The organism is uncultured Maribacter sp. (assembly GCF_963975365.1).
Lineage (GTDB): Bacteria > Bacteroidota > Bacteroidia > Flavobacteriales > Flavobacteriaceae > Maribacter.
Genome location: NZ_CAXBGF010000010.1, coordinates 57,672 through 115,342, shown reverse-complemented (window position 1 = coordinate 115,342; position 57,671 = coordinate 57,672). Strand labels below are relative to the sequence as shown.

Genomic DNA, 57,671 nt, shown 5'->3' with positions numbered 1-57,671 from the left:
TCTTCCTAATTCCATGCTATTAATTTTTCGTTTAAATCTTTGTAGCCTTTATACTCATCTCTACAATCCATTGCAATACTGTATTCTTGCAAGAAGATTTCGGTTGCAGCATTGCCAGCTTCATCATTATCAAGAAATAATAGAATATCATTGTAGTCTGAAAGTAAGTCTTTGATCTCCGGTATAAATGCTATTGAGTTTAATACCACTATATCTGATTCATAAACAAGAATGGGATGCATGGTAGCTAATGAAAGTAAATCGAACATTCCTTCAGTAAGTATTAGTTTCGTTTTACTCCTTTTAAGCCATGTATAGGATTTTGGTGAGCTAGATGTTTTTTGAATTTTGTTTCGAAGTTCCCAGCCACCTAGATGGTTTTCTAGACCTAGTGCAAACAGTGTTTTTCCTCTTTGATTAAAGGTTACCTCTTTCAAATATTGTTGCCCTATATTCAAAGGAATTTTCCTAGCTTTTAGATAACCAATCATGGCAGGGTGAATTATCGGTTTGGTTTCGATAATTTTCGTCCCTTCAATCTTTTCAAATTGTTGAGGAGGCTGATGAAATGAAAAAGACAATTCATCACTTAAATAACCTAAAACCTCTTTTACAGATAGATTTAGAAGTATTACTAATAGATCAATACTATTTCCTCCTTTTCCTAATCCATGGTCGTACCATCGATTGAGCGCCAGAGATATCTTAAAAGAGGCTTGGGTTTCTGACCTGAAAGGACTTAGAAACCAAGCTTCTTTTTCCGTTTTTCTTGTGGGGAAGTGACCTAAATTTTCTAGTATTTTCACTAGACAAAAATTTCGGGCGCTTCTGCACGTTATTCTTTTTTCTTTCATCTGCGTTTTATTTTTTATGATATTCTCCTACCTTCTTACCTAAGTGACTATTTGTAAGGGCTTGTACTTTAGGTAAATCTTAAAAGCATCTTACCCATCTTATACTAAAAGGTAGGTTAGGTAATACCTAGGTAGCATAAGGGTTATACATCTTACCTAAAGTGTTAGTCCTGTTCTAAGGGTATTTTAATAAATAGGTAATTAGGTAGGTATTATTTCTTGTTTTTAGATAATTCTATTTCCCATGGAGTGTCCTCAAAATGTGGTTTCGCCAAATAACCATATACTTGTCGTTTGGGGTGTTTCACTTTTTGAAAGTTGAATCCAGATAAAGCTCGACCAAGATTAATTTGATTTAATCGTAAGTTTAAACAGGATAAACTGACCAGTACATCAGAAGCAGTAACAAAGTCTTTTATATCATTAGATTTTTCATAATACTTTGCAATTAGCTCCTGTTCCGTCGTAAGCTTTGTGTACTTCTTGTTTCGCTCTTCATTCTCCATGATATCCTTTAATGTTAACTCCGGATTGAAATTAGGGTCATGATAAGCAAGATGATATGCTTGAGCCCAAACATTTTTGATTTCTATTTCTTTCGAATATGCAAAATCAATTTTGTCCATTAATTCAAAACATAACCATCGTACTGACCCAGTTTCATCATTTAAAAATGAAGACATATTTGTTGAGCCGATAAAGGAACAAATTCTTGGTAGGGTAGTATTCTTTCTGTCATAGGGTAGCCGCTCATTAATAAAGGTTTTAGAAAAGAAAGACTTTAAAGCATTTACATCTTTTTTAGAAAGTACAGCAAGCTCATCCAGATTGTAAAGAAAGTTTCTGCACAATTGAATACGTGCGTCTTTATCATTACTGATGTCCTCCGCCATATATTCCCCTAATTCTGGAGGGCAAATAAATCGACACCAAGTAGACTTTCCAGAACTTTGTCCCTTATGACTAATTATGAATGCTTGTTTATTAAAGTAACCAGGTTCCAAGGCGCATTTAATAGCTCTTACTAGCCACTTCCTAAAATGGTAAAGAAATGCGGCATTATCATACGTTGGGACGTAAGAAACTAACTTTGTTATATAATCTTTACCATCCCATTTTTCTAGTGATTCAAAGTACTCCTTTATTGGATTGTACTTTAAAATCAATTCGGAACGAATTAGTATCTCAAGTTTACTGGTGCTAATCTCAATTCCTGCCTTAGCTAATTCTATGATAAGTGAATTCAAATTCAGATAATGCCAATTCTTTTGACTGAGTACAGAAATTTGAAAATCATGCGATATCTCATTATACATAATATTGTACTTTTCATTTAAGTACTCAATGGTATAATCATAGATTGTTTTCTTTTTAGGGTCCTTTACGTGGTAAAGCCCTTTATTATGTTCAGCTGCCATATTGAAAAATTTATCTTCTATTTTTCAATAGTTTCTCATTGAACAGCTCTTCAAAGTATTCATCGGAAATATCAGGTTTACCCAAAAGCCAGGCATCAATCCTTTCTTTTTCAAAAAACAGTTTTCGAATTCCCTTATTATCTCCCTTGGGAATCATATCTAATCTTGATAGTTTGTAGATTGTACTTTCAGACAATCCAGTATACAATACAAGGTCTTCTAGATTAAATACTTTTTTATTGAAAGCCATCAAAGACTTTATGTCTTTCAATAACTCTATTACTGGTGTGTCCACATTGGTAGTGGACATCTCGTTCGTTTGCTCATTCATAGTTTCGTGTTTTAGAAATTAATGATGAGTAAAAGCTTTTACTATTATTGCGCATTGCTAAGCTATGACAGTAAAAAGGAATAAATGCAACAACAAATCGAGTTGTTATATAATTATGGAAAGTTTATTGTATACCCAGAACTTTGATTACCTTTTGATGCTCTTGAACTACTATGTCCGAACGTTTCATATCTGAATTCCAGCGACTGAAACTAGACGGTAAGGTATCTGAATTAACATTTTCGCTATTCATTAGAAAGGAGTTTTCTATAATTTCAAATAATATTTTTCGCCTTTTGGTGTCAATATCAACTATGCCTCCAACTACTAGGCGGTGCATTATTGAAAAAATGAAAAAATAATTGGCCGCCTTACCATTCTTGATCATATTACGATTATTGATTTTACTTTCAACATTTAACCCTGCAGATAATAGTGTCAGATTGTCAATATCCTCCTTGGTAAATAATAGTTTTTGATATTGTTTGCTATATAAGTTTATACTGACCATTTCAAGTCCGTGTTTATACCTATCGTAGTACTGCTTACCTCTAAAGTAGAATGCTGCTATTAGAATAGCTAGAAATGAAATAAACATGTAGCCTGAAAAAATCCATATCCGACTTTTAAATGAAGAAGCACCAGAATATGCCAGAATTAATGCAAAAGGAAAAAGAAATAATAAGAGAGTAAAGATGAGTTTTGAGTTGTTCTTCTGGAGTGAAATGAAAAACTTCTCTCTTTTTTTAATAAAGCGAAAGAACAATTTACCAAAGAAGTCTATTAACTTTTCTATCACAATAATTAGTGGATTTATAACAAACTAAATATAAGGAAAAGAAAACAGTACTTTTAAATTGTTGTACCTATGTTGTACCCGTTAAAAAAGAAAAAGCCTCTCAATTGCTTGAAAGGCTTATCTTTACTTTGCGGTCTGGACGGGACTCGAACCCGCGACCCCCTGCGTGACAGGCAGGTATTCTAACCAACTGAACTACCAGACCGTGGCGTTTAGCGAGTGCAAATATATGTTGTTTATTGTATTGCACAAACATTTTCTTTAAATTTTTTTAGTCTAAAGAAATTTATTTCGCTCTACTAAGAACGTGTTGAGAACCGTAGAGAAATCACTTTGAATATCTATGTCCACATATTTTATTTTGTATTGAGCGCATTTCATCTTAATATCAGCGATATACGAGCTTATCCGTTCATGGTAGGCTTCCTTTATATTGTCTGCATATAGGTCTAAATGTTCACCCGTTTCAACATCAATAAAACGCTTCGGGGTATTTTCAAAATTGAAAAATAATTCATGTTGCTTATCCATAGGGTGAAAAAGGACCACATCATGCTTGTTATATTTCAAATGACGTAGTGCTTCAAAAAGTTCTGAATCATCTTTTTCGGTCTGAAACATGTCAGTAAATAAAAATATGAGGCTTCTTCTTTTTATATTTTCTGCAATTTGATGCAGATAGGTATAAGTCTTCGTTTCTTTTGGAGGATTTTTTGTTTTACCAATCTCGCTTAATTGCGCCAATAACATTTGAAAATGTCGCTCGCTTCCCTTTTCGGGGGCATAGTAATTATAATTATCTGAATAGATGCTTAAGCCAATGGCATCGCGCTGTCTTTTAAGCACGTTCATTAAAGCTGCTATAGCGAGCACACTAAATCCAATTTTATTTAATGAATCAATACTTAAATTATCAACTTCAGGATAATACATAGATGCAGAATTATCTAAAATCATGTGACATCTGAGGTTGGTTTCTTCCTCGTAGCGTTTCGTATATAGCTTATCAGTCTTGGCAAATTGTTTCCAATCGATATGCTTCGTACTTTCTCCGTTATTGTAGATTTTATGTTCTGCGAATTCTGCAGAAAAGCCATGAAAAGGGCTTCTGTGTATACCACTAATAAATCCTTCTACTACTTGATTGGCAAGAAGTTCTAGATTAGAAAATAATGAAGATTTATTTAATTCTGATTGTAAGTTCACGAGATTAAAGATAGTAATTGGCCTCTATCTTCCAAAGGTTCAACTATTAACATTTAGGTAAAAAAAAGAGGATGTCTAACAAGACATCCTCTTTTTAGGAAAATTATATTTTATATGAACAGCTTATAAAGCGGCGTCAATAGCGTCTGTGTAAACTTTCTTAGGTGAAACACCTACTTGTCTGCTTACAATTTCACCATTCTTAAATACCAATACTGTTGGTATGTTACGTACCCCGTACTTTGCAGCGAATTCTTGATTTGCATCAACATCTACTTTACCTACAACAGCTTTGCCGTCGTATTCAGTGCTAACTTCGTCAATAATAGGACCGACCATTCTACAAGGGCCGCACCATGCTGCCCAAAAATCTACTACTACTGGTTTATCGCTTTTTAAAACTACCTCGTCAAAAGTAGCATCTGTTATTTCTAATGCCATCTTATTTACTTTTATTGATTATGCAAATTTAGTCAATTATTCTTCCGATTCCTTACGAGGTCATGATTCGTTTTACCTATTAAGGTATCAAGCTAATTTATCAATTTATCTAACTAGTTTTTACGTATTCTTAGCTAAACTTATATTATAATATAGCTATTTGCCTATGGTCAAAAGAACTATGCTATTAACGAGTTAAAGACTTAATTTAGTATTGTTGATGTAATTCAGTTTGTTTAATTCAATTTATAATGTATATTTTGTTCTTCAAGTCTATGTAGTAATTCTGTTGAGATTTGAACTTTCTGTCTTCTGCTCGATAAATTGACTTTTATTTTTTCTTCCATTTCATACACTATAAAATTAATCGGATGCTCACCTTTATGATTTACAAGAGTGTCTTTTAACTGCAGTACTTTGTTTTCTTGTAATTCGGAGATGTTTAATTTTATGGTTAATTTTCGTGCATAGGTTTCCATAACTTCTTGCAGCATCATAAAACTGTTGAATTGTATTCTTGGATCACCTTTCTTGCCGGTATCTTTATTTGTCCAGCCTTCACGAACGAATAATTTTACATAAGCGAAAGAATTGATCATTAGAAAATGACGGAATTTTAAATATTCTTCCCCAAAAATCCGGAATTCGAAAGAGTCTGTATAATCTTCCATGGTAAATGCTGCCCAGCCTTTTCCGTTTTTAGAGACCCTATGCTGAACATCTGTTATAACGCCGGCAAAGGTGAGTTCTCTGTTCACATAACTCGGTAAATCGGTGGCGCAGGCAACATTGGCATTGCAGAAGGACTTTATTTCTGTTTTAAAATCATCTAGGGGATGGCCAGAAATGTAAATACCTACTACTTCCTTTTCTCTGCGCAATTTTTCCATGGTTCCCCATTCTTCGCAAGGTGGTACCATGGGTTCTGGAATTTGAACTTCACTTGCATCTCCGAATAAGCTTACTTGAGCAGAGTTTTCATTTTCTTGATATTTTGCTCCGTACTTGATTACCTTTTCCAAAAAGGTTATTCCGTCGCCCTCATCATGAAAATATTGTGCTCTATGTGAAGTGCCAAATGAATCGAAACCACCGGCAACAGCTAAATTTTCAAAAGCTTTTTTATTCGCTGCTCTAAGGTCTATACGTTTCGTAAGGTCAAATACAGATTTAAATGAACCATCTTCTTGACGATTTTTAACGATAGTCTCAACAGCTGAACGGCCTACACCTTTTACGGCGCCCATACCAAAACGAACCGCCCCTTGTTTGTTTACAGCAAATTTGTAATACGATTCATTCACATCAGGTCCAAGAACATCTAAGCCCATACGCTTGCATTCCTCCATAAAGAAGGTTACTTGCTTAATATCGTTCATGTTATTACTTAAAACAGCTGCCATATATTCGGCAGGGTAGTGGGCCTTTAAATAGGCGGTTTGATACGCGATATATGCGTAGCAGGTTGAATGACTTTTATTGAAAGCGTAGGCAGCAAAAGCTTCCCAATCTTTCCAAATTTTCTCTAAAACTTCTCTCGGATGTCCTTTTTTCTCCCCACCATCTAAGAATTGAGGTTTCAATTTTTGTAGTAAGGCGAATATCTTTTTACCCATTGCTTTACGCAAAACATCGGCATCACCTTTAGAGAAGCCTGCCAATTTTTGCGACAATAGCATTACTTGCTCTTGGTATACCGTAATACCGTAAGTTTCTTTAAGATACTCTTCCATGTCCGGAAGGTCATAAGCGATTTCTTCACTTCCGTTTTTACGGGCGATGAAACTTGGAATATATTCCATCGGGCCAGGACGATACAGGGCATTCATGGCAATAAGGTCATCAAAAACGGATGGCTTCAAATCCTTCATGTGTTTTTGCATCCCGGGCGATTCATATTGAAAAACCCCTACCGTTTCTCCACGTTGAAAAAGTGCATAGGTCTTTTCATCATCCAACGGAAAATCATCAGGCACCAAATCAATATTATGTTTGGCCTTCACAATTTTTACGGTATCCTTAATTAAGGTCAATGTTTTTAATCCCAAGAAATCCATCTTCAGTAAGCCGGCACTTTCAACAACGGAGTTATCGAATTGGGTTACATATAAATCGGAATCTTTGGCGGTGGCAACAGGTACGAAATTGGTGATATCACTTGGGGTGATAATAACACCACAAGCATGAATACCGGTATTACGTACAGAACCTTCTAATGTTCGCGCCATTTTTAGGGTCTGACCTTCAAGGTCATCACCGTCATGTATGTTTAAAAGCTGATGTATTTTTTCTAAATCATCGGCCCTGAATTTCTTTTTTAAGTCGGCCTCACTTTGTCCAAAAATTTTACTCAATTTGGACATGGTCGGAATCAACTTGGCAATTCTATCGGAATCGCTCAACGGTAAATCAAGTACACGAGCCGTATCTCTAATAGAAGATTTTGCGGCCATGGTACCATACGTGATAATTTGGGCTACTTGGTTGGCACCATATTTATTAATCACATAGTCCATTACCCTGCTACGGCCTTCGTCATCAAAATCAATATCGATATCGGGCATGGACACACGATCCGGATTCAAGAAACGCTCAAAAAGCAGGTCGTATTTTAAAGGGTCAATGTTGGTAATGGTCAAGCAATAAGCGACCACCGATCCTGCAGCAGAACCACGACCGGGACCAACGGAAACATCCATATTTCGTGCTTCACGAATAAAATCTTCCGTAATCAAAAAGTAACCAGGATAGCCTGAATTTCGAATCGTATCCAATTCAAAATCGATACGTTCCCTTATTTCCGGTGTAATTTCAGGATATCGTTTTTTAGCACCTTCGTAAGTGATGTGCCTTAAATAGGCATTTTCACCCCGATTACCGCCATCTTTCGCATCCTCAAGGTCTTTGTATTCTTCTGGGATGTCGAAAACAGGTAACAGTACATCACGTGCCAATTCATACGGTTCAATCTTATCTAGAATTTCCGAGATGTTTAAAATAGCATCGGGCAGATCTTTAAAGAGTTCTTTCATCTCATTTTGAGACTTGAAATAGTACTCTTGATTCGGTAAACCGTATCGGTAGCCTCTTCCACGCCCAATTGGGGTGGCTTGTTTTTCGCCGTCTTTTACACAAAGCAAAACATCATGGGCGTCGGCATCTTCTTTGGCGCAGTAATAAGTATTGTTTGTTGCGACTAACTTAACCTCATGTTTTTTGGCAAATTCAAGTAGTACTTTATTGACTCTTTCCTCATCTTCTTGACCATGGCGCATGAGTTCCATATATAGGTCGTCACCAAATTCTTGTTTCCACCATAGTAAGGCTTCTTCGGCTTGGTGTTCACCGACGTTCAATACTTTTCCGGGTACTTCGCCGTATAAGTTACCGGTCAATACAATGATATCTTCTTTATACTGTTGAATTACTTTCTTATCGATTCGCGGCACGTAGTAAAATCCGTCCGTGTAAGCGATGGAAGACATTTTAGCTAAATTGTGATATCCTTTTTTGTTTTTTGCTAATAAAACAATCTGATATCCGTAATCTTTGACATTTTTATTCGTGTGGTCTTCACAGACAAAAAATTCACAACCTATAATTGGCTTTAGTTCTTTTGCTGTTGGTTCTTCGCCTTTTTCAATAGCCTCTGCATTTTTGGCTTGGACCGATTTATTATAGGCACCGATCTCTTTTACAAAATGGAACGCACCCATCATATTTGCATGATCGGTAATAGCTACGGCCGGCATTTCTGCATCGCCAGCAGCTTGTACCAAATCTTTTACGGCAATGGTAGATTGTAATACCGAAAATTGCGAGTGGTTATGAAGATGGGCAAAGGTTGCATCTTCTAAGGTTTTTATATTTTCTTTTATCTCTTCTTGAGAAACACTGCCTGTATCTTTTGCCCAAAGTGCATCGGCAATTTTTTTGGAGGCTTTTTTAAGGTTGATGTGCTTAAGGCCGATGAGTTCGATTTCTTTCGGATTCGCTTCCGAGAAATTTTTGAAATAATCAAGCTTAACATCTAATTGTTCGGTAGTGTATTGTTGTTTTCTTATCAATTCCAAAAAACAACGTGTCGTAGCCTCTACATCGGCAGTTGCATTGTGCGCTTCCCCAAAAGGAACCCCGAATAAATACTGATGTAATTCTGTAAGGGTCGGTAGTTTGAATTTGCCACCACGACCACCAGGTATTTGGCATAATTTCGCAGTATGTTCTGTACAGGTATCTAAAACAGGAAGTTCTTGCAGTGGGTTTTCCACACTCAACCGGTGAAATTCTGCACCCATAATGTTAAGGTCGAACTTTACATTCTGCCCAACAATAAATTTGGTTTTGGACATTGCGATATTGAACTTCTCCAAAACTTCTGCTAACGGAATACCTTTTTGTTCTGCCAACTCGGTCGAAATACCGTGAATTTGCTCCGCATCGAACGGAATGGTAAATCCGTCGGGCTTTACCAAATAGTCTTGATGCTCAATCACCTTACCCATGTCATCATGCAATTGCCAGGCAATCTGAATACAACGAGGCCAGTTATCGGTATCGGTTATAGGAGCATTCCAATTTTTAGGAAGACCGGTGGTTTCGGTATCAAAGATGAGGTACATAGCGAATTTTATGAGTGTTCAAAGCGGCCTGTTCATTGGCCTAAAAAGTGCCTATAAAATTACTAAAAAGTAAGGTGTTGAAAAAGTGGAGTTGCTAGGAGTTATTAACGACCTTGATCTAATTGTTTATAGCAAGAAACCTTTTCAGACTTTAATTGTTTAAAACCAGTTCAAGAGCTAAGTGATTGTATTTGTTTCTATATTTTTCTAATTCTGTTAATTTCCAAATTCTATTCCATCTTCCATACCGGTAATACCAGCTGTCTTTTTGAGTTTCTAGTTGCATAAAACCAATTTCTGGTTGAATGGCACCCCACATTCTTCTATACTTTTGAAAAGGTATCCACTCAACTGCAATAAAAAAACCTTCCTTAGGGAAAGCTATTTTTAATGCTTGTAAATTTATTTTAGTAACTTTTTTGCCTTTGGGTGCGGTTACGATAATGTTGTCTTTGAAAAGATAACCTTCTGGTTCTCCTTTACTATTAACAGTGTACAATTTTAAAATAAATTTTGAATCTTCCATATCACTATGGGTTGCAATGCGTACTTCATTTAAATAGGGTGTCTTTTTATAATCTGGATGATATCTATAATATTTTGCAAATATCCACTGTTCTTTAAATCCCGGCAAGTAGAATCCTAGTTTAGAGTGTTGAATTTTTCCAACTTTTTGGGTTAGTTTTTTTCTTTTTGATGTCGCTAAGACTATAGCTTCCTCCAAGTATGTTATTTGCGGTTTGAGTTGAATGGTATTGGTTATTTGATTACTAGCTATTTTTTTGGTTATGTAACCAACTGCAGAAAACACTATTGTTTTAGTACCGTTAAAGCTTCCAAGTTTAAAGCTTCCGTCTGTATTGCTCATTGTACCCAGATTCCAGTCTTGTACCCAAATATTTACATAAGGGATGGGGTCTTTAGTTATCGAGTCTAATACAATAGCCTTTATTTGAGAAAATAGCGTGTTGGTATAAAGGAAAATAATTAAGATACCGATATGGTGTTTTTTCATAATATTTTGAAATACCTGACAAATCAAAAATAGTTAATGTTTTTAGTTTACGATTAATAATAAAACGTAAGTTATTTCCTATCAAATAAAAGTTAATAACATAATAACCTCCAATTTAACAAGGTTTTTCTATGTGAATACATTTTTTTTTTTTTGATATTTTTGAGAAATACCTTACGGATTTGCGCAAAACATTGTACAAGGTTAAAACTTATTAATTAATTTAAAATTTTTAGAAAATGAAAAAAATACTTTTCACCCTGTTTTTAACCATTACATTTGGTGTAGGTTTAAATGCTAATGCGAAAACTAAAAGAACGATAAATATTCAAGAATTTGAATATTTGGATTGTATGGCTGAAGCAACAGGATATTATAATTTTCTCCTAGAGGAAGGTGTTTCTGAAAGAAAAGCTCAAAAGAGAGCAAATGTCTTTTTAAATGCTTGCTTAGAAGTTGGAGGTATTCAATAATATTATTTTTAACTTTAATGGGCTAATCTTAGCCCATTTTTTAATTTTTTATGAAAACAAATATTTTATTTTTCTATCTATTTTTTGCTATTACTTTTTGTTCTTTTTCTCAAAGTAATAGCGGTTTTATTATTTATGGACAAAAAATCACAGCTTCAGATAACAATAAGGATAAAGCCAAGATTAATTCTAAATATCAAAAAATGTATACAGCGCAATTGAATGCTATACGTGAAAGTTCAAAAAGCATAACATATACGTTACGATTTAATGAGGATGAATGTTCTTTTAAAGTTGATAAAAATTTAGATTTAGATGGAGATGAAGGAAATTTTGAAGATGCAGCCCTTCATGTAGATGGAGATGGCGAGAGATATTTTTCATCAAAGACGAATATTGGTTTTTGGGCGCATAATGCATTTGATAAAGATGTAGTTTTAATAGATTCAATTAATTCAGCGAGTTGGGTAATTACTAAAGAGGTGAAAAAGTTTGGAGAATATGAAGTGATTAAGGCTACTCAAGAGCAATTATTAAGTAACGGCAAAAAAAATCAAATTATCGCTTGGTTTGCGCCATCTATTTCAAATAGTTTTGGACCTATAGGATATTACGGGTTGCCTGGTGCAATATTGGAATTGCATGGTATAGATTTTGTCATTTTCGCTAAGGAAATTAAATTAAGCTCTAAAGATTTTAAAATTAACAAGAACTTAAAGGGTGAATATTTAAATAAGGCAGAATATGAAAAGTTTAGCAAGGAAGCAGTTGCAAATAGTATTTTTAAACCGAATTAATTAAAGTAATTTTATAAAATAGGTCTTACTTACTATGTACGAAATATGCTGAAATCTTTATTTTAAATAAATACTTCCTAAGTAACTTGAAAAGACCTACTTATTATTAAATGATAGAATCCTTTTTAAGACTACAATTCCACTTACCCAAGCTGGTTATTTTCTTTATTTTACATATTGTCAACTCTCAAGAGGTGATGTTGTCTGGCATTGTTTATGACAGCTTACAGCCTTTAGCGTATGCTAATATCATTGCTTTCCCAGATTCAAATGAAGATGTGGTAAAATTTGCCATTAGTAATGAAAAAGGGGGGTACAAATTAAAGGTTTTGAAGGATATAACTTATACTGTTAAAGTAAGTTATTTGGGATATGGTAGTGTAAATTTCAGTCTCATTCTTCAACAAAATACTATAAAGAATATAGTATTAATAGCGAAAGACAATGTATTAGAAGAGGTTGTGGTTTCTTACAAAGTGCCTATTGAGGTTAAAGAAGACACTATTATTTACAATACAGACGCTTTTGTAAATGGCCAAGAACGAAAATTACGAGAGGTATTGAAAAAACTACCAGGAGTAGAAGTAGATCGTGAAGGAAATGTAAAAGTGAAGGGTAAAAAAGTTACCAAGGTAATGGTAGATGGTAAAACTTTTTTTACAGGTAATAGTAAATTGGCCGTTAACAATATACCTGCGAATGTAATAGGTCAAATTGAAATCTTGGATAATTATAGTGAAGTTGGTTTTTTAAAAGGACTTCAAGATAGTGATCAAATGGCCATGAATATACACCTTAAGGAGGATAGTAAAGAATTCATTTTCGGTGATGTAGAAGTGGGTGGAGGTATTAAGAACAGATACCTGGTTCACCCAACACTTTTTTATTATAGCCCAAAAACCAATATTAACATAATTGGTGATTTGAACAATACGGGTCAAAAATCATTTACCCTAAACGATTACCTTGAGTTTGAGGGCGGTTTCAGTAAGCTAATGGGCGATATGAAAAGCTATTTTAATCTTTATAATGATGACTTTGCTAAATACCTAGGCAATGATGACTTTAAAGAAAATAAGAATCAATTCGTGGCATTCAATATTAGACAGGCCCTTACGCCTAAAACCGACTTGAATGCCTATGTTATAACTAATGGGAGTACAGTCGAAACCGAGACCAATACAGTCAATCAATATAGTAGTGATACTCCTTTAATTGAAAATAGAATAGTTGCTAATAGTCTGAATAATTTTTTTGTCATTAGCAAGCTTACGTTCGAGTATGAGCCCAATACTAAAGAGGACCTTGCCTTAAATTCGTTTGTAAAATTGACCGAAAATGACTTTAATGGTGCCATTGGTACGATAAGTTCTTTGCAAGACAATGATTTTAAGACTCTAGGGGCTTTAAAAGGTGTTGATTTAAAGCAGAACTTGGAGTATAGTAGAAAATTTTCAAGGGCTCAAGTTTTAAGCACAGAAGCCACTTTGACTTACCAAAAAAATAGACCCAACTTTAATTGGGTTACTAGTCAACGTTTTCTTGGCAATTTAATACCCTTGCAAGAAGATTCGGTGTTTAATGTTTTTCAACAAAAAGAAAGTGAGAACATCAGTTTTGATCTTGTTATAAAAGACTACTGGGTATTAAACAATTTTAACCATATCTATACCACAATCGGCACTAATTTGCTCTATGAAAACTTTTACACCGAGGAATATCAGCGATTGACTAATGGTAGTATAAATAATTTTAGTGCCAATGGTTTTGGTAATGACATTGCCTATCGTTTCAACGATACCTTCATTGGGCTTGAATACAAATTTTTGGCAGGTGCCTTTACCATTAAGCCTGCATTATTCTATCATGAATATTTTTTAATAAATGAACAGCTAGATACTTCTTTGGCTAATAATACATCGTTGGTTTTACCAGAATTGAAAATAGAGGTAAAATTAAACAGTAGCGAAGAATTGAATTTTCAATATGGGGCAAAGGTTAGATTTCCAACTCCGCCCAAATTGATCAGCAATTTTCTATTAACAGATTTTAATCAAGTGTTTCGCGGTAATGTGAATATAACTAATGAACGATACCATTCCATTTCATTGAACTATACTAAATATAGTCTTTTTAGTGGGCTGAATATCAATGCTGGAATTTATTACAATAGAAAGACGCAGAGTACTAAATTTACTACTGAGCTACAGGGAATAGATCAGTTTAGAACCCTTACGATGTTCTATATGCCGGAAAACAGTTTGTCAGGGCGATTTATTTTCAATAAAAAAATCAAAAACATAAAATTTGGTATTGAAAGTAATGTAAGCTACAATGAGTTTTTTCAGATTGTTAATTCTAATACTTCGAAAAACATTTCAAAATCTTTTTCTAATACTGGAAAAATAGAGACTTTTTTCAAAAAAATTCCTAATTTAGAAATAGGTTATACATATTCACCATCAAAATTTCTAACAACTTTTGGAACTTCTAATTTCTCTAATAGTAAATTCTTCACCAATCTTGAATATAACTTTTTAAGTGATTTTCAATTAAAAGTAGATTATTCTAAGTCAACTTTTGAAAATAGTAATCGAAACGTACAAAACATCTTTGATATGGCAAATACCTCCTTGTTTTACCAAAAAGAGGATAGTGAGTGGGGTTTTGAAGTAGAGGTGAGCAATATTTTTGACACTAAATTTAAACAACAAAGCTCCTTTACTGATTTTTTAATTACCGATCAACGCACATTTATTTTGCCAAGAATGGTAATGTTGAAGGTTTCGTATAAACTGTAAAAATTATGTTGTGTATTTGTCAAAATCAGCTATATTTGCACCCGCTTAAGAGTAAGCGAAATAAAAAGAATTAATAACCAAGGGTCGGGCACCCTACAAATTAATGTGATATGCCAGTAAAAATTAGATTACAAAGACACGGTAAAAAAGGAAAACCATTCTATTGGGTAGTTGCTGCAGATGCAAGAGCTAAAAGAGATGGTAAATTCTTAGAGAAATTAGGGATCTACAATCCTAATACAAACCCTGCAACTATTGAGCTTGATATTGATAGTTCTGTAAAATGGTTGCAAAATGGTGCACAACCTACAGATACTGCAAAAGCTATTCTTTCGTATAGAGGTGTACTTTTAAAGCATCATCTATTAGGCGGTGTTCGTAAAGGAGCATTAACTGAAGAGCAAGCTGATGAAAAATTCAATGCTTGGGTTGCTGAAAAAGAGCAAGCTATCGCTGATAAAGTTGGTGGATTGGATAAGGACAAAGCTGATGCAAGAGCTGCAGCATTAAAAGCAGAGAAAGAAGTAAATGAAAAGCGTGCTGCTGAAGCTGCTGCTGCATTACTTCCTGAAACTCCAGAAGGTGAAAGTGGTGAAGCTGAGGTAGAAGCTGTTGAGGCTGCTGGTGAGTCAGAACAAGCTGTTGAATCTCCAGAAGCTCCTGCTGCTGAAGAAGATAAAGTATAATTTTTAAGAAACGATGCGAAAGGAAGATTGTTTCTACCTAGGTAATATCGTTTCAAAATATAGTTTCAAAGGTGAGGTGCTAGTAAAACTAGATACCGATGATCCCGAGATATACGAAAACATGGAATCAGTATTCGTTTCTTTAGGAAACAATCTGGTTCCATTTTTCATTAAAAGATGTCGCCTTCATAAATCTAATTTACTTCGTATAGATTTTGAAGAAGTAAAATCCGAATCTGATGCAGATCGTATTATGAAATGTGGTCTTTATTTACCCCTAACCCAATTGCCAAAACTTACTGGGAATAAATTTTATTATCACGAGGTGATAGGGTTCACTGTAATAGACGCTTTGCGTGGTAATATTGGTATTATACAAAGTGTAAACGACACTACAGCACAAGCTTTGTTCGAAATACAAAAAGAAGACAAACAATTGTTGATCCCTATTAATGATGATATTGTTACTCAGGTAGATCGTGAAAACCAAACCGTTTTCGTGAAAACACCTGAAGGTTTGGTAGACCTATACCTGTCTTAATAATCAAGACTTAATTCCTTTTATTTATAGTTTTATCGATATATCTGTTGTTATTTATGATATTGATAAAATACTTACATTTAATTTACACTATTAATAGTATTATTTAGAGGTCTTGCATCGTTATTGGTCGAATTTTAACTATTACTATATAGTAAAGTTCGTAAGTTCAATATTGTATTGTAAAATGCATGCTATGAGAAGTAATTTTAAGAAGTCTTCCATTAGATTTATTGTAGTAACTTTCTGTTGTGTTGCTTTATTAAGTTGTACCTCGAAATCTGAAAAAACAATTGCTTTAGCAGAAGGGAATACTAGTAATCAAATTCCTGAAAAAATAGATTTTACGTTTCATGTCAAACCAATTTTATCGGATCGTTGCTTTAAGTGTCATGGTCCTGATAAGAATGCTGTAGCGGCAGGGTTTTCTCTTCATTCTCCTGAAGAAGCATATAAAGTGATAGGAAAACTCAAAGATCACTTTGCCATTGTGCCAGGGGATGTTTCTAAAAGTGAATTGGTAAATAGGATTTATGCAAAGGATTTAAACCAGTTAATGCCTCCGCCAGAATCAAATTTGGTTCTTGAAGATTACGAAAAGGCTATATTAAAAAAATGGATAGAACAAGGTGCCGAGTATAAAACGCATTGGGCATTTATTCCACCAGTACAGCCAGAAATTCCAGTGCATGAAGGGGATAGTATTTGGGGGAATAACGAGATTGATGCCTTTGTTTTTGATAAGTTTAAAGAGAAAAATCTGAGTCCTAGTAATCCTGTACTTACTGAAAAGCTGCTGAGAAGAATTACGTTTGATCTTACAGGCTTGCCTCCAACTTTAGAACAGATAGAAAAATTTGTCGCAAATCCATCAAAAGAGAAGTATGAAGAAATTATAGATTCATTGCTCGTGTCGGTCGACTATGCAGAAAACATGACTGCAGAGTGGATGGACATTGCTAGATATGCAGATACGCATGGTTATCAAGATGATTTTGAACGTACAATGTGGCCATGGAGAGACTGGGTAATTCATGCTTTTAAGGAGAATATGGCTTATGATCAATTTGTGACCTATCAGTTGGCAGGTGATTTATTGCCAAATGCCAATTTAGAACAGATTTTAGCTACTGGGTTTAATAGAAACCATAAAATAACTGCGGAAGGCGGTGTAATTCCAGAGGAATATAGGGTGGAGTATGTGGAAGATAGAACCACAACTTTAGGTACTGCATTTTTAGGGCTTACTTTAGAATGCGCCCGTTGTCATGATCATAAATATGATCCTATAAGTCAGAAAGAACATTTTCAATTTTATAGTTTTTTTAATACGATACCTGAACAGGGCTTGTTGGCCAATGCAGCAGAATTACCCACCCCATACATAACAGTTACTTTTAAAGAGGTAAATGATGTTTTGGGGTTTATCAATCTACAAAAAAGTGAGTTGAAAGAAGTACCGGTAATGGTTATGAAAGAAATGGAAAAACCTAGGTCTTCCTATATTTTGGATAGAGGAATTTATGACCAATATGGTGCAGAGGTATTTCCTGATACGCCAGAATCTATTCTTCCTTTTAATGAGTTTCCTAAAAATAGATTAGGATTGGCAAAATGGCTTTTTGAAGATGAGCATCCACTCACTGCAAGAGTAGCCGTAAATAGATTATGGCAGCGGATGTTCGGTAATGGAATTGTAGCAACATCATTTGATTTTGGTAATCAAGGGTCATTGCCCACACATCCTGAATTATTAGACTTCTTAGCTATTAAATACCGTACAGAAGGTTGGGATACCAGAAAAATGTTGAAATATATTGCGATGTCTGCAACCTATCAACAAGATACCAAGACGACCAAAGAGAAATTGGAGCAGGATCCAGAGAACAAATATTTGGCCCGTGTTTCTCGTTTGCGCTTATCGTCTGAAGCGATACGTGATCAAGCTTTGGCCTTTAGCGGATTGTTGAATAGAGATGTAGGCGGACCAAGTGTTAAACCATATCAACCTGATGGAATTTGGGAAGAAACCACTGGTGGTGGAGGTGGTAGTACAGCTTCGTACACACTAAGTGCAGGAAATGATGTGTATAGAAAGAGCCTGTATACGTTTTGGAAACGTACCGTACCACCACCAAGCATGATGACCTTTGATAGTAGTTCTAGAGACTATTGCTCAGTAAAGCGACAAGAGACAAATACCCCATTACAAGCCCTAGTTCTTCTTAATGACCCACAAATGGTTGAAGCAGCACGGGTAGCTGCAGTAGGTGAGATGGTTGCGAATCCGAATGCGGAGAATGAACAGATAAAGAAACTATTCTATAAGGCTACTTCTAGATTGCCTAATGAGGTTGAGATTCAATCATTGGTTGCCTATTATACCGAAATGTTAGAAAAAGTTGAAAAAGGTGATATCTCAATCGATGAGTACTTAAGTATTGGAAGAAGTAGTGTGCCTTCAGACATAAATACAGAGAAGTTGGTTGCAATGACGTTAACGGCGCATACGATTTTGAATTTAGATGAAACTATAAATAGAGGCTGATTATGAGCGAAAAGAAAATAGTTGAAGAGCGATCGCTAATATTGAACAGAAGGTCTTTTTTGGGAAAAGCGGCAATGGGCGTTGGCGGTATAGGCTTGGCTTCCTTAATTGGGAATAATTTATTTAGAAAAGGGTCTAATGGTTTATATACAGCCGATAGCGGGGTTGTTGGAGTAAAGGGTGTTTTAGATTCTTTGCACCATCCGTCTAAAATAAAAAGGGTTATCTATCTTTTTCAAAGTGGTGGTCCTTCTCAACTTGAATTATTCGATTATAAACCTTTATTGAATCAACGTAGGGGAGAAGATTTACCAGAGTCTATACGTAACGGACAACGATTAACGGGTATGACATCGGGTCAAGATAGGTTCCCGCTTGTAGGTTCTAATTTTGGTTTTCAACGGCATGGTAAAAACGGCACTTATATAAGTGATTTGCTACCTTATACCGCTAAGATGGTCGATGATATTTGTATCATAAAATCAATGTATACCGAAGCAATAAATCATGATCCGGCAGTTACCTTTTTTCAAACTGGTTCACAACAGCCAGGTAGGCCGAGCATTGGTTCATGGTTAAGTTATGGTTTGGGTAGTGAGAATGAGAACTTGCCAGCTTTTACGGTTTTACTTTCGAGAGGGTCGGGTAGGCCAAACGGTCAACCACTATATACGCGATTATGGGGTAATGGTTTCTTACATTCCCTTCACCAAGGAGTTCAGTTTAGAGCTGCCAAAGATCCAGTGTTGTACTTGAATGATCCAAAAGGTACTACTGCGGAGATAAAAAGGTCTATGTTAGATAAATTGGCCGAGCTTAATGATCAACATTATCAGGAATCGGGTAATCCGGAAATACAGAGTAGAATTGCACAGTATGAAATGGCATACAGAATGCAAACCTCGGTTCCTGATGTCATGAATACTGATGGTGAGCCAGATTACATTTATCAAATGTATGGTTCAGATGCTAAAATACCAGGTACTTTTGCAGCAAACTGTTTGTTGGCTAGAAGGTTAGCCGAAAAAGATGTTCGTTTTATTCAACTATATCATATGGGTTGGGATCAGCATGATAACCTACCTGGTGCTATTCAAAAACAAGCGAAAGACGTAGATCAAGCTTCAGCAGCTTTGGTAGCAGATCTAAAACAGCGTGGGTTGTTAGAAGATACCTTGGTGATTTGGGGTGGAGAATTTGGTAGAACTAACTATTCGCAAGGTTTGCTTACCAATACTACCTATGGTAGAGATCATCACCCAAGATGTTTTACCATGTGGATGGCCGGCGGTGGGATAAAACCGGGTATGGTTTATGGCGAAACAGATGAATTTGGCTATAATGTTGTTGAAAACCCTGTGCATGTACATGATTTTCAGGCAACAATGTTACATCAACTTGGTATCAACCATGAAAAATTCACCTATAAATATCAGGGTAGACGATTTAGGCTAACCGATGTAGAGGGTAAAGTAATCAATGATATTTTAGCATAATGGAGAGAAGAAAATTTATTATAAATACTGCTGCTGCCTCGGCTGGGATATTAACATATTCTTCGGTAAGTGCAAATCTGTTGCGGTATAAAGATACTATTATAGGGCGTGGCAGTCACCAGTATAAAATTGATTTAAATTGGGGTGCATTGAATCCTAATTACTACCCAGTGAATGATTGTCATGAGATGGTGCAAGATTCTAAAGGGCGAATCTTACTCTTAACGAATCATACCAAAAACAATGTCATTGTTTATGACCGATCAGGTAAATTGTTAGAAACTTGGGGTACAGAATATCCTGGGGCTCACGGTTTAACCTTGAATGTTGAAAATGGGGAGGACTTTCTCTATATATCAGATAACAACCGCCATGAGGTAATTAAAACCACTATTGATGGTAAAGAAGTTCAAATTTTTCCTTATCCGAAAGAATCGGGCAAGTATAGCTCAAAAGAACAATATATACCGACAGAGACAGCTATCGCCGAAAATGGGGATGTATATGTTGCTGATGGTTATGGTGAACAATTTATAATGCGGTATAATGCTCAAGGAGAATTATTACAAACGTTTGGGGGTAAAGGCGATGAAAATCATCTATTTCAGAATGCTCATGGTATATGTATTGATACAAGAAATGGTAAAAAACCTGAGCTATTAATCACCGCTAGAAAACAGAATAAACTCAAGCGTTTTACTATGGATGGTGAATTTATAGAAAGTATAGATTTACCGGGCGCATTCATTTGTAGGCCTGTAATTAAAGGGAATAACGTGTATTTGGCAACGATATGGTCTGGTGATGGGTCAGATGGTACTGGCTTTATTTCAATTTTAGATAAACATAATAAATTGATTTCTGCACCAGGTGGATGTGCTCCCTTTTACGAATCTGATGGTCTTAGACCTATGTATCAAGCTATTAAGATTTTTACCCACCCTCATGATGTTTGTGTTGATGATGATGAGAATTTATACGTTGCACAATGGAATTCAGGAAAGACCTATCCAATAAAGCTAAATAGAATATAGCCATGCGAACAATCTATACACTTTTGGCACTAGCCATGTTATGTCAAGCATGTAGTTCTCAGAATTCTATTAATGCGTTTATGGAAATTTTTCCATTATCACCTCCTCAAATAAATGCAACGTCTATATTTTTTGACTCCATAACGACCGTACAACTTAGTTTTGACTTTCCAAATGCTGTTATCAAATATTCATTGAAGGGCGATGAAGTCAATCATAATTCTAAAGTATATAGTGCTCCATTGGAATTAACTGAGAGTACAGTAATAAAAGCTAGAGTTTATCATCCTGATTATTTAGAAAGTGAAGAGGTTCAAATTGAGGTAGTAAAAACTTCTACCAAGAAAACGATACAAGAGATAACACTTACGCCAAATGCGAGTGAGAATTATCCTGGTTTAGGTGGTGCAGGTTTAGGTGATTTAATTAAAGGTGCTGAGCAATTTGGAGGAGATAAACAGTGGATGGGTTTTCAAGCTGATACCATTTCAGCTGCGATAAAATTGAACTCAAATATAGAAGTTTCAACCCTCGTACTTAGCGTGCTTACGAATCAATCGAACTGGATTTTTGCTCCTACCAGAATTGAAGTGTTTAATGAGGGTAAAAAAGTTGGCGTACTATCGAACCCAAATAGTGCGATTGAAACTTCAAGCAGGGCTACATTTTTAAGTGTTCCTATTACAAAAGGCACCTATAGTGAATTTACTGTTGTAGTCTATCCTCTTTCCGAAATACCAGAATGGCATCAAGGAAAAGGTACTACACCATGGGTATTTATAGACGAAATTATAATTCAATAGAATGATTCAATTAGGCATACAAATAGGTCATCTACATCCACTTTTCGTGCATTTACCTATTGGTATTATTATGTTGGCGTTTTTGCTAGAAGTGTACGGAAGATTTATAGCTAAGAAATCATTTGATGAAGTTATTGAGTTTATACTTTTGGTTGCTGGTTCTACAGCTTTACTGTCTTTAGGAACCGGTTGGTTGTTGGGCGAGGAAAGTGGCTACGATGATGATGCTCTTTTTCTACATCGATGGATGGCGGTTGCTTTTACGGTTACGGCCATAATTTTGTATTTGGTGAAAAGAAGTAAGCGAAATTGGGTGAGCAAAACATATATTCCTTTGTTTCTTATCGTACTTGGTTTAATTAGCCTTACAGGTCATTTCGGCGGAAATATGACCCACGGCGAAGATTATCTGTTCGTAGAAGAAAAGGAAGAGATTGTCATTACAAACGTGCAAGAGGCTCAAGTATATGCTCAAATCATTGAACCAATTTTAGATGATAAATGTATGAGTTGTCATAATGCAAGCAAGGCGAAAGGTGGCTTGGTTATGAGTTCGCCATATGAATTGATTAAAGGCGGTGATACTGGCAGATTTTTAGACACCTTAAGTGGTGGTACTTGTTCACTATTTCTTGAGCGGGTACATTTACCCATTGAAAATGAGGACCACATGCCACCGAAAGGAAAAGTTCAGTTGACAGATAACGAAAAAGCCCTATTAGAATGGTGGATGGAAAATAACCATTGTTTCGATTGTAAGGTGATGGAATTGTCAACTGAAGAAAAAATGGCTGCAGTACTTACTTCTTTAGAACAAGATACTTCTGCAATAGCAGTATTGTCAAAAGAAGCAATAGAGGTTCCTAAAGATTGGCTACAGGGTTTGAGAAATGCAGGAATTCCTATACAGACACTTTCCAGACAAAACCAATTATTAGCAGTGAATTTGGCGAGTATAGACTCCATCACAAAAGACCAATTACAAGTATTGGAAGAATATGCTCCTAACATCGTCGAAATAGACCTTGGTTTCAGCAATTTTAATGATGAGCTAATGTCATACATTAAGCCATTTAAAAATCTTTTGAAACTAAAATTACAGGGCACTAATGTAACAGATGCTATTGGTAAAGATCTTGTTGATTTCGAACTGTTAGAGTCATTAAATCTTTACGGAACTTCGGTTACCGATAAATTAGCACAAAAATTAAAAAGTAATAAAAGGTTGCAAAATATTTACCTCTGGAAAACAGAGGTTACTGATGACGGATTGGCTCAATTGCAACAGAACCTGCCTAATCTTTCAATTCAACAATTAGGGGCAGATTTATTTGAAGCGACAGTACTAGATCCACCAACAATTTTAAGTGATGCCAGTTTTTTTAGTGACAGCCTAGAGCTTACAATTGAAAGTCTTTTTGAAGGGACTGATATTTATTACACGCTTGATGGCTCTGTGCCAACTACATCTTCTACAAAATATGAGACTCCTATAATATTAGATAATACCGCTAGTGTAAAAGTCATAGCAGTTAAGAAAGATTGGGAGCCTAGTTTTGTAACTGAACGAACCTTTATTAAAAATAATATAGCATATACTGATGTACAATTACTTACTACGCCAAACGAAAAATATAAAGGTAAAAAAGGTAAAACCTTAATAGATCAAAAACGGGGTTCGCTTAATTTTGTTGATGGTAATTGGTTGGGTTTCGAGGGTAAGCCCTTAAATGCTATTATAGAACTCAAAGAAAAGAATATCATTTCGAAAGTTTCGGTAGGAGCATTATCGGCACCTTCTAGTTGGATTTTTTACCCAACTGCAATTGTAATTTCATCTTCTAAGGATGGAGTTAATTTCAAAGAAATTGGAAGAAAGAACATGGGTATTGAAAGCCCTAATGCAGAAGTTAAGCTAACTTTTTTCGATATGGAATTTACACCTACCGATGCTAAGTATGTTAAATTACAAGTACTAAGTCCACTAAAAAACCCAGATTGGCATCCCAATCCGGGTGGTAAAAGTTGGATTTTTATTGATGAGGTCGTGCTTAATTAACTTTCCAAAGCTTTTTTAGCATAGGCCAGACATTTTTTAACTTCTTGCACCGCATCTGATCCTTCTGGAATATCATATTCTAGTTCAATAGTTGCCGGAAAAGTATATTTATTGTCACGCATTAATTGTAGCACTTCAACAATAGGCGTGTCACCGGTTCCCCAAAGTACATTGCCTTTATCATGCTCAGGGGTTTGCCTATCTTTTAAATGCATACTCTTGATATGGCTGTGTTTTTGGGTTACAATTTCTAAAGGCGCTTCGTTTCCTGCCGCAACAAAATGGCCTAAATCTAGATTCAACGCATTATGGTTAGATTGTTCTAAGGCGGTATCCCAAAAGGTAGGAGTTTGTTGTTCATGACCATGATAAGCTACAAAAACATCATGTTTTTCTGCCATTTGACCCAATTTCAAGGTGTGGGCGTCATCACTAGGGTGTTCTAAAGTTACGTGACTAGCACCTAGTGCTTTAGCTGCTTTCATGCCCCAATTAATTTCCTCATCGGTATTGTTTTTGCCAAACGCATTTGGTTTAAAGGCGTAAATAGTTACTCCAGCATCATTATACATTTTACGTAATTCCTTAAACTTGTCCATAGATACGGTAGCACGCCAAGCAGCTACTTCCTTATTATAAGCATCCAAGGTATTTTGCATTTCCACAAAACTTTTTTCTTCTTCATCATTCAGCTCATTATTCCTTTTACGCCTCATTAGGCCATAAAAAGTCATTCTGTTTACCGGACTTTCTGGTTTACCTGCATATTGTTCGGCAGGGTCTCCCATAAGTTCCACCGCATTTATTCCAGAATCTAAAATATATTGTAAAGTTGCTTCGGCACTTTGGTCTGGCATACTTCTAAAAGAGTAGGTGATAAGGCCCAATTGAACGCCGTTAATTTTGGAATTAGGTTGTGTCGTATAATTTAGAAAACCAGGAGCGCCAAAAACTGAAGGGCCTAATAGCGTAGTTCCAGCAATAAATGCTGTTGATTTTTTAAGAAAAGACCTTCGTTGTTGAATTGATTTTTTTGTTTTCATGATGTTAGGTTTTGGTGTCGTAAAAATTAAATTTCGTTTATTTAGATAGTTGGTTTTTGGTGTTTAGAGCATATAATTTTAACTGTCTTATACGCCACGGTATTTCATTCTCATCTTTTAGGGTAGAAGTCAATTTAAATTTTAGAAATTTTGTCAAAACCGGATTGAAGTCTAATTTAAAATCTTGATCTGTTCCTTCACCTTTATCCAGTACAACCCAATTTTCTCCATCCTTTGAAGTTGATATTTCATAAGATCTCGCAAATGTTTGTAATGGAGGAGGTGACCCTTCTCTCCAGCCCCTTGAAATTGGTTGTGAGTTGTATTGTAAACTGGTAAGCGCTAAAGCGTTTGGAAATTCAATTTGAAACCACATTCCTTCTTTTTGATTTTCGCCGGTAGTCCATCCCTCAAAATTGAATGCACTCTTTGGTGAAGCGGTTCCCCCGATTCGATTCGGTGCCGTGTGACTTGCCGTAACCTTCCAATCAGATTGTAATGGTAACGATGTTGGTACAGATTGTATTAATTCATTAAATCTATAGGTTCCCGGTTGGTCAAGGGTTTTCGCTCTTACTTCGGCTACATATTCACTCGTTATCGTTGAAGCTTCGTTAGACAGATTGTTTCTAATATAGGAGGCGATAGCAGCAACCCAATCATCAGATTGTTCTTTGTTTCCTACCATAATGCCAGCCGCATATGTTTTGCCATTTATAGGGCCTTCCAGACCATGAAGTATAGTTTTAATGATATATTCTGGATGTTCTTGTACGCGTATAGATCCGGATAACGGAGGGGCCATAACGGTTCCGTTTCCTAGCGGAGTTCCTGTACCATCGTTGCCGTGGCATTGTACACAAAGTTCATTAAATATCACTTTGCCTTTTTCTAAACTCTCTTGTTGTACCTCACTTAAGAGAACTTCATTTCGATTCCAACGATTTTCTTGTTTTACCGGTGTTAATATTTGAGAACCTACTGTTTGAATTCCTTTAGCTTGATTGGTTTTTACAATCTTGGATAGTGCTTTTTGATATTCTGGTATCTCAAGAAATGTAACCGTTAACATAGTTTGTAGGGCTACATCAACATTATCATCCTCCAATAATTTTAGATAGGATGTTGCTAGACTTTTATTTCCAGATTTATACAACGTTTCGCTGGCGCGTATGGCTTGCATTCTTATTTTAGGATTAGGGTCTTTAAAAAGTGTTTCCAATAGGTCTGGTTGTAGTGCCCCAAGTCCCTCTAGGCACCAAATTGCGTGGGTTCTAGCTAAATGATTTTTACTGGATATTGCTACCTTTCGTAACTCTGGCACCGTACTTTGGTCACGTGAAAGAACAATTAATTGTTGGGCTTTATCTCGCCACCAACCATTCGGGTGTTCCAGGTACTTGATTAATTCACCTGGTGTTTTATCGAACATTTTTGGTTGGGCCTTGTCACGTTCTTTACTATCATGGGTAATACGCCATATTCTACCTAGCCCTATAACTTTATCCAATTGGTATTGTTCTATTTTGGTTCTCAGATAGGTGCCTTTTTGTGCCCACTGCCCTTCTTGAATTATACCATGATACATATCCGTAATATATAAAGTGCCATCGGGAGCAGTGGTCATGTCTACTGGTCTAAATAAAGGATCTGTAGAACGAAGAAATTCAGATTTTTCTTCTTGATATGCATTGTGCAATGTGGTCAGACCTTCAGAAACTATAGGTTTAATTTGTCTTACAATTCTCGCAACAGGTTCGCCATAGAAATATTGACCATATAATTCCGATGGTAAACGATCACCACGGTAAACATCGTTACCTGCTGAGCCGGTGACACTGTTCAATGATCCATCTGCCGCTCTAATTTGATCCATGCCTCCTTGCATGTCGGCAATTTTAACAGCAGCACCATAGGGTATTTTAAAACCTTCTGCCAATTCGTTATCAATAGTATAATTTCCATAATGAATTGGAAATTGAAAATGAGATGGTACACCGCTAGCACCACCCTGAAACCATAATTTACCATCATCATCATGCGTAACACCCCACTGTGCTCTATTGTAACCTGTTTTTTCTCTAATTACGCCATTAGGGGTCTCTTTAACTCTAAATGCATTTACCGTGCTGTAAAGCCAATTATCCATCCCATAATACATAAATGCTTGTTGATGTTCCACATTGCCAGATCTGCCATATTTATTGGTAAAAAACTCCTTTTTATCGGCTTTGCCATCGCCATTCGTGTCTGTATATTTATATACATTGTCAGCATCAGATTCCATGGTTAAAATACAATCCTTGCCGTAGGGCAATACAAAACGCGGAAATATTAGGCTATCAACAAATACAGTTCCTGTTTCATAGATGCCATCATTGTCTTTATCCTCCCATCTAGAAATTCTGCTCTTTGGGTCTAAGGTGCCATCAGAATCTGCTGAGAGCATATATGTTCTTAGTTCTAATACATACATTCTGCCGTTTCCATCAAAAGAAATAGCCCCCGGTTGTTCAATTTGAGGTTCTGTTAGTATAGGTTCTATGTGATATCCATCAGGCAATAAAAACGTTGCTGCTTCTTGTTCTGGATAAAGAGGAAGAACTGGTGATTTTGGTTCTAGGTCTATGCCAGCCCAATCTTCATTTTCTGGGTCAGCATCTTCTGGAAGGGTTAAGACAGGAAGTGAATCTGACATAGAGTCAATAACAACATCTACCGGTTTCGGTTTTGCTTTTTCCCCCTTACAACTAAACAATAGGCCAGAAACAATAATTGTGCTAAAAAGAAGTGAAATTTTCATTTAAGATAGTATTGGTTTAAATACAGCAAATACGTTTTTCTATTCTTTGAAATTATTAAAATTTACTTTGTTAGCTTCATTTAATTTTTAGTATTTACTTTTATTATTGTTAAATAAAAATGGAATGGTTATAAAAATCAACTTTTTACTGATAGTGTCGTTATTTATTTGGCAAAAAACATCGGGGCAGAATTTTGAAAGCAAACAAGATATTTTACCCAATATCATTTTGATTTTCACGGATGACCAAGGGTATAATGATGTAGGAGTATTTGGTGCTAAGGATATTTCGACGCCCAATCTTGATCAAATGGCTAAAGAAGGAGCGAAACTCACTAATTTTTATGCTGCTCAGGCAGTTTGTTCAGCTTCACGTGCTGCTATTTTAACGGGCAGTTATCCCAATCGCATAGGAATTCACAATGCGTTAATGCCAAATAGCAAGGTCGGACTTAACCCAGAAGAGATTACCCTTGCGGAAATGCTAAAAAATAAGGGCTATGCAACAGCCATATTTGGTAAGTGGCACTTAGGAGACGCGGCGAAGTTTATGCCGACTAAACAAGGATTTGATGAATATTTTGGGATACCCTATTCAAACGATATGTGGCCATTACATCCTCAGCAAGGAACTATTTTTGATTTTGATCCATTACCTTTATATGAAAATGAAAAGATAATCGATACCCTTACTGATCAAACAAACTTAACTACATTGATTACCCATCACAGTGTTGACTTCATAGAACGGAATAAAGACAAACCGTTTTTTTTATATGTACCTCATCCGCAGCCGCATGTGCCACTTTTTGTTTCTGATAAGTTTAAGGGAAAGTCGAATAGAGGGCTTTATGGTGATGTTATTATGGAATTAGATTGGTCTGTTGGCGAAATTATAGAGGCCGTGGAGAAAAATGGCTTAACTGAGAATACAATCATAATTTTCACATCAGATAATGGACCTTGGTTAGCATATGGTAATCATTCGGGTAGTGCATTTCCATTTAGGGAAGGTAAGGGTACGGCTTGGGAAGGTGGACAACGAGAACCTTTTATTGTAAAATATCCGAAGAAAATAAAAGCAGGGTCAACTATTGACGCTCCGGTTATGGCAATTGATATTTTACCAACCTTAGCAGAAATCACTAGGGCAGAATTACCTGAAAACATAATTGATGGTAAAAGCGCATGGCGCTTATTGACGGGCAAAACAAATGAAGGTCCGCAAGAGGCCTATTTCTTTTATTATAGAGTTAATGAGTTATTTGGAGTGCGTTATGGAAAGTGGAAATTGTATTTTCCACACACCTATAGAACCATGAATGGTCAAGAACCTGGAAAGGATGGATTACCTGGAGAATACAAAATGGTTGATTTAGAGCAAATTGAATTGTATGATTTAGAAAAGGATAGTGGTGAAACTAATAATGTAGTTGATGCATACCCCACAATAGTAGCTAAAATCGAAAAACTTGCAAATGATATGCGTACAAGATTGGGAGATTCATTATTTAATATAGAGGGCCTAGAGAATAGAGCTGCAGGTTCTGAGGGTCAATAATGCCATAGATAATCTTTTAATTCCATGAATAAATTTAGAATCTAATAAACTATATAATATTTGCTATGCTTTTATTATTTTTTATCCAGTAACCCTTTCGCATCAATGTATTAAAATATTTGTTTTTGTTAAGATAAATAGTATCACCTAAAGATTTACGCTAATTCGATACTATAAGTATAAGGGTAGTATTATGCAGAATATATGAAGATTAAAATATTAAATTTTTTACGTAAGCCTAAATTTTTGGGTGACAACGATATTAAACCATTGCATCATGTTTTATTTTGGTCGGTTTATTTTATATTCAACACCTTACGGTGGAGTTTTATACACGATGATTTTTTACTTTCTTTAAGAACCAACTTGATAGGTTTTCCTATTCATATGTTTTTGGCTTATTTTAATGCCTATTATTTAATGCCAAAATTTATTTACACAAAAAAGTACGTTCAGTTTACGGCCTATATTCTTTTGGCTTTGTTCATTATGCTTTTGTTTAAATTCAATTTAACGTATTACCTGGTAAGCACAGATGTAATGCCAGAGGCTTCCGAGGTTGTGAACTCTCTTACGATGAGTTATGCGGTGCAGACCATGATAGGCGAAGTATATGTTATTTCCTTTTTTACAGCTATAAAGCTAACAATAGATTCGTTACGTGAAAGTAGTAAGCTTCATGATTTGGAAAAGCGGCAATTGAAAACTGAGTTGCGTTTTTTAAGGTCTCAAGTATCTCCTCATTTTTTCTTTAATACACTTAATAATATTTACTCTTTAACTTTACAAAAGTCGGATCAAGCACCTGAGGTTATTCTTAAATTATCGGAACTAATGCGGTATTTGTTGTATGCAACAAAGAAGCAACGACAAGATTTAACCAGTGAGATAAATTGTATTAGGAATTACATAGATTTGGAGCGTATTAGATTTGATGATAGTCTAAAGATTGAAATGAATATTTCAGGAGATCTCGATAATTGTAAAATAGCCCCAATGTTATTGATTCCTTTAGTTGAAAATTGTTTTAAACATGGTGCAAGTAAGAATATCGGTGAAATGAAAATTGATATTGATTTGCAAGTCGTTGATGGTTTTATGAATTTTAAAGTGTCAAATACAGTAGCTAATCCTCATAAAGAATTTCAGTATCCGGTAGATTCGGGTGGAATTGGACTTTCTAATGTGAAAAAACGTTTAGAACTTGGGTATGCTAAAAGCGATTACCAGCTATCTATTTTTGAACAGGATAAAATGTTTAATGTTATTTTAAAGCTTAAGGTGATATGATTTTGAAAGTGATTGTTGTAGACGATGAACCATTAGCGGTCAATGTAATTAAAAACTATATTCTTAGAGTAAAAGAATTGCAATTAGAAGGAACATTTTCTAATGCCATGGATGCTTCTACTTTTTTAAGGGATAATCCTGTTGATATCATGTTTTTGGATATTAATATGCCTTACCTCGATGGGTTAGAGTTTTTGAGTACGCTTCATCAAAAGCCTTTTGTGATTATGACGACAGCACATGAAGAACATGCACTTAAAAGTTTTGAGCTCGAGGCAATAGATTATTTGGTAAAGCCAATATCGTTACCAAGGTTTTTTAAATCTGTAGATAGGGTTATAGGGCTTAAACAAGGGGTGAATAAGATTGCTAATGATAAAGACGAAAAGCCTTCAATTTTTGTTAAAGTCGATAAGAAGAAATTACAGAAAATATTTCTGGATGAAATAATGGTAGTCGAAAGTCTTAAAGATTATATCAGAATTATAACTCCCATGGCGAAATATATTATACATAGAACCTTAAGTAGTTTTACTGATGAATTGCCTGGTGATAATTTCATACGTATTCACAGATCTTACACCATTGCAGTCGATAAGGTAAGCGTAGTTGAAGGTAATAGCGTTGAAATTGGCGGAATACGTTATACTATTGGTAGAAGCTATTTAAACGATGCGAAGAGTATAATTTTGAATGATGTGAATGAATAGTGAGTGTAAATTATCGACGGGTTTTAAAGGAATTTTATATTGAGCGAGCCATTTCGATTTAAACAATTTGAAATCAACCAAGGTCGTTGTGCTATGAAAATTGGTACGGACGGAGTATTACTTGGTGCTTGGACCGATATCAGCAATGCAGAATCTATTTTGGATATTGGTGCAGGTACCGGCGTAGTTGCATTAATGTTGGCACAACGAAGTTCAGCTGAGGTTATCGATGCAATCGAGATTGATTCAGAAGCGTATGAGCAATGTGTAGATAATTTCGAAATATCACCTTGGGGCGATCGACTTTATTGTTATCATGCCGGTTTAGATGAGTTTGTTGAAGAAATTGAAGATTTATATGATGTAATTGTTTGTAATCCTCCTTTTTATACCGAAAGTGTTACTTCAGGTGATTTAAAAAGAGATCAGGCTAGACAAAATGAATTTCTTCCCTTTAATGAGTTATTAGAAGGGGTTTCACTACTAATTTCTGAAAATGGAATCTTTAGCACGATAATACCTTTTAAGGAAAAAGATGATTTTATTCGGATGGCGGCATCCAATGAATTATTTCCAAGTCGTTGTTTGCATGTAAGAGGTAACCCTGCTGCCGAAGTAAAAAGGGTGTTGTTAGAGTTTACTAAGCTAGAAAGAACATGTGAAGTACTTGATTTAACCATTGAAATAGAGAGACATGTTTATACAATGGACTACATCAATCTAACAAAAAATTTTTATTTAAAAATGTAACTATACGGTTGTATAATGTTATATTTCTTTAATTATCTTTGATAAAAGTAATGTTATGAGACCCGATTTATTTGAAGCACCAGACTATTATAATTTAGATGATCTATTTTCTGAAGAACACTTATTGGTACGTGATGCAGCGCGCCAATGGGTTAAAAGAGATGTGTCACCTATAATTGAGGAATATGCCCAAAAAGCAGAATTTCCAAAGCAGATTATTGGCGGTCTTGCAGAAATTGGGGCCTTTGGGCCGTATATTCCTGAGGAATATGGTGGTGCTGGTTTAGATCAAATCAGCTACGGACTCATTATGCAAGAAATTGAAAGAGGAGATAGTGGAGTAAGGTCAACAGCATCCGTACAATCTTCTTTGGTCATGTACCCAATATTTACATATGGTACTGAAGAGCAACGAAAAAAATATTTACCAAAATTGGCCACAGGTGAGTGGATGGGGTCATTCGGATTAACAGAGCCTAACCATGGTTCTAACCCAAGCGGTATGGAAACCAAATACAAAGATATGGGGGACCATTATCTTTTGAACGGAGCCAAATTATGGATATCAAATTCACCATTCTGTGATATCGCAGTGGTATGGGCAAAGAATGAAGAAGGGCGTATTCACGGTCTAATAGTAGAGCGTGGTATGGAAGGCTTTACAACTCCTGAAACACATAATAAATGGTCATTAAGGGCCTCGGCTACTGGTGAATTGATTTTTGATAATGTAAAAGTTCCTAAAGAGAATTTGTTGCCAAATAAATCAGGTTTAGGAGCACCTTTAGGATGCTTGGATTCGGCTAGATTTGGAATCGCATGGGGTGCTATTGGTGCGGCAATGGATTGTTATGATACAGCATTGAGATATGCAAAAGAGCGAATTCAATTTGGGAAGCCAATTGCTGCAACCCAATTACAACAAAAGAAATTAGCCGAAATGATTACCGAAATTACTAAAGCTCAATTATTAGCTTTTCGTTTAGGGCAACTGAAAAATCAAGGGAAGGCAACAACCGCACAGATTTCAATGGCAAAAAGAAACAATGTTGAAATGGCCATAAAGATAGCACGTGAAGCTAGGCAGGTTTTAGGGGGTATGGGTATAACGGGTGAGTATAGTATTATGAGACACATGATGAATCTAGAAAGTGTAATCACCTATGAAGGTACTCATGATATACATTTATTGATTACTGGTGCCGATATTACAGGTATGCCAGCTTTCCAATAAAATAACATTTTGCTTCTATAGCCAGAACTTAGATAGATAAAACTCAATCTGTCTTTGTATTGCACATTTAAGATGTGTACATGTTTTTAATATAGCTTAGCCGATGGTAACATCGGCTTTTTTGCTTTTTATTTAGCTGGTCAAAAATTTTGAAAACCATTTTCCAGAAGCCTTGATGGTTCTTTTTAGAGACTTAAAATCAATATATACCAATCCGAATCTTGGATAATAGCCTTCTGCCCATTCAAAATTATCGGTGAATGTCCAAACGAAGTAGCCATGAATGTTCAGTCCTTCATTCTTGGCATTGAGCACCTGGCCTAGATATTTTTGTAAAAACCTAAGTCGGTCAGTATCTTCAATATTTTCATTCTTTAAATAATCTTCAAATGCGGCGCCATTCTCAGTAATAATAATTTTCTTTATTAGAGGATAGGCACTATACTTTTTAATCATATGATATATGCTGGGAGGGTAGACCTCCCAATCCATCAACGTGGTTTTTACATTTCGTTTGCCTGCCTTAACAATTTTGGCTCGTATATATGGTACGAAAATGCTATATTTCACCTTTTCTCGGGTGTAGTTTTGAATGCCGATAAAGTCGAAATCAAATTTGCAATTCTCCATATCGTTTGGCCGAATGTAACGACTTAATTTTTTAAGTATAGGTGCCTCTTCTGTTGGATAACCCAAGCCTAACGTGGGCTCTATAAAAAGGCGATTCAATAATGCGTCGACTTTTATGGCAGTGGCTTTATCTCTTTTGTTTTTTCGGAACGGGGTTATTTGTGAACATGAAATGGTTGTCCCAATATGTGCTTGGGGTATTAGTTTACGTAATAATCTTCCACCTTCGGCTTGGCATAGTACAGAATGGTGAACTGCAGGTAAAAAATTCTTCAGGCCTTTTTTGCCTGGCGCATGAACTCCTAAAAAATATCCGGCTCCAATGAACACCATAGGTTCGTTTAATACCATCCAATTTTTCACTCGATCCCCAAAAGCATTGGCGCATATGGTAACGAATTCTGAAAACCATTCAATAATAGCTCTAGTAGTCCAACCACCTTTATCTTCTAAAGCTTGGGGTAAATCCCAATGATAGATTGTCACCCACGGGGTTATCTTTTGTTCTAAACAAAAATTAATCACATCATTATAGAAATCTATTCCTTCATTGTTTACTGTGCCCACGCCATTAGGCAAAATCCTTGTCCATGAAATAGAAAACCTGAAGTTGTCAATATTCATCGACTTCATCAATAAAATATCTTCTTTATATTTATTGAAAAAATCACATGAAACATGGGCATTATCTCCATTTTGAATGTTCTTTGAGTTTGCAGTAAAATTGTCCCAAATAGATCGTCCTTTACCTTGGGCATCATGGCCGCCCTCAATTTGATATGCCGCTGTTGAAACTCCCCATGTAAAATTTTCACCGAAATCTGAAGCATTCAAAAAGGTTTCTCCTTGCTTTTTCAAAAGAATGGTAGGTTTTTTAATGTTTCTTTTGAGATTCTTTCAAAAGTTGAGATACGATATTATCTGTGTTATCGGGGTAGTCTACAGTTATAATAGTATCGGTGTCTAACCATTTTTGCAATGTATTTAGATGCTTGTTTTTTAATGATTTTATAATCGGAACACCCATTTCTGCTAAAGCAGCGGCATTGCATTGTTGTTCATACTGCCCTTTCATCGGTATGACCAATAGCTTTTTTTTCATAAACAGACTTTCTGCCGGAGTTTCAAAACCCGCTCCGCATAAAATTCCTTTACTTGTTGCCATACTTTTTACAAAGGCTTCATTTGTAATCGGTTGTATATGAATATTGTTATTGATGTATTCTTTCTTATTGTGCTTAGAAAATACCTCCCATCGTACCCCGTTAATATTAGATAAAAACTTTAATAGTTTTTCATCGCTGTAAGAAGGAAGATAAACGGTGTAATGTTCCAATGTAGAGAGTGCTGCAAGCCGAATGTCATTTCTAATTATTGGTGTGAAAATGCCAGATTCATATGATTTAAAGTGAAGTCCGAATTGATGACTAGTAGGAGCGTAATTATTTAAAATCCATTTGCCTAATGGGTCTTTCTTTTTTGGCTTTGGAGCTTTTGGCGATAGAACAGCAGCTTGGTGACTAAAACTAAAACAATCTTTGCTTTTTAATTTACACGCCCATGCGGTAATGGGTTCAAAATCATTGATGATTAAATCGTATTCTTCTACCGGTATGCTTTTAACTTCTCTTTGTAAACGAAGTGAATTTGCCCTATAGTAGGTTTTCCAAATATCTACACCACCTTTTTTTCCGAAAATAAAACTTAGTCCTTTCAATTGATATTTTACAGGATATGGCAATTGAATATCGGCCTGAATACCACTTACCAAAATATCGAGGGTTACATTTTGTTTTAATAGAGCAGGGATAACATCTCGTGCCCTACTTAGATGACCGTTACCCGTACCTTGAATAGCATAAAGTACTTTCATTTACTCTGCTGTGTCATTCCACTTATTCTAAACTCCTCTAAAAGGCTTTGAAAAAGTTCTGCTTTTTCTAACACATACGTTTCTTCTTTAATATCCTCTGTATGGTCAATTACCTTTAGGTCTTCTAAGTAAGAATAGAGCTTCCATTTACCTTTATGGTATTCTAAGGCGGTTAAATTTTCTATCCAGTCTCCAGAATTTAAGTAGGTTACTTCACCTTTATCGGTCCTTATTTTTCGAATCTCAGGTTGATGTATATGTCCACATATCACGTATTCGTATCCGTTTTCTATAGCTATATCTGCTGCTATCTGTTCAAAATCGTTGATGAATTTTACGGCAGATTTTACACCATTTTTTATTTTCTTGGACATTGAAATAGGACCCTTTCCCATTTTTTTACTGATAAAATTTATACCTCTATTCAATAGTATCAGTAAATCATACCCTTTTGCGCCTAGTTTGGCAACCCATTTAGAGTGTTGCATGGTTACATCAAAAACATCTCCATGAAAAATCCAAGCCTTTTCAGTATGTAACGGCAGTATCATTTTATTGACAATGTTTAAAGAACCCATACTGCTTCCGGCAAATTTTCGCAAAAGTTCATCATGATTTCCTGTTACATAATGCACGGGTATTCCTTTAGCGACCCATTCGAGCAATAGTTTTACAACTTTCATGTGAGATTTAGGCCAATATCGTTTACTAAATTGCCATATGTCTATGATATCTCCATTTAAGATGACCTCTTTTGGCTTTATAGATTTTAAATACTTTAGAAGTTCTTTTGCATGGCACCCGTACGTTCCTAAGTGAACATCCGATATCACCACAATATCAACTGATCTTTTCTTCATATGTTAAATGCAGATTCCTTTTTCTTAAATTTTGAAAGAAGTAAAGCGGCCTTAAACTTAACATATTGTTCAAGAAAGGTAATACAGAAAAAGGCCAATTTAATAGATTTCATAGACTGAAACTAATGATGGTAAAGTTTCATTATTTCTATTAAAAAAATGGTTACGAGTAAATTATGCTTGGGTTATGAGTATGTTAAACTATGTATAGAGAAGTCATTTTTATTAACTATTTCTTTACCAATCTAACCTTTATTGATTTACTTATTGGAGTTTTACTGCGTTCTGCGAAGTGATTATAAGGAACCAATACGTTGGTTTCAGGAAAGTAAGAAGCCAAATTGCCTGAAGGAATATTATAAGGTACGACTTTAAAATTATGGGCAATTCGTACTGTAGTGTCATAAGTACTGGAAATATCAACAATATCTAATTTTTTGAGACCTACAGCTTTCATGTCATTTATATTCATGAAAATTACCCTTCTTGCATTGTAAACGCCACGGTAGCGATCATCTAATCCATATATCGTAGTGTTAAACTGATCATGTGAACGTATGGTCATTAACATATATTCATCTTTTGCCAATTTGTGAACTGGTAATTGGTTAATAGTTATTTGTGCCTTTCCGTTGGGTAGCATGCTAAAATCTAAATCACGTACATTATTGGGCAAGTAATAACCAGCGCCTTCAGAGCGCTCTTTGGTTTTACTAAAGCCTTTTGCTACCTGGTCTATCTGTGTTCTAATTAATTCGTAGTCATCGCCTAATGATTTCCAATTCATAGCATGGTTTTCCCCAAAGAATGTAAGACCTATATTGGCAATGATTTCTGGCTCGCTCATAATAGTGTCTGATGCAGGTTTTAATATACCCTTCGATTTTTTTACCCTTCCCATGCTATTTTCTACAGTGAAGTGACGTGGCATACCATTTTTGATGTCTTTTTCTGACCTGCCAATTGTTGGTAGAATCAATGCGGTTTTACCGGTAATTAAATGCGATCGGTTCAACTTGGTGCTTATCTGTACAGTAAGATCACAGTTTTGAATTCCTTTAGCAGTGTATTCAGTGTCTGAGGCTGCCATTACAAAATTACCGCCTAAACACATAAATATCTTTGCTTTACCCTCATACATTGCTTTCATTGATCCTACAACGTCTACTCCTTCATGGTTTGGGGGAGTAAATCCTAAATATTTTTTAATACGTTCATTCATTTCTTTGTCAACGAAATGCTGAATGCCAACACTACGGTCACCTTGCACGTTACTATGCCCGCGAACAGGGCAGGTGCCTGCATTCGGTTTGCCGATAGCGCCTTTTAGTAATAATAAGTTTACAAATTCACGTATGTTTTCGACTCCATTTTTATGCTGGGTAAGACCCATGGCCCAACAAACAATGATTTTAGATTTGTTGGCTAAGAGTGCTACTGTTTCATCTATTTTATCTTCAGATACACCGGTTAGGTTTAATAGCTCATCAGAAGTGTAGCTATCTAAATCAGAAATTAGCGCTTCATAACCGTTGGTGTATTTTTGAATAAAATCATGGTCAAATATATTTTTATGTTCTTTGTCTAAGGTAGCTAGTTTCTTTAATATCAATTTTATAAGTGGAATATCTTGATTGATGTTAACAGGAAGATGTATATCTGCCATGTCTTCACCGCCACCAATCCATCCTTTTATGTGCTGCGGATTTTTGAAATTTACCAACCCTGATTCCTCTAATGGGTTTATACTAATTACCTTACCACCATTCTGTTTACATTTTTCAAGGGCAGATAGCATTCGAGGATGATTAGTCCCTGGGTTTTGCCCTGCAATAAGTATTACTTCGGCTTCGTAGAGATCTTCTAAGGTCGTTGAACCTTTACCAATGCCTAAGGTTTCGGTAAGCGCTACACCACTACTTTCATGGCACATATTTGAGCAATCGGGTAAATTATTTGTTCCTAGTGCCCGGGCGAACATTCCATATAAAAATGCAGCTTCATTACTTGATCTACCAGAGGTGTAAAAAATGGCCTCATCGGGGTTGTTTAATTTCTTTAATTCCGATGCAATTAATTTAAAAGATTCATTCCACGAAATAGGTTCGTAATGAACGTTTCCAGGTTTTAGCACCATCGGTTCTACTAAACGGCCAAATTTGTTAAGTTCAAAATCTATTAATTGAGATAACTCTTCAACTGAATTTTTTTGAAAGAAATCTGCACCAATGTGGGTTGTAGTAGCTTCATCGCCTAAGGCTTTGGCTCCATTTTCACAGTATTCCGCAACAGGTGAAGGGTGTTCTGGATCTGGCCATGCACAACTAGGGCAATCGAAGCCATCTTTTTGGTTCATGCTCAATAATGTTCGCATAGAACGAAGAACGCCCATTTCCTTAAAAGTGTGTTTTAAGGCTTCTCGTAACCCTAAATAACCTGCTGCATGTGTAACAGGTTCTTTTAGTTCAATATCTAGAAAATCTTCAGAACCTCTAAAGGATACTTTTCGTTGCGTTTTTGACTCCATAAACTAAACTTAAGAATTGTAGGGGTGAACTTTAGACATGTTTCTGTTAAAAAATGTTCTTAACAGCATAACGCCTTATTTTGTAAGTAGAAAATCTAAGCTAATTTGGGGTTTGGGTAATTATCCGATTGGTCCTCTATAGTGTTATCTAGACAAGTGAAATCTTTTTCTAAAAGTAAGTGTAAATCGTTTTTTTTTGATGTTTTCAAGATATTGTCAAAAGTGATGATGTCGTTTGCATACCAAGATTTTCCATTTATGTACGGCATTTCTAAAGTAATGCTGTTATTTTTAAAACTGACATTTAAGTTGTCAATATCTTTTTTTAGAGTAATTCCGTAATTGAATTCTTGATTACCAAAATTAGTGCTATCATAAACCTTTCCTTTTTCTGAAAGTGCTTTAACCTCCGTTTGGGTTAATCTAAATCGAATGGAATCGCCTTTTATTCGAATTTTCATAGCTATGAATTGAGTCCACAACAAAAATAGGCCATCTCACCACAATATATGAGCGGTTGACATCAATTTGTTTCTAATTGTTAACCTTACTCGTAAGTTTACAATGTAATAAAAAACGAATTAAATTTTTTTCATTTTCATATAGTGTTCTCGTAAAAGAGTCCAATCTCATAAAGATTGGACTCTTTTTAGTTTATCCCATTTTAGGCCAAAAAAAAACCATTAGAAAAGTGTTCTAATGGGTTTTTTAATCCATTTTAAGAGAGTTTACCAAATTGGGGCAGGGTATTTTCCTGAGTTAGATTTTTCCTTTAGGCTATTCATTGCCTTTTCTTTATCACTTGCATAAGTAACGCCGAACCAATCTCCACCAGAAGGGATGCATTTTACCTCTATCTCGTTTGCTTGTAGCATCTCTTGTATCATTAGTGGGATATACAACTCGCTGTTCGCAATACGGTCTTCATCATTTAAAAATAACCTGAATTCAGATTCAATCTTATCGAAAATAGAAGGTCTACAAACCCAAAAGTTCATACTTGCCTGCTCATCTCCTGTGAAATATAAATTTGTATCTTCATCAACAATTTTATCTTCTTTCTGAATTAATTTAAGTCGTTCTTGAACAGAAACTAAATTATCGCCTTTAACTTCACAAACACCTCTAGAAACAGAACCGTGTTCAGATAATGTGTCTTTTAAAGTATATCCTAACAACGCATATGCGTTATCATCCGATTTCATAAAATCAGCAGCTCTCTTATAGGCAGATTGACCATAAAAATCATCAGCGTTAATGACTACAAACGGACCATCGATAACATTTCTTGCTGTCCAAACTGCATGTGCCGTACCCCATGGTTTTTTACGCTCGCCAGTGAACGTAACTCCGTCAGGTAAATCAGTAAGTTCTTGTGCAAGAACATTCAGTTGTATAGTTTTTGGTAATCTTTTTGAAAGGTGCTCTTCTAAAAAGGAAACATTTTCTTTTTTCGTGATAACTACAATTTGTTCAAAATTGTTCTGTATGGCGTCATAAATAGCGAATTCCATTAAAAATTCACCGTTCGGGCCTAAATCATCGAATTGTTTAAGTTTTCCATATCTACTGCCGCTACCAGCAGCCATTAAAAGTAATGTCATGATTTTTGTATTTAAAAGTCAAAAGTATGAAATGCAATGATAAATTATCTGTCAAATTAGACGTATCACCATTAAAATTGATAATTAGTTAATAATAGTCAAGTAGTTTTTATAATTTCAAAGCGTATAATTTTTTGAATATGAGCTCGAGAAGAAATTTTATTAGAAATGCATCAATTGCAAGTATGGGATTAGTGGCAGTACCAGGTTTTGCCCGAAATAGTTTTAATGCTGCGGATAAATTGAATGTTGGATTGATTGGAGTCGGATTAAGAGGTACCAATCATCTTCAAAACCTTTTGTTACGAAAAGATGTGAACATCACTGCAATTTGCGACGTTGACCCAGAACGTATAGCTATTGCTAAAAAACATATCGCAGAGGCAAAAGGGAAAGCTCCAAAAGTATTTGGCTCAAATGATATGGATTATAAAAATCTTTTGGCCTTGGCAGATGTTGATGCAGTAGTAATTGCGACACCATGGCTTTGGCATACTCGTATGACGGTAGATGCTATGGAGGCGGGAAAATATGCTGGGGTAGAAGTGTCAGCTTCAAATACCTTAGAAGAGTGTTGGGATTTGGTCAACACTCATGAGCGAACAGGCACCCACATGATGATATTGGAAAATGTAAACTACCGTAGAGATATTTTAGCAGTCCTGAACATGGTTAAACAAAATGTCTTTGGTGAGTTGGTACATTTTAGATGCGGCTATCAACATGATTTAAGGCATGTGAAATTTAATGATGGCAAAACGGCCTATGGTAAAGGAGTTGAGTTTGGAGATAAAGGTATTTCAGAATCTAAATGGCGTACAGCACATTCTGTTAAAAGAAATGCAGATGTCTACCCAACTCATGGTCTTGGACCTATTGCCGTAATGGCAGATGTTAATAGGGGAAATCGATTTGTATCTATGACTTCTCATGCCACAAAGGGTATTGGCCTACATAATTATATTATAAAGGAAGGTGTTGAATCTCACCCGAATACTAAAGTAAAATTTAAACAGGGGGATGTCATTACCTCTACCATTAATACAGCCAATGGCGAAACTATTATTATCACTCACGATTGTAATTTACCCAGACCTTATTCTTTAGGGTTTAGGGTTCAAGGTGCTAATGGCCTTTGGGAAGTGGACGGAAGTCGAATTTATGTTGAAGGAGAATCTGAACCTCATACTTGGAGTGAAGCTCAACCATGGTTAGAAAAATATGACCATCCACTGTGGAAAAAATATGGCGAATATGCCTTAGATGCCGGTCATGGGGGAATGGATTTCTTTGTAATGAATTCATTTATTGAATCTGCGAAAGAAAATATCGCTCCACCATTAGATGCTTACGATGCTGCAGCATGGAGTGCTGTTACACCACTTTCTGAGGTATCTATAGCGAATAATGGTGAACCACAGGATTTCCCTGATTTTACAAGAGGTCTTTGGATGAATAGAAAACCATACGATTGGATGAAAGAGACGTATTAAATATATACAGTAATATTCGTTTTTAACCATAAACTCCCTTTATCAATATTTTTTGATAAAGGGAGTTTATGGTTTGGTGCCTATTGTGTTAAATATGAAGCAGTTTCTTTATTTGTACTAGTGCGAACATATTTTTTGATGAATAATCAAAATGATTAATGAATTATAAGTAAAACCTCAATTTTAAACATTTTTATTACCATATTATCATTAAAATTTAGTTTATTATGAATTAAATTTGTTAAAATAAGATGTATGCTTATAATGCTTTAACAGGTAGTTGTTCTTTAATTGATTTAAGAATTTAATTCACCGTTTCAAATGAGAAATAAATTAGACCATGTAGATTTTAATATTTTGAATATTCTGGCGGAAAATGCACAAACCCCTTATACCGATGTAGCCAAAAAATTGATTATTTCTCCAGGAACAGTACATATGCGAATGCGAAAAATGAGGGAAATGGGTTTGATAACCGGAGCAACCCTTAGTTTGGATTATGCTAAAATGGGTTGGAAAATGACAATTTTCATAGGAATTTTCTTAAGTGAAATTAACCTTTTTAAGAAGGTTATGAAAAAGCTGAATGAAATTGAAGAGGTGGTTAAAATACACCACGTAACCGGTAAATACGATATTTTTATAAAGATGCATGCTAGAGATAGTTTTCACTATAAACAAGTCTATCAAGATGAAATTCTTAGTATTACTGGTATACGTGGTATTGAATCTTTCATTTCGATTGAAGAGAATGTGGAACGCCACATTCAATTCACCGAAGTAATAGATGAATAATTTATATTAATTTCATTTCTGTAGGGTTCCAATTAACGGGTTGTTTTCTAGAATAACTTTCGTTAGCTAAAAGTGCTGCTCCCGCGGCTCTAAGTCCAAATTTTGGGTCTTGTATTACTTGACCCTTACTTCTTATACTCGTAAAGAAATTATTGAAATGGTCATAATGGGCTCCTTTATAATCACTTGGTGCTTCCCAAGTGGTGGTACCTGTGGACAAACTAGAACTTCTGGGTTCTAAATTTTTAGCAGCATATTCGTTTTTAATCCTTTGTTGCATTTCCTCGGTAAACGAAATCAATGAATATCCACTAGGGGTCATACTTAATTTTGAACGGTTTACGGTGACGGAGTTCTGCCCTATTTCCATTTCACCTTCGGTACCAATTAGTTTAAAGCCACCTCCTCCTCCGCTACCTGCGATAAAGTTTATACGGAAAGCTGCATTAAAAGGTGCGTGAGTTTCGGTTTTAGGATAGTCGTATAACGTTATGGATACATCCGGCACATCTCTACCATCTTTCCAATAACGGAGTCCGCCAGTCGCTAAAGCTCTGTTAGGACCATGTGAACTTATGACATAATTTAAAGTAGAAAATGCGTGAACGAATAAATCTCCTGCAACACCCGTACCATAATCTTGGTAGTTTCTCCACCTAAAAAATCTTTTTGGCTCAAAAGGTACTTTGGGGGCATTACCTAAAAAGGTGTCAAAATCAACGGTATTCGTATTTGCATCTGGCGGTATAGGGTATTGCCACGCACCCTCAGCAGAATACCTGTCGTTATACATGTCTAACATTACAATATCACCGATAGCCCCATCTTCATAAAGTTGCTTTGCTTTTTCATTACCTAGAGATGACATTCCTTGGCTACCTACTTGGCATATTTTACCTGAATTTTTTTGTGCTTTTATAATTTCTTGACCTTCAGTTAAATTTTGCACCATAGGTTTTTCACAATACACATGTTTGCCAGCATTAAGGGCTGCAACTGCAATGGTTTGGTGCCAATGATCAGGTGTTGCAATAAGTACGGCATCTATATCTTTACGATTTAATACCTCTCTATAATCTCTGGTGACAAATATATCTTGCCCCCAAAGTTCTTTTGCTCTTTTAAGTCTTCCAGTATATAGATCACATGCTGCGACCAACTTTACACCGTCAACCTGTAGGGCAGCTTGTGTGTCGAATATTCCCTGAATTCCTGTACCGATCAAAGCAATATTTAATTGATCGTTCGCACTAAATTCTTGATGCGTGTAGCTTCTACTTAAAATTAAACGGTTGTTACTAGAGGCCGCTAATAAAAAAGGGGTTGTGCTTAAGGCAGCTGAGGTAAGTGAAGCGCGTTTTATAAACGATCTTCTAGTATTTTTTTCGCTCATGTTTTCGGTGTGGTATTGGTAGTTGTTGTAATTTTTTAAAAATAGCAATTTTATAATTGAATTTGGTCATACTTGTTTTCAATAAAAAGGTAGGTAATTACTTAAAATATGGTTGTCAAATAAATATTGAAGCTGTTGGTCTTGATAATTCGTATATCAACATTATTTATGATTTAAATGGCAAAGAATTTTTTTAGAACGGCGTAATTTTGCTGTCCCTAAAAAATGGACTTTTGTTGAAAGATTTGATCATAGCAGCACTTTGGAGCATCTCACCACTAGGTGAAGCTAAAGTTGGTATACCCTATGGTTTGCTAAATGGAGTAAACATTTACTTGGTGTTAGTGGTGTGCTTTTTAGCAAATGTTTTGGTGTTTCCTATCATGATGTATTTCTTGAATACCATTAACACATATTTACTTCGCTGGCATTTTTATAAGAAAGGTGCACTTTTCATTGCTCGTAGGGCAAAAACCGGCTCAGGTAATCAAATAAAAAAATACGGTTTTTACGGACTCATATTTTTCGTTATGCTGCCTGTTCCTGGTACAGGAGTATATGCAGGCAGTATTGCTACTTACCTTTTTAAAATTGAGCGAAAAAAAGCTTTTCTAGCTAATACGATTGGTATCTTTTTATCTTCTGTAATTGTATGGGTTACGACTTTACTGACCATGAAAGGTATGGCTTAGTATGACTATTGTTTTTCTTGTACTTCTTTCATTTTGTGAATAACTAAACATCTTAAAAATTCCATTACCAACATAAGCCCTTTAAATTTGTATCTTTTTATGCTATGAATGACCTGAAAATTGGTGATAAACTTTACAATGTTGAGCAGAATGGTTTTAATGATTTTGCAAGATATTCATTTTCTGAAGTGGTACGTTTAACTGAAACTTTAGCCGTGTTGAAAAATGGAGTAAGGCTTATAAATAGACCAAAACAATCTTATATCATGGAAGATGTTGGCTATTCGGTTTCACGTAATAAAGGTTCGCATTGGCATATCGTTTCTTTAAAAGCAATTCGTAATGCGCAAATTGAAAATGAGAAAATTAAAATTCATGATTGGTTTGTTTCCAAACAATTTACCCTAACAGAAAAAAAACAGATTTTTCAGCTTTTCAATAATAATGAAGATGAATAAAATTTGGTTGTAAAATAGTTGTGGTAAGAAATTAACAGACTATACATTTATTTAAAAACCTTTATTATCTTTGTAATGTTGTGTTGTGTCTCAAAGATTATTTGAGACAATTGTGTTTATCGGTTTTTGCCGATAGTACCCAATGAAAGGCTTTCCATAAAGGGAGGCTTTTTTTGTTTTTGACTAAACTTTATGTAGAACATAATGAACCAAAGAGGCTGCTAATTTGGCCGTTTGATCGTCAACATCGTAATTCGGATTTAGTTCTACCACATCAAATCCTGATAATTTACCCGATTCAAGAATAAGGTTAAGGCTTTTAAGAACAATGTCAGGAGAAAAGCCCATTGGCGATGAGGCGCTAACACCAGGTGCATAAGCTGATGAAAAACCATCTAAATCAATTGTAGTGTAGAGATAATCAACATCCTCTATAAATTGCATAAGACGTAATTCTACATGTTCTAAATAGGTCATGCAAAAATATTTTTGCTCTAAATAATTTACGTGATGGGTCTCTGCAAAATCAAATAAATCTTTGGTATTCGCATCTTTTCGAATACCTAAGGCCATATACTTTATAGACTCATTTGCAGTTTCATGCTCCGTGGTTATTTGGTAAAAAGGTGTTCCTGAGTTATTACCATTCGTATTTGGCCTTAAATCGAAATGAGCGTCAAAATTAATGATTCCTATTGCTTTGCCTTTTGGTAAGTATTGAGACAAGCCTTTGTAATGTCCATATGCAAGGTCGTGACTACCACCAAGTATAATAGGAATTGCATTGTTTTCTAAAATAAATTTAACGCCAGCTGATAAATCAGTTTGTAGTATTTCTAAATCTTCATCGTTACATTCGAGATTTCCAAAATCGATGATTTGTGTGTTGTTGTCTAGATGATTGGGCATTTTTCCCAATTGCTTCCGAATAGCATCAGGGCCCAATGATGATCCAACCCTACCGTGGTTTCTTCTTACCCCTTCATCACTACTATAACCTAATAGGGCAATAGTTTTGTTTGGGTTAGATTGAAATGGTAATTTGATACTTGAAAATTGAATTTTCTCATTCAAGTATAATTCTTGACCAGATGATGATCTACCAATCCAATTGTCTTTTCTGCCTATTTTGTAATTTGACATATAATCTTGGAATTAAAGTAATCGCTAACCGATTAGAATAAATTTTCTAATAGTTTATCTTCTACTAAATTAGGAAAAGTAACTTTTAGCATTGGGGTTCTTTCCATTTCTCGTTGAATAGCGAACATTGCTTCTTTATTTCGAGCCCAGCTTCGACGAGATATACCATTGTTTACGTCATAGAAAAGCATATTTTTTAGTTTTCGTTCCGCATCTTTTGAACCATCTAATACCATACCGAAACCACCATTGGTAACTTCACCCCAACCTACACCACCGCCATTGTGAATTGATACCCAGGTTGCACCTCTAAAACTATCACCAATAACGTTATGTATGGACATGTCCGCGGTGAATTTGCTGCCATCATTTATATTACTTGTTTCTCTGTACGGTGAGTCTGTACCGCTTACGTCATGGTGGTCTCTACCCAAAATAACTGGGGCGAATAGCTCTCTATTTGCAATTGCTTCATTAAAGGCTAAGGCTATTTTTGCTCTACCTTCTGCATCAGCATATAGGATTCTGGCTTGAGAACCTACCACTAACTTATTTTGTTCGGCTTCAGTTATCCATTTAATATTATCTTGCAATTGTTGTTGAATTTCAGTTGGCGCATCTTTCTTTATTTCCTTTAAAACACGTAAAGCAATGGCATCTGTTTTATGTAAATCTTCAGAACTTCCAGAGGAGCAAACCCATCTAAAGGGACCAAAACCATAGTCGAAACACATTGGTCCTAAAATATCCTGTACATAGGAAGGATATTTAAAATCTATAGTATTCTCAGCCATTACATCAGCTCCCGCTCTAGAGGCTTCTAAAAGAAAGGCATTGCCATAATCGAAGAAATAAGTTCCTTCTGCCGTATGCAAATTAATAGCATCGGCATGTCTACGTAGCGATTCTTGAACTTTGGCTTTAAAAGCATCTGGATCTTGATTCATCATTGAATTTGCTTCCTTGAAAGATAGTCCGACAGGATAATAACCGCCTGCCCATGGATTATGTAATGAAGTTTGGTCAGAACCTAAATGAATATAAATATTCTCTTTATAAAAACGCTCCCACACATCAACAACATTGCCTATAAAGGCTAAGGAGACAACTTCATTTTTTGCTTTTGCTTCTTTGGTTCTTTCGACCAATATATCTAAATCTTTAATTAATTCATCTACCCAACCTTGCTCAAACCTTTTTTTGGCCGCATGCGGATTAACCTCTGCGCAAATAGTTACGCAACCTGCAATATTGCCTGCTTTTGGTTGAGCACCGCTCATGCCCCCTAAACCTGCAGTTAAGAAAATTTTCCCAGCCGAATGTTCGTCGTTCTTCAATACTTTTCTAAATGCATTCATTACTGTAATCGCCGTACCATGAACGATACCTTGCGGACCGATATACATAAATGAACCAGCTGTCATTTGTCCATATTGGGTTACTCCAAGGGCATTGTATTTCTCCCAATCATCTTGTTTAGAATAATTTGGAATCATCATTCCGTTCGTAACGACAACCCGCGGAGCTTCTTTTGATGAAGGAAAAAGACCCATTGGGTGACCAGAATACATATGCAAGGTCTGTTCTTCGGTCATTTCGGATAGATATTGCATGGTAAGTAGGTACTGAGCCCAATTTTGAAAAACTGCTCCATTGCCACCGTATGTAATTAGTTCTTGAGGATGTTGTGCAACTGCAGGATCTAAGTTATTCTGAATCATAAGCATGATTGCAGCTGCTTGAGAAGTATAAGCCGGATAGTCAGATATTGGCCTAGCATACATTTCGTAGGTAGGTTGAAAGCGATACATATAAATACGCCCAAAAACCTGTAGTTCTTCAGCAAATTCAGGTGCTAGTGTCTCATGCCATTCAGTAGGAAAATAGCGTAGTGCGTTTCTAATTGCTAATTGTTTTTCAGCTATAGATAGTATTTGCTTACGATTCGGAGCATGACTTACATTTGAAGAACGTTCCTTTTTTAGAGGAAGTTCAACGGGTATTCCGGTTTGTATCTCTTGTTTAAAGTTCATCATACTGTTTTTTATTTTTCCTAACTCCTAATTATGCTTATCATAGACTAGGTTGCCATGCTTCCAAACCATGCAAGGTTTTAAGTTGCCTTGGTTATAGAGAATATCTTGGTAATTATCACTGTGGAAAACGGCGAAATCTGCTAAAAGCCCTTCTTCTAGTTTTCCGCGATCAGAAAGGTTTAAAGCTGCGGCTGCTCTAAAGGTGATTCCTGATAAAACCTCTGCATTCGTCAATTTTTGAAATGTACCCAAAATACTGGCTTGGGTGAGTAAATCGCCCATGGGTGCAGAACCAGGGTTGTGGTCGCTCGCTATTGCTAAAGCGGCACCAGCATCTAGTAATTTACGTGCAGGAGTGAAATCACATCCTAATCCGATAGAAGCTCCTGGTAAAGCAACGGCAATGGTATTGCTATTGGCTAGTATCGCAATTTCATTTTCAGTGCTTGCCTCTAAATGGTCAGCACTAAGTGCTTTATAATCGACAGCTACTTTACTGCCAGCAGGCGTAAATTGATCGGCATGAACGGTAATATCGAATTGCATAGCACTTGCTGTATTAAAATAATCTTTAATGTCTTCGGCTGAAAATGCACTTTCTTCAATGAATGCATCAATACGGTTAGCCAACTTTTCTGACTTAAGAATCGGAAATAAACGTTCTGCTATTTCTGATAGATATGCGGTTTCTGTTCCTTGAAAATCTTTGGGTAGCATATGCGCAGCTAAACATGTGGGTATTAAATCTGGCATCGCGGTAATATTTGCCTCTTTAATGGCCCTTAGCATTTTTAGTTCTTCATCTACAGAAAGACCATATCCACTTTTTACCTCTATAGTAGTGGTGCCGTTTTTTAAATGGCGATTAGCAAGCTTTATAGTGCTTTTGGTCAATTCTTCTTTTGTGGCTTTTCTAGTTTGCGTAACCGTATCCCAAATACCACCACCCGCATGTGCGATTTCTAAATAAGATTTACCTGCATTTCGCATAGCATAATCCTTTGCGCGTGATCCTCCAAAACAAATATGTGTATGAGCGTCGATGAAGCCCGGTACACAAACATGATTTCCTTTTAGGGTTATTGTTTCTGCAATTTTCTCACTTTCTTTTAAATCTTCAAAATCTCCTATTTTAGAAATAGTAGAACCGGTAATAATAATACCGCCATTTGAAACTATGTGCAATTCACTATCCTTAACGGCACCTTTTATAGGTATGCCGGTCATGGTAATGATTTGTTTGAAAGGACCTATTAATGTTGCTTTTTTCATAATTTCAATATACTTCGAATTCTGTTGAAAATTTAGTATTTAAAGAAATGTTGTACTCTTTTTGAACCCTATCTACAACTTTAATGATGGTTTTATGCTGAATCATTTTAATTCCTTTTTCAATATCGTCTGCGAAAATGCGGTCTTTTACAGCAAATGCGACCTGCTTACGTACAGCGTTATGCACTTCATCTAGGAAAACTCCAGATTTTAATGGTTTTCGAAACTCAAAAGCTTGTGCTGCAGTAAGTAATTCAATAGCTAGTATTTTCTCGACATTTCCAATAACCTGTAATGCTTTTCTAGCTCCAATGGATCCCATACTAACATGATCTTCTTGGCCTAGAGATGTTGGAATACTATCTGCGCTTGATGGAAAACAGAGTCCTTTGTTTTCACTTGCCAATGCTGCCGTTGTATACTGTAAAATCATATACCCCGAATTTATACCCGTGTCGTTCATGAGTAATTTAGGTACACCAGGGCTATTGCCTTCAAGAGCTAAATAAATACGTCTATCTGAAATATTCCCTAATTCCGATGCTGCTAAACATGCATAGTCTAATGCCATGGCTAATGGTTGGCCATGAAAATTACCGCCACTAATCGTTAGTTCTTCATCAATGATCACCGGATTGTCGGTAACGGAATTCAATTCAACTTCTACCAATTCTTTTAGGTGTAGCCAAGCGGTACGGGAAGCACCATGTACTTGTGGAATACAACGAATGGAGTAGGGGTCTTGTACCTTTTCACAATCAATGTGGTCCTCCATGATTTCAGACCCTTTCAATAATTTTTTCACCCTTTTAGCAACATGAACATTACCTTTAAATGGGCGTAAAGCATGAAGTTCATTATAAAATGGTTTTACCGAACCCTGTAACCCTTCAATCATCATGGCGCCGATAATATCTGCTTGTGCTAATAATGAGTGTAGTTGGGAAACTACCTTTACAGCATGCGCCGCAATAAATTGCGTGCCGTTTATTAAAGCTAATCCCTCTTTTGGACCCAATGCGATAGGTTCAAGTCCGGTTTTTTCAAACAAGGTTGCTGTTGTAATAATTTCATTTTTATAGGCTACCTTACCCATTCCAATTAAAGGAAGAAATAGATGGGATAAAGGCGCTAAGTCACCCGAAGCTCCTACTGAACCTTGAGACGGAACTACCGGGATAGCATCATGCTCTATATGCCAAATAATTCTTTTTAAGGTTTTCAACGCAATACCTGAAAAGCCTTTTGCCAAGGACTGTGCTTTAAGAATTAGCATCAGTTTCGCGATATCTTTTTTTATAGGTTCACCAACACCAACACTATGACTTTGAAGTATATTGGTCTGTAGAATGTTCGTTTCTGATTTTGAAATCTTGGTAGTGCATAAGGGGCCGAAACCAGTATTAATACCATATACTGGGTTACCTTTGTCTACTATTTTCTGAACGATACTCGCGCTTTTTTCTATTTTATTCTCGGTTTCATTAGAAAGAATCACAGAAATTTTATTCTCAGTAATTTCTAATGCCTTCCCTGCGGTAAGCCAATCTTCACCTAGTTTAAAAGTCTGTTCATTCATTGCTTTTGCGTTTCAAGATTAAAGTTAAAATTAATACCTATTTTTAATACTTGGTAATATCAATTTTGTCATCAATCCATAACTATGAGTAATCAACTTGAGCTACGTCATTTAAATTATTTTCTTGCTGTAGCCGATGAACTACATTTTAGAAAAGCTGCAGAGAAATTGTTTATATCTCAACCCGGACTAAGTCGACAGATACGGCAAATGGAGGATATTCTTGAAACTCAATTGTTTGAACGAAACAAGAAAAAAGTTTCACTAACACCAGCGGGTCATTATTTAAAAAAAGAGGTTGTATTTGTATTCAATCATCTTGAAAATTTAGAAAGGCAACTGAAATTGGTTGGTGATGGGAATAGTGGTGAATTGCGAATTGGGTTTTTAGGTTCGGCGATGCAAGAGGTAATTCCGAAATTATTATTACAAATAAAAGATAGATACCCAAAAGTCAAAACTTCATTAGAGGAACTTTCTAATTTCGCACAAGTAGATGCGGTATTGAATGATCAATTAGATATGGGTTTTGTACGTGTTTCTCGAGTACCAAGTACATTGCATATGAAAACGGTTTTCAAGGATACATTTTCATTAGTGCTGCCAGAACGATATCCTTTACTTACTAGAGATTTTAAGGGAATGCATCAATTTGCAAATGATGAATTTATTCTTTTTAGTCAAGCGTACAGTCCATTGTATTATGATACAATAATGAGTATTTGTCAAGATGCTGGTTTTGTACCAAAAGTCTCACATAAATCGGTTCATGCACATACCATTTTTAAATTAGTAGAGAATCACATGGGTATCGCTATTGTACCAACAGCTTTACAGAATGGTTTTCAAATGCGTGTAAAGTTTATTGAACTAAAGAATATTTCGCAACGGGCAGAATTGTCGGTGATTTGGAAAAAAGAACATACGAATCCTGTGTTGAAAAATTGTATGGAGTTGCTTTTAGTAAATGCCTAACAAAAAATTAATGTATTAAGTCTTAATTTTGAATGATAAAATGACACTATGATATTTGAAATTATAAAGAAGAGAAGGTCAGTATTTCCAGTGCAATATAATTACACACCTATTGCCAAAGCTGATATAGAAAAGGTACTTGAAGCTGGTAATTGGGCCCCTAACCATAAGGGTACAGAGCCATGGCGGTTTAAAGTAATACAAGGGGAAGCTAAAAGTCGATTAGGATCATTTTTGTCTAAGAAATATGAGGAATTAGACCCTAGGCCAAAAGCGATGAAAATTAAAAAGTTAAAAGAGAATCCACAAAGATCAAATGTGGTTATTGCCATTTGCATGCAGAGAGACCCAAAAGAATCCTTGCCAGAATGGGAAGAAGTTGCTGCGGTTTCTATGGCCGTACAGAACATGTGGTTGTTATGCACAGAAATGGGTATCGGTAGCTATTGGTCTTCCCCCGGACTCATAAAATACATGGATGAATTCTTTTCACTTACAGAAGGTGAAAAATGTTTAGGATTTTTCTACATGGGTAATTTTGATGGAGAATTGACCGAAGGAAAGCGAAATCCTATAGCCTTAAAAACAGATTGGATTAACGAATAAGGTTAATCAAAGAAAGGGAATAAGGCCGTTTTGTGTTCCCAGGCTTTAGAAATGAACATCCCTAGGTATACAATGGCAACCAAAAATTTCATAAAAGTACCGGTCAAAAAGCCTAAAAATGAACCAAAAGCCGCTTTCGTAGCGGTTTTTTTGTCCGCTTTATTTAATAATTCACCTACCAAAGCACCAATAAAAGGCCAAATGATAATTCCGAATGGTCCGAATACCGGAAAAATAAGTGCGACCACCAACCCAACAGTAGTGCCAATTACACCAGCTTTGGTGCCACCAAATTTTTTAGTTCCAATGGCTGGTATTACATAGTCTAAGGCAAAAACTAATAAAGCAATTGCTAAAGTGATTCCTAGAAACGTCCAAGTCATATTTATTACGCTTGTAAAATGAAGTAGAAGTAACCCTACCCAACTAATTGGCGGCCCAGGTAAAATGGGTAAAAAGCTACCTAATATGCCAACTAGCATTAGTATAAAGCCAAGTATCAATAAGAAAATATCCATTGTTTCAAGTAAGTGTTTCGTATTAGACTAAGATAGGTCTCTAAAGTTACAAGAGAATAACCGAATATTATTATTTATAACTAAAAAATTAGTTTAAACTAAATATTTAGTTATATTTGAATATCAAACTAAAAGATTAGTTGAATGAAACAGTTAACAAAAGCCGAAGAAGAGATTATGCAAGTGGTATGGCAATTGCAAAAATGTAATGTTGCAGCGATTATAGAAAAATTACCTGAACCTAAACCTGCTTACAATACAGTTTCTACCATAGTTCGTATTCTTGAAAGCAAAGGTTTTGTAGATCATGAGCAAGAGGGGAAAGGCTATTTGTATTTTCCGTTGGTGCAAAAAGCCGATTATAGCAATCAGTCTATTAATAAACTGGTAGATGGTTATTTTCAGGGTTCTTTTAAAAGCATGGTGTCTTTTTTTATGAAGAAAAATGATATGAGTTTGTCAGAGCTTGAATCGGTATTGAATGAAATTAAAAAGGAAAAGCCATGATACAATATATATTGGAGTGCATAGCCTTTCAATTACTATTCTTGGTCATTTATGACTTTTTTCTAAAGCGAGAAACTTTTTTTCAATGGAATAGAGCGTATTTACTAGGTACATTTTTACTATCCATAATTTTGCCATGGGTGAAAATTGAAGCATTTAAGCAACAAGTACCGCAGACTTTTTCTGGATATCCTGATTTTTTATGGAATTTAAATGCTGCACAAGTGGCAGTAACTGTCGAGGATACATCGGGTTGGCAATTAACTTGGCAAGAAGGTGTTTTTTATTCAGGAATGGTATTAGCGTTTTTGTTTTTTCTATTAAAACTAAGGCAAGTATATCTATTGAAAAAGCGCGGTAAGCAGGTTCAATTTCCAAATTTCACGCAAGTAATCATCACTAATAGCAGCATCGCCTTTTCATTTTTTAAATCCATTTTCATTGGTGACAAGGTGCTAAAAATGAAACATGATACCATTATCGAGCATGAGTTGGTACATATAAAACAAGGACATACTTGGGATCTATTATTCTTTGAATTGATGCGAATTATCGCTTGGTTCAATCCCTTGGTATATGTGTATCAAAATCGAGTTTCAGAATTGCACGAATTTATTGCAGATGCTCATGTAGCCAAAGAAGACAAATCAGAACAATATCAGCAGTTATTATCGCAAGTTTTTCAAACCGAACATATTTCATTCATCAATCAATTTTTTACAAAATCATTAATCAAAAAACGAATCGTCATGTTACAAAAATCAAAATCAAAAAGAGTCTGGCAGTTAAAGTATTTGCTATTAGTACCCTTGGTAATGGGGATGTTGTTTTACACTTCTTGTGAATTGGATAAGACGGAAACCAATAATGTTTCTACCCAAAATCTTTCTAGTGATGATCAGATGTTAATTGAGGAATTAGAGACTGAAATTCTAGAGGTGGAGAGATTGCATGGCGATGAGTGGTTCACGTCAATATTGAAGAAATATAATGATTCTAATTCTTCGAGCCACGTTCAAACAAAGAAGGAATATTTTGCAACAACCTTGAGTATGATATTTTATCTTAAAGGTGAAATGGAAAAATTTCCAAATAAACTTGAGGTCGATGCCAGCACAATTACGTATCCTTCTACCGCAGGTTATGAGGATTACCTTCCAGGCGCTAGAGCGTTAGCAGTATTAGATAACAACTTGAAATATTCAGTTAGTAAAAAGGAAATGTCAATTCGCTTAATTGTAAAAGAAGATAAAAATCTTGGTCCTGGAGATTGGATTAAAGTAGCTGATATTAAAAATTTAAGTGGTGACGAAACCCGAAAAGTAAACGCTGCCTTAGATAATATAAAAGGTACACCTAGAAATGTTGTTATTAAAGATGATGATTATTCGTTTTTGATACGAAATGAATTTAGAAAGGTACCTAAAACATTATATAATGAATTAGTCAGAGAAAGAAATCGCCTATTACAATCTGCGAATGAGAATAACCCTATAATTGTCAATTTGGATAATCAATTAAAGAAACTAAAAGCACGTATAGATTACGGAGATAAAAAAAACGCAACCACAGTTAAATTTGAAGTAAAAAAATATAGCGATGATACTGAAGTTCCTTTTGCCGTTGTGGATGAAGCCCCCATTTTTCCAGGCTGTGAAGATGCTTTAGACAAACGTGCTTGTTTTAATAAAAAGTTGCAACTACATATTGGTAAAAACTTTAGTTATCCAATCGCAGCACAAGAAGCGGGTATTCAAGGCAGGGTGAGTACTATGTTTACATTTACTTCTGGGGGTACTATAGAAAACATAAGAATGCGTGGACCAGATAAATCATTGGAAGATGAGGTAGAACGTATCATTAAGAGATTGCCTAAAATGACCCCAGGAAAACATAAAGGGAAGTCAGTAAATGTACCTTTCTCTATCCCCGTAAATTTTAAATTGCAATAATTTAAATAAAGGTCTTTACCAATACAGTGAGGTAATCTGTTTATTTGAAACACGTAACAAACAGGTTGCTTTGTCGCTAAAAAACTTCTTGTAAAGACGTATATCTGGTGTTTTGATGTTTGTTTTTACTTTTTACGACGGGTTATCATATTATGTCTCCTCAAAAAAATCGTAATTTCACGCATAGAACAGGTGTGATGAAACGAGTTGTATACTTTCTTCTTTTTATAGGTATAAGTTCTTGTTCGTTCTTTGAATCAAAACAAAAACGAACTCAAGAGCTTATAAACGAAGAATTACGTCATATAGATTGGAATAGTGTTGACTCCTACCCCTATTTTTATACTTGTGATGAAACTGCTACCAAAGCTCAACAGAAGATATGCTTTGAGGAAACTTTAATTTCTCATTTTCAAGAAACCTTAAATGATTTTGAATTTACACTTGCCGATAAAGAAAGTGAGACTGTTGACGTCATCTTTGTAATTGATACCTTAGGTAGGATCAATGTGGCAGACATAAAGAAGAATGCGCTAGTATTAAATCAAATGCCAGAATTCGACGGTGTCATTACCCAAAGCTTAAAGAATCTTCCTAAACTTGCACCCGCTTTAAAAAGGGGGATTCCGGTGAATACCAAATACCGAATACCTGTTCAATTAAATACAAATTAAGCACTTTGGTGAACGAGAAAATTATATTGGGTATTGACCCTGGTACAACTATTATGGGTTTCGGACTCATTAAAGTAGTGGGTAAAAAAATGGAGTTTATTCAAATGAACGAACTGCTACTTCAAAAATATAATGACCCATACACAAAATTAAAGCTCATTTTTGAGCGTACGATTGAGTTAATTGACACCTATCACCCCGACGAAATTGCCATTGAGGCTCCTTTCTTTGGTAAAAATGTTCAATCAATGCTTAAACTAGGTAGGGCTCAAGGTGTAGCTATGGCTGCGGGACTTTCACGACAAATACCGATTACCGAATACCTTCCTAAAAAGATTAAAATGGCAATAACCGGTAACGGAAACGCCAGTAAAGAACAGGTGGCAAAAATGCTACAAAGTGTATTAGGATTAAAAACATTGCCAAAAAATCTAGATAGCACTGACGGACTAGCGGCTGCGGTCTGTCATTTTTATAATGAGGGTAGAGTTGAGGTTGGTAAAAGTTATACTGGCTGGGACGCTTTTGTGAAACAGAACGAGAAACGGGTGAAAAAGTAGTTTTCAGTAATCAGTTTCAGTAGGCAGTAAAAGTGAACAGAAAAATAATAATAAATGCAGTTTCAAGATTTATTAGCTTATAAAAAGGCTTTTGCACTGGCAATGAGAATATTTCAAGTTTCAAAATCTTTTCCTAAAGAAGAAAAGTATTCCTTGACTGATCAGATAAGGCGTTCGTCTCGAAGTACCAGTGCTAATATTGCAGAAGC

General features: G+C 35.6%; 49 protein-coding genes and 1 tRNA gene (2 of these 50 cut by a window edge). 26 read left to right on the top strand and 24 right to left on the bottom strand.

All coding sequences use genetic code 11. The features are described from left to right. From mbpA to AACZ49_RS12395, 10 genes are all read right to left on the bottom strand, one after another. A protein-coding gene (mbpA, locus tag AACZ49_RS12440; RefSeq protein WP_339655324.1) for a mobilization protein MbpA crosses the window boundary here: on the bottom strand, positions 1-15 show its start. The gene continues 594 nt to the left of window position 1, outside the view; the window shows 15 of its 609 coding nt (coding positions 1-15); the start codon lies at positions 13-15; its stop codon lies off the left edge, out of view. Next, positions 6-806, bottom strand: a complete 801-nt coding sequence (locus AACZ49_RS12435) for a toprim domain-containing protein (RefSeq protein ID WP_339655321.1) — start codon at positions 804-806, stop codon at positions 6-8. Before AACZ49_RS12435 ends, mbpA begins: the two co-directional genes overlap by 10 nt. Before the next feature lie 260 nt (positions 807-1,066). Continuing rightward, on the bottom strand, positions 1,067-2,272 hold the full coding sequence (locus AACZ49_RS12430) for a VapE domain-containing protein (RefSeq protein WP_339655318.1): 1,206 nt from the start codon (positions 2,270-2,272) through the stop codon (positions 1,067-1,069). A 10-nt stretch (positions 2,273-2,282) separates the two neighbouring features. After that, a complete protein-coding gene (locus AACZ49_RS12425; protein WP_339655315.1) occupies positions 2,283-2,603 on the bottom strand; it encodes a hypothetical protein in 321 nt (106 codons plus the stop codon). 124 nt (positions 2,604-2,727) lie between these two features. Beyond that, on the bottom strand, positions 2,728-3,402 hold the full coding sequence (locus AACZ49_RS12420; RefSeq protein ID WP_339655312.1) for a hypothetical protein: 675 nt from the start codon (positions 3,400-3,402) through the stop codon (positions 2,728-2,730). 131 nt (positions 3,403-3,533) lie between these two features. Beyond that, positions 3,534-3,607, bottom strand: a tRNA-Asp gene (locus AACZ49_RS12415). 71 nt (positions 3,608-3,678) lie between these two features. Then, positions 3,679-4,608: a DUF58 domain-containing protein gene (locus tag AACZ49_RS12410; protein WP_339655309.1), complete on the bottom strand. Its 930-nt coding sequence runs from the start codon at positions 4,606-4,608 to the stop codon at positions 3,679-3,681. 123 nt (positions 4,609-4,731) lie between these two features. Then, the gene (trxA, locus tag AACZ49_RS12405; RefSeq protein ID WP_013550701.1) at positions 4,732-5,049 is read right to left on the bottom strand and encodes a thioredoxin; all 318 of its coding nucleotides are present in this window, start codon (positions 5,047-5,049) and stop codon (positions 4,732-4,734) included. Positions 5,050-5,285: 236 nt separating this feature from the next. Then, positions 5,286-9,671, bottom strand: coding sequence for a DNA polymerase III subunit alpha (gene dnaE / locus AACZ49_RS12400; RefSeq protein WP_339655301.1), 4,386 nt, complete (start codon positions 9,669-9,671; stop codon positions 5,286-5,288). Between the two features lie 151 nt (positions 9,672-9,822). After that, positions 9,823-10,686, bottom strand: a complete 864-nt coding sequence (locus AACZ49_RS12395) for a carboxypeptidase-like regulatory domain-containing protein (protein ID WP_339655299.1) — start codon at positions 10,684-10,686, stop codon at positions 9,823-9,825. A 239-nt stretch (positions 10,687-10,925) separates the two neighbouring features. Here AACZ49_RS12395 and AACZ49_RS12390 point away from each other — a divergent pair, with 239 nt between their 5' ends. From AACZ49_RS12390 to AACZ49_RS12345, 10 genes are all read left to right on the top strand, one after another. Next, the gene (locus AACZ49_RS12390; RefSeq protein WP_339655296.1) at positions 10,926-11,159 is read left to right on the top strand and encodes a hypothetical protein; all 234 of its coding nucleotides are present in this window, start codon (positions 10,926-10,928) and stop codon (positions 11,157-11,159) included. Positions 11,160-11,209: 50 nt separating this feature from the next. Continuing rightward, positions 11,210-11,956, top strand: a complete 747-nt coding sequence (locus AACZ49_RS12385) for a GLPGLI family protein (protein WP_339655293.1) — start codon at positions 11,210-11,212, stop codon at positions 11,954-11,956. A gap of 110 nt (positions 11,957-12,066) precedes the next feature. After that, positions 12,067-14,757 (top strand): carboxypeptidase-like regulatory domain-containing protein, encoded by a 2,691-nt coding sequence (locus tag AACZ49_RS12380; protein ID WP_339655290.1) that lies wholly within the window; start codon positions 12,067-12,069, stop codon positions 14,755-14,757. Between the two features lie 110 nt (positions 14,758-14,867). Further along, positions 14,868-15,443 (top strand): 30S ribosomal protein S16, encoded by a 576-nt coding sequence (locus tag AACZ49_RS12375; RefSeq protein WP_339655287.1) that lies wholly within the window; start codon positions 14,868-14,870, stop codon positions 15,441-15,443. Positions 15,444-15,456: 13 nt separating this feature from the next. Further along, positions 15,457-15,984: a ribosome maturation factor RimM gene (gene rimM / locus AACZ49_RS12370; RefSeq protein ID WP_339655284.1), complete on the top strand. Its 528-nt coding sequence runs from the start codon at positions 15,457-15,459 to the stop codon at positions 15,982-15,984. A 196-nt stretch (positions 15,985-16,180) separates the two neighbouring features. Beyond that, positions 16,181-18,532, top strand: a complete 2,352-nt coding sequence (locus AACZ49_RS12365) for a PSD1 and planctomycete cytochrome C domain-containing protein (RefSeq protein ID WP_339655281.1) — start codon at positions 16,181-16,183, stop codon at positions 18,530-18,532. Between the two features lie 2 nt (positions 18,533-18,534). After that, on the top strand, positions 18,535-20,028 hold the full coding sequence (locus AACZ49_RS12360) for a DUF1501 domain-containing protein (RefSeq protein WP_339655278.1): 1,494 nt from the start codon (positions 18,535-18,537) through the stop codon (positions 20,026-20,028). After that, a complete protein-coding gene (locus AACZ49_RS12355; protein WP_339655276.1) occupies positions 20,028-21,062 on the top strand; it encodes a 6-bladed beta-propeller in 1,035 nt (344 codons plus the stop codon). Before AACZ49_RS12360 ends, AACZ49_RS12355 begins: the two co-directional genes overlap by 1 nt. A gap of 2 nt (positions 21,063-21,064) precedes the next feature. Next, the gene (locus AACZ49_RS12350) at positions 21,065-21,865 is read left to right on the top strand and encodes a chitobiase/beta-hexosaminidase C-terminal domain-containing protein (RefSeq protein WP_339655274.1); all 801 of its coding nucleotides are present in this window, start codon (positions 21,065-21,067) and stop codon (positions 21,863-21,865) included. A 1-nt stretch (position 21,866) separates the two neighbouring features. Then, on the top strand, positions 21,867-23,924 hold the full coding sequence (locus AACZ49_RS12345; protein ID WP_339655272.1) for an FN3 associated domain-containing protein: 2,058 nt from the start codon (positions 21,867-21,869) through the stop codon (positions 23,922-23,924). Here AACZ49_RS12345 and AACZ49_RS12340 read toward each other — a convergent pair. Together AACZ49_RS12340 and AACZ49_RS12335 are read right to left on the bottom strand one after the other, a co-directional pair. Then, positions 23,921-24,967: a TIM barrel protein gene (locus AACZ49_RS12340; RefSeq protein WP_339655270.1), complete on the bottom strand. Its 1,047-nt coding sequence runs from the start codon at positions 24,965-24,967 to the stop codon at positions 23,921-23,923. The genes AACZ49_RS12345 and AACZ49_RS12340 overlap by 4 nt on opposite strands. A gap of 37 nt (positions 24,968-25,004) precedes the next feature. Further along, positions 25,005-27,770, bottom strand: a complete 2,766-nt coding sequence (locus tag AACZ49_RS12335; protein WP_339655268.1) for a PVC-type heme-binding CxxCH protein — start codon at positions 27,768-27,770, stop codon at positions 25,005-25,007. Positions 27,771-27,894: 124 nt separating this feature from the next. On the opposite strand from AACZ49_RS12335, the gene AACZ49_RS12330 reads away from it, so the two are divergent. The 5 genes from AACZ49_RS12330 (at position 27,895) to AACZ49_RS12310 (ending at position 33,315) form a co-directional block, all read left to right on the top strand. Further along, complete coding sequence (locus tag AACZ49_RS12330) at positions 27,895-29,331, top strand: sulfatase (protein ID WP_339655266.1); 1,437 nt, start codon at positions 27,895-27,897, stop codon at positions 29,329-29,331. A gap of 204 nt (positions 29,332-29,535) precedes the next feature. Continuing rightward, positions 29,536-30,621 (top strand): histidine kinase, encoded by a 1,086-nt coding sequence (locus AACZ49_RS12325; RefSeq protein WP_339655263.1) that lies wholly within the window; start codon positions 29,536-29,538, stop codon positions 30,619-30,621. Beyond that, positions 30,618-31,331: a LytTR family DNA-binding domain-containing protein gene (locus AACZ49_RS12320; RefSeq protein ID WP_339655261.1), complete on the top strand. Its 714-nt coding sequence runs from the start codon at positions 30,618-30,620 to the stop codon at positions 31,329-31,331. The genes AACZ49_RS12325 and AACZ49_RS12320 overlap by 4 nt, the downstream gene beginning before the upstream one ends. Positions 31,332-31,370: 39 nt before the next feature. Then, positions 31,371-32,081, top strand: a complete 711-nt coding sequence (locus AACZ49_RS12315) for a methyltransferase (protein WP_339655258.1) — start codon at positions 31,371-31,373, stop codon at positions 32,079-32,081. Between the two features lie 55 nt (positions 32,082-32,136). Then, positions 32,137-33,315 (top strand): acyl-CoA dehydrogenase family protein, encoded by a 1,179-nt coding sequence (locus tag AACZ49_RS12310; protein ID WP_339655255.1) that lies wholly within the window; start codon positions 32,137-32,139, stop codon positions 33,313-33,315. 132 nt (positions 33,316-33,447) lie between these two features. Here AACZ49_RS12310 and AACZ49_RS12305 read toward each other — a convergent pair whose 3' ends face one another. The 6 genes from AACZ49_RS12305 to AACZ49_RS12280 form a co-directional block, all read right to left on the bottom strand. Further along, positions 33,448-34,803, bottom strand: a complete 1,356-nt coding sequence (locus AACZ49_RS12305; protein ID WP_339655254.1) for a GH1 family beta-glucosidase — start codon at positions 34,801-34,803, stop codon at positions 33,448-33,450. A 16-nt stretch (positions 34,804-34,819) separates the two neighbouring features. Continuing rightward, positions 34,820-35,818 carry a glycosyltransferase family protein gene (locus tag AACZ49_RS12300; protein WP_339655253.1) on the bottom strand — a complete coding sequence of 333 codons (999 nt, stop codon included), beginning with the start codon at positions 35,816-35,818 and terminating at the stop codon, positions 34,820-34,822. After that, positions 35,815-36,678: a UDP-2,3-diacylglucosamine diphosphatase gene (locus tag AACZ49_RS12295; RefSeq protein ID WP_339655250.1), complete on the bottom strand. Its 864-nt coding sequence runs from the start codon at positions 36,676-36,678 to the stop codon at positions 35,815-35,817. The genes AACZ49_RS12300 and AACZ49_RS12295 overlap by 4 nt, the downstream gene beginning before the upstream one ends. Positions 36,679-36,907: 229 nt before the next feature. Continuing rightward, positions 36,908-39,205, bottom strand: a complete 2,298-nt coding sequence (locus tag AACZ49_RS12290; RefSeq protein WP_339655247.1) for an FdhF/YdeP family oxidoreductase — start codon at positions 39,203-39,205, stop codon at positions 36,908-36,910. Positions 39,206-39,300: 95 nt separating this feature from the next. After that, positions 39,301-39,666, bottom strand: a complete 366-nt coding sequence (locus tag AACZ49_RS12285; RefSeq protein ID WP_339655244.1) for a hypothetical protein — start codon at positions 39,664-39,666, stop codon at positions 39,301-39,303. Between the two features lie 267 nt (positions 39,667-39,933). Next, positions 39,934-40,809, bottom strand: coding sequence for a sugar phosphate nucleotidyltransferase (locus AACZ49_RS12280; RefSeq protein ID WP_339655242.1), 876 nt, complete (start codon positions 40,807-40,809; stop codon positions 39,934-39,936). Between the two features lie 140 nt (positions 40,810-40,949). Between AACZ49_RS12280 and AACZ49_RS12275 the strand changes: the two genes are divergently transcribed. Next, entirely contained in the window at positions 40,950-42,302 is a 1,353-nt protein-coding gene (locus AACZ49_RS12275) for a Gfo/Idh/MocA family oxidoreductase (RefSeq protein ID WP_339655240.1), read from the top strand. 321 nt (positions 42,303-42,623) lie between these two features. Continuing rightward, positions 42,624-43,097 (top strand): Lrp/AsnC ligand binding domain-containing protein, encoded by a 474-nt coding sequence (locus AACZ49_RS12270; RefSeq protein WP_339655237.1) that lies wholly within the window; start codon positions 42,624-42,626, stop codon positions 43,095-43,097. 1 nt (position 43,098) lies between these two features. Here AACZ49_RS12270 and AACZ49_RS12265 read toward each other — a convergent pair whose 3' ends face one another. Continuing rightward, positions 43,099-44,490, bottom strand: a complete 1,392-nt coding sequence (locus AACZ49_RS12265) for a Gfo/Idh/MocA family oxidoreductase (protein ID WP_339655234.1) — start codon at positions 44,488-44,490, stop codon at positions 43,099-43,101. A 233-nt stretch (positions 44,491-44,723) separates the two neighbouring features. Here AACZ49_RS12265 and AACZ49_RS12260 point away from each other — a divergent pair, with 233 nt between their 5' ends. Next, complete coding sequence (locus AACZ49_RS12260; RefSeq protein WP_339655231.1) at positions 44,724-45,182, top strand: small multi-drug export protein; 459 nt, start codon at positions 44,724-44,726, stop codon at positions 45,180-45,182. A 104-nt stretch (positions 45,183-45,286) separates the two neighbouring features. After that, positions 45,287-45,640, top strand: a complete 354-nt coding sequence (locus AACZ49_RS12255) for a pyruvate kinase (protein WP_339655228.1) — start codon at positions 45,287-45,289, stop codon at positions 45,638-45,640. Positions 45,641-45,823: 183 nt separating this feature from the next. On the opposite strand, the gene hutG is transcribed toward AACZ49_RS12255, so the two are convergent. From hutG to hutH, 4 genes are read right to left on the bottom strand one after another with little or no spacing between them, the layout of a single operon-like run. Further along, positions 45,824-46,783 carry a formimidoylglutamase gene (gene hutG, locus AACZ49_RS12250; protein WP_339655226.1) on the bottom strand — a complete coding sequence of 320 codons (960 nt, stop codon included), beginning with the start codon at positions 46,781-46,783 and terminating at the stop codon, positions 45,824-45,826. A 32-nt stretch (positions 46,784-46,815) separates the two neighbouring features. After that, positions 46,816-48,816 carry a urocanate hydratase gene (locus tag AACZ49_RS12245; RefSeq protein ID WP_339655439.1) on the bottom strand — a complete coding sequence of 667 codons (2,001 nt, stop codon included), beginning with the start codon at positions 48,814-48,816 and terminating at the stop codon, positions 46,816-46,818. 27 nt (positions 48,817-48,843) lie between these two features. Continuing rightward, entirely contained in the window at positions 48,844-50,091 is a 1,248-nt protein-coding gene (gene hutI, locus AACZ49_RS12240) for an imidazolonepropionase (protein ID WP_339655223.1), read from the bottom strand. Positions 50,092-50,095: 4 nt separating this feature from the next. After that, positions 50,096-51,670 (bottom strand): histidine ammonia-lyase, encoded by a 1,575-nt coding sequence (hutH, locus tag AACZ49_RS12235; protein ID WP_339655220.1) that lies wholly within the window; start codon positions 51,668-51,670, stop codon positions 50,096-50,098. A gap of 84 nt (positions 51,671-51,754) precedes the next feature. On the opposite strand from hutH, the gene AACZ49_RS12230 reads away from it, so the two are divergent. Further along, positions 51,755-52,645 carry a LysR family transcriptional regulator gene (locus AACZ49_RS12230; RefSeq protein ID WP_339655217.1) on the top strand — a complete coding sequence of 297 codons (891 nt, stop codon included), beginning with the start codon at positions 51,755-51,757 and terminating at the stop codon, positions 52,643-52,645. Between the two features lie 48 nt (positions 52,646-52,693). Further along, complete coding sequence (locus AACZ49_RS12225; RefSeq protein ID WP_339655214.1) at positions 52,694-53,251, top strand: nitroreductase; 558 nt, start codon at positions 52,694-52,696, stop codon at positions 53,249-53,251. Between the two features lie 2 nt (positions 53,252-53,253). On the opposite strand, the gene AACZ49_RS12220 is transcribed toward AACZ49_RS12225, so the two are convergent. Continuing rightward, a complete protein-coding gene (locus AACZ49_RS12220) occupies positions 53,254-53,769 on the bottom strand; it encodes a DUF456 domain-containing protein (RefSeq protein ID WP_339655212.1) in 516 nt (171 codons plus the stop codon). A 144-nt stretch (positions 53,770-53,913) separates the two neighbouring features. On the opposite strand from AACZ49_RS12220, the gene AACZ49_RS12215 reads away from it, so the two are divergent. The 5 genes from AACZ49_RS12215 to AACZ49_RS12195 all read left to right on the top strand — a co-directional run. After that, on the top strand, positions 53,914-54,276 hold the full coding sequence (locus AACZ49_RS12215; RefSeq protein WP_339655209.1) for a BlaI/MecI/CopY family transcriptional regulator: 363 nt from the start codon (positions 53,914-53,916) through the stop codon (positions 54,274-54,276). Then, positions 54,273-56,228, top strand: a complete 1,956-nt coding sequence (locus AACZ49_RS12210) for a M56 family metallopeptidase (protein ID WP_339655207.1) — start codon at positions 54,273-54,275, stop codon at positions 56,226-56,228. The genes AACZ49_RS12215 and AACZ49_RS12210 overlap by 4 nt, the downstream gene beginning before the upstream one ends. Positions 56,229-56,425: 197 nt before the next feature. Beyond that, complete coding sequence (locus AACZ49_RS12205) at positions 56,426-56,902, top strand: hypothetical protein (RefSeq protein ID WP_339655205.1); 477 nt, start codon at positions 56,426-56,428, stop codon at positions 56,900-56,902. A gap of 5 nt (positions 56,903-56,907) precedes the next feature. Continuing rightward, positions 56,908-57,462 (top strand): crossover junction endodeoxyribonuclease RuvC, encoded by a 555-nt coding sequence (gene ruvC, locus AACZ49_RS12200; RefSeq protein WP_339655201.1) that lies wholly within the window; start codon positions 56,908-56,910, stop codon positions 57,460-57,462. A gap of 54 nt (positions 57,463-57,516) precedes the next feature. After that, a protein-coding gene (locus AACZ49_RS12195) for a four helix bundle protein (protein WP_339655198.1) crosses the window boundary here: on the top strand, positions 57,517-57,671 show its 5' end (the start). It continues 211 nt past the right edge of the window; 155 of the gene's 366 nt are visible here — the first part of the coding sequence; the start codon lies at positions 57,517-57,519; its stop codon lies off the right edge, out of view.

Bases quoted from the DNA above. Each gene is read 5' to 3' on its own strand.
- AACZ49_RS12430 (WP_339655318.1), bottom strand. From the start codon at position 2,272: ATGGCAGCTGAACATAATAAAGGGCTTTACCACGTAAAGGACCCTAAA.
- AACZ49_RS12425 (WP_339655315.1), bottom strand. From the start codon at position 2,603: ATGAATGAGCAAACGAACGAGATGTCCACTACCAATGTGGACACACCA.
- trxA (WP_013550701.1), bottom strand. From the start codon at position 5,049: ATGGCATTAGAAATAACAGATGCTACTTTTGACGAGGTAGTTTTAAAA.
- dnaE (WP_339655301.1), bottom strand. From the start codon at position 9,671: ATGTACCTCATCTTTGATACCGAAACCACCGGTCTTCCTAAAAATTGG.
- AACZ49_RS12395 (WP_339655299.1), bottom strand. From the start codon at position 10,686: ATGAAAAAACACCATATCGGTATCTTAATTATTTTCCTTTATACCAAC.
- AACZ49_RS12390 (WP_339655296.1), top strand. From the start codon at position 10,926: ATGAAAAAAATACTTTTCACCCTGTTTTTAACCATTACATTTGGTGTA.
- AACZ49_RS12385 (WP_339655293.1), top strand. From the start codon at position 11,210: ATGAAAACAAATATTTTATTTTTCTATCTATTTTTTGCTATTACTTTT.
- AACZ49_RS12380 (WP_339655290.1), top strand. From the start codon at position 12,067: ATGATAGAATCCTTTTTAAGACTACAATTCCACTTACCCAAGCTGGTT.
- AACZ49_RS12375 (WP_339655287.1), top strand. From the start codon at position 14,868: ATGCCAGTAAAAATTAGATTACAAAGACACGGTAAAAAAGGAAAACCA.
- rimM (WP_339655284.1), top strand. From the start codon at position 15,457: ATGCGAAAGGAAGATTGTTTCTACCTAGGTAATATCGTTTCAAAATAT.
- AACZ49_RS12365 (WP_339655281.1), top strand. From the start codon at position 16,181: ATGAGAAGTAATTTTAAGAAGTCTTCCATTAGATTTATTGTAGTAACT.
- AACZ49_RS12360 (WP_339655278.1), top strand. From the start codon at position 18,535: ATGAGCGAAAAGAAAATAGTTGAAGAGCGATCGCTAATATTGAACAGA.
- AACZ49_RS12355 (WP_339655276.1), top strand. From the start codon at position 20,028: ATGGAGAGAAGAAAATTTATTATAAATACTGCTGCTGCCTCGGCTGGG.
- AACZ49_RS12350 (WP_339655274.1), top strand. From the start codon at position 21,065: ATGCGAACAATCTATACACTTTTGGCACTAGCCATGTTATGTCAAGCA.
- AACZ49_RS12345 (WP_339655272.1), top strand. From the start codon at position 21,867: ATGATTCAATTAGGCATACAAATAGGTCATCTACATCCACTTTTCGTG.
- AACZ49_RS12340 (WP_339655270.1), bottom strand. From the start codon at position 24,967: ATGAAAACAAAAAAATCAATTCAACAACGAAGGTCTTTTCTTAAAAAA.
- AACZ49_RS12335 (WP_339655268.1), bottom strand. From the start codon at position 27,770: ATGAAAATTTCACTTCTTTTTAGCACAATTATTGTTTCTGGCCTATTG.
- AACZ49_RS12330 (WP_339655266.1), top strand. From the start codon at position 27,895: ATGGTTATAAAAATCAACTTTTTACTGATAGTGTCGTTATTTATTTGG.
- AACZ49_RS12325 (WP_339655263.1), top strand. From the start codon at position 29,536: ATGAAGATTAAAATATTAAATTTTTTACGTAAGCCTAAATTTTTGGGT.
- AACZ49_RS12320 (WP_339655261.1), top strand. From the start codon at position 30,618: ATGATTTTGAAAGTGATTGTTGTAGACGATGAACCATTAGCGGTCAAT.
- AACZ49_RS12310 (WP_339655255.1), top strand. From the start codon at position 32,137: ATGAGACCCGATTTATTTGAAGCACCAGACTATTATAATTTAGATGAT.
- AACZ49_RS12300 (WP_339655253.1), bottom strand. From the start codon at position 35,818: ATGAAAGTACTTTATGCTATTCAAGGTACGGGTAACGGTCATCTAAGT.
- AACZ49_RS12295 (WP_339655250.1), bottom strand. From the start codon at position 36,678: ATGAAGAAAAGATCAGTTGATATTGTGGTGATATCGGATGTTCACTTA.
- AACZ49_RS12290 (WP_339655247.1), bottom strand. From the start codon at position 39,205: ATGGAGTCAAAAACGCAACGAAAAGTATCCTTTAGAGGTTCTGAAGAT.
- AACZ49_RS12285 (WP_339655244.1), bottom strand. From the start codon at position 39,666: ATGAAAATTCGAATAAAAGGCGATTCCATTCGATTTAGATTAACCCAA.
- AACZ49_RS12280 (WP_339655242.1), bottom strand. From the start codon at position 40,809: ATGACATTACTTTTAATGGCTGCTGGTAGCGGCAGTAGATATGGAAAA.
- AACZ49_RS12275 (WP_339655240.1), top strand. From the start codon at position 40,950: ATGAGCTCGAGAAGAAATTTTATTAGAAATGCATCAATTGCAAGTATG.
- AACZ49_RS12270 (WP_339655237.1), top strand. From the start codon at position 42,624: ATGAGAAATAAATTAGACCATGTAGATTTTAATATTTTGAATATTCTG.
- AACZ49_RS12265 (WP_339655234.1), bottom strand. From the start codon at position 44,490: ATGAGCGAAAAAAATACTAGAAGATCGTTTATAAAACGCGCTTCACTT.
- AACZ49_RS12255 (WP_339655228.1), top strand. From the start codon at position 45,287: ATGAATGACCTGAAAATTGGTGATAAACTTTACAATGTTGAGCAGAAT.
- hutG (WP_339655226.1), bottom strand. From the start codon at position 46,783: ATGTCAAATTACAAAATAGGCAGAAAAGACAATTGGATTGGTAGATCA.
- AACZ49_RS12245 (WP_339655439.1), bottom strand. From the start codon at position 48,816: ATGAACTTTAAACAAGAGATACAAACCGGAATACCCGTTGAACTTCCT.
- hutI (WP_339655223.1), bottom strand. From the start codon at position 50,091: ATGAAAAAAGCAACATTAATAGGTCCTTTCAAACAAATCATTACCATG.
- hutH (WP_339655220.1), bottom strand. From the start codon at position 51,670: ATGAATGAACAGACTTTTAAACTAGGTGAAGATTGGCTTACCGCAGGG.
- AACZ49_RS12230 (WP_339655217.1), top strand. From the start codon at position 51,755: ATGAGTAATCAACTTGAGCTACGTCATTTAAATTATTTTCTTGCTGTA.
- AACZ49_RS12225 (WP_339655214.1), top strand. From the start codon at position 52,694: ATGATATTTGAAATTATAAAGAAGAGAAGGTCAGTATTTCCAGTGCAA.
- AACZ49_RS12220 (WP_339655212.1), bottom strand. From the start codon at position 53,769: ATGGATATTTTCTTATTGATACTTGGCTTTATACTAATGCTAGTTGGC.
- AACZ49_RS12215 (WP_339655209.1), top strand. From the start codon at position 53,914: ATGAAACAGTTAACAAAAGCCGAAGAAGAGATTATGCAAGTGGTATGG.
- AACZ49_RS12210 (WP_339655207.1), top strand. From the start codon at position 54,273: ATGATACAATATATATTGGAGTGCATAGCCTTTCAATTACTATTCTTG.
- AACZ49_RS12205 (WP_339655205.1), top strand. From the start codon at position 56,426: ATGAAACGAGTTGTATACTTTCTTCTTTTTATAGGTATAAGTTCTTGT.